The 55,309-nt window shown below is 60.1% G+C and carries 55 protein-coding genes and 1 pseudogene (2 of these 56 running past the window's edge); 24 read left to right on the top strand and 32 right to left on the bottom strand.

Annotated features, from left to right (window positions below; genetic code table 11):
- Window positions 1–1,029 carry the 5' portion of an MlaE family ABC transporter permease gene (locus DFR37_RS11955; RefSeq protein WP_113933446.1) on the bottom strand. It extends 132 nt beyond the left edge of the window, so the window shows 1,029 of its 1,161 coding nt (coding positions 1–1,029); its start codon is at window positions 1,027–1,029; its stop codon lies off the left edge, out of view.
- Window positions 1,030–1,327: 298 nt separating this feature from the next.
- Here DFR37_RS11955 and DFR37_RS11950 point away from each other — a divergent pair, with 298 nt between their 5' ends.
- The 3 genes from DFR37_RS11950 (at window position 1,328) to DFR37_RS11940 (ending at window position 5,443) form a co-directional block, all read left to right on the top strand.
- Window positions 1,328–2,047, top strand: coding sequence for a nucleoside deaminase (locus DFR37_RS11950; RefSeq protein ID WP_113933445.1), 720 nt, complete (start codon window positions 1,328–1,330; stop codon window positions 2,045–2,047).
- A gap of 99 nt (window positions 2,048–2,146) precedes the next feature.
- A complete protein-coding gene (gene serA, locus DFR37_RS11945) occupies window positions 2,147–3,346 on the top strand; it encodes a phosphoglycerate dehydrogenase (protein ID WP_113933496.1) in 1,200 nt (399 codons plus the stop codon).
- A gap of 177 nt (window positions 3,347–3,523) precedes the next feature.
- The gene (locus tag DFR37_RS11940; RefSeq protein ID WP_211317243.1) at window positions 3,524–5,443 is read left to right on the top strand and encodes a chloride channel protein; all 1,920 of its coding nucleotides are present in this window, start codon (window positions 3,524–3,526) and stop codon (window positions 5,441–5,443) included.
- Here the strand turns inward: DFR37_RS11940 and DFR37_RS11935 are convergent.
- Genes DFR37_RS11935 through DFR37_RS11925 form a run of 3 tightly spaced genes read right to left on the bottom strand, consistent with a single transcriptional unit; the run spans window position 5,440 to window position 7,532 of the window.
- Window positions 5,440–5,913, bottom strand: a complete 474-nt coding sequence (locus DFR37_RS11935) for an RrF2 family transcriptional regulator (protein ID WP_113933444.1) — start codon at window positions 5,911–5,913, stop codon at window positions 5,440–5,442. The genes DFR37_RS11940 and DFR37_RS11935 overlap by 4 nt on opposite strands.
- Before the next feature lie 7 nt (window positions 5,914–5,920).
- A complete protein-coding gene (locus DFR37_RS11930; protein ID WP_113933443.1) occupies window positions 5,921–7,132 on the bottom strand; it encodes an NnrS family protein in 1,212 nt (403 codons plus the stop codon).
- Window positions 7,125–7,532: a group III truncated hemoglobin gene (locus tag DFR37_RS11925; protein ID WP_242341809.1), complete on the bottom strand. Its 408-nt coding sequence runs from the start codon at window positions 7,530–7,532 to the stop codon at window positions 7,125–7,127. Before DFR37_RS11925 ends, DFR37_RS11930 begins: the two co-directional genes overlap by 8 nt.
- Window positions 7,533–7,974: 442 nt before the next feature.
- On the opposite strand from DFR37_RS11925, the gene DFR37_RS11920 reads away from it, so the two are divergent.
- Together DFR37_RS11920 and DFR37_RS11915 are read left to right on the top strand one after the other, a co-directional pair.
- The gene (locus DFR37_RS11920; protein ID WP_113933441.1) at window positions 7,975–8,946 is read left to right on the top strand and encodes a glycosyltransferase family 2 protein; all 972 of its coding nucleotides are present in this window, start codon (window positions 7,975–7,977) and stop codon (window positions 8,944–8,946) included.
- Window positions 8,947–8,971: 25 nt separating this feature from the next.
- Complete coding sequence (locus tag DFR37_RS11915; protein WP_113933440.1) at window positions 8,972–10,573, top strand: glycosyltransferase family 39 protein; 1,602 nt, start codon at window positions 8,972–8,974, stop codon at window positions 10,571–10,573.
- Here the strand turns inward: DFR37_RS11915 and DFR37_RS23150 are convergent.
- Window positions 10,533–10,922 (bottom strand): GtrA family protein, encoded by a 390-nt coding sequence (locus DFR37_RS23150; RefSeq protein ID WP_180148038.1) that lies wholly within the window; start codon window positions 10,920–10,922, stop codon window positions 10,533–10,535. The genes DFR37_RS11915 and DFR37_RS23150 overlap by 41 nt on opposite strands.
- An 81-nt stretch (window positions 10,923–11,003) precedes the next feature.
- On the opposite strand from DFR37_RS23150, the gene DFR37_RS11905 reads away from it, so the two are divergent.
- The 3 genes from DFR37_RS11905 (at window position 11,004) to DFR37_RS11895 (ending at window position 12,727) form a co-directional block, all read left to right on the top strand.
- The gene (locus DFR37_RS11905; RefSeq protein WP_242341810.1) at window positions 11,004–11,762 is read left to right on the top strand and encodes a ChbG/HpnK family deacetylase; all 759 of its coding nucleotides are present in this window, start codon (window positions 11,004–11,006) and stop codon (window positions 11,760–11,762) included.
- Between the two features lie 57 nt (window positions 11,763–11,819).
- On the top strand, window positions 11,820–12,176 hold the full coding sequence (locus DFR37_RS11900) for a protein tyrosine phosphatase family protein (protein ID WP_113933437.1): 357 nt from the start codon (window positions 11,820–11,822) through the stop codon (window positions 12,174–12,176).
- 86 nt (window positions 12,177–12,262) lie between these two features.
- Window positions 12,263–12,727, top strand: coding sequence for a universal stress protein (locus DFR37_RS11895; protein WP_113933436.1), 465 nt, complete (start codon window positions 12,263–12,265; stop codon window positions 12,725–12,727).
- Between the two features lie 122 nt (window positions 12,728–12,849).
- Here DFR37_RS11895 and DFR37_RS11890 read toward each other — a convergent pair whose 3' ends face one another.
- From DFR37_RS11890 to DFR37_RS11870, 5 genes are read right to left on the bottom strand one after another with little or no spacing between them, the layout of a single operon-like run.
- Window positions 12,850–13,107, bottom strand: coding sequence for a formate dehydrogenase subunit delta (locus tag DFR37_RS11890; protein ID WP_113933435.1), 258 nt, complete (start codon window positions 13,105–13,107; stop codon window positions 12,850–12,852).
- A complete protein-coding gene (gene fdhD / locus DFR37_RS11885) occupies window positions 13,104–13,973 on the bottom strand; it encodes a formate dehydrogenase accessory sulfurtransferase FdhD (RefSeq protein ID WP_242341811.1) in 870 nt (289 codons plus the stop codon). The genes DFR37_RS11890 and fdhD overlap by 4 nt, the downstream gene beginning before the upstream one ends.
- Window positions 13,974–13,984: 11 nt before the next feature.
- Complete coding sequence (fdhF, locus tag DFR37_RS11880; RefSeq protein ID WP_113933434.1) at window positions 13,985–16,864, bottom strand: formate dehydrogenase subunit alpha; 2,880 nt, start codon at window positions 16,862–16,864, stop codon at window positions 13,985–13,987.
- A 16-nt stretch (window positions 16,865–16,880) separates the two neighbouring features.
- Window positions 16,881–18,449: a formate dehydrogenase beta subunit gene (locus DFR37_RS11875; protein ID WP_113933493.1), complete on the bottom strand. Its 1,569-nt coding sequence runs from the start codon at window positions 18,447–18,449 to the stop codon at window positions 16,881–16,883.
- Between the two features lie 5 nt (window positions 18,450–18,454).
- Window positions 18,455–18,955 (bottom strand): formate dehydrogenase subunit gamma, encoded by a 501-nt coding sequence (locus DFR37_RS11870; RefSeq protein ID WP_113933433.1) that lies wholly within the window; start codon window positions 18,953–18,955, stop codon window positions 18,455–18,457.
- A 130-nt stretch (window positions 18,956–19,085) separates the two neighbouring features.
- Between DFR37_RS11870 and DFR37_RS11865 the strand changes: the two genes are divergently transcribed.
- From DFR37_RS11865 to mobA, 3 genes are all read left to right on the top strand, one after another.
- Window positions 19,086–20,195 (top strand): substrate-binding domain-containing protein, encoded by a 1,110-nt coding sequence (locus DFR37_RS11865; RefSeq protein ID WP_113933492.1) that lies wholly within the window; start codon window positions 19,086–19,088, stop codon window positions 20,193–20,195.
- A gap of 38 nt (window positions 20,196–20,233) precedes the next feature.
- On the top strand, window positions 20,234–21,337 hold the full coding sequence (gene moaA / locus DFR37_RS11860; RefSeq protein WP_113933432.1) for a GTP 3',8-cyclase MoaA: 1,104 nt from the start codon (window positions 20,234–20,236) through the stop codon (window positions 21,335–21,337).
- A 67-nt stretch (window positions 21,338–21,404) separates the two neighbouring features.
- Window positions 21,405–22,028 carry a molybdenum cofactor guanylyltransferase MobA gene (gene mobA, locus DFR37_RS11855; RefSeq protein WP_242341812.1) on the top strand — a complete coding sequence of 208 codons (624 nt, stop codon included), beginning with the start codon at window positions 21,405–21,407 and terminating at the stop codon, window positions 22,026–22,028.
- On the opposite strand, the gene DFR37_RS11850 is transcribed toward mobA, so the two are convergent.
- The 6 genes from DFR37_RS11850 to DFR37_RS11825 all read right to left on the bottom strand — a co-directional run bounded on the left by DFR37_RS11850 (window position 22,025) and on the right by DFR37_RS11825 (window position 25,646).
- Entirely contained in the window at window positions 22,025–23,230 is a 1,206-nt protein-coding gene (locus DFR37_RS11850; protein WP_113933490.1) for a molybdopterin molybdotransferase MoeA, read from the bottom strand. The genes mobA and DFR37_RS11850 overlap by 4 nt on opposite strands.
- Before the next feature lie 87 nt (window positions 23,231–23,317).
- On the bottom strand, window positions 23,318–23,842 hold the full coding sequence (gene moaB / locus DFR37_RS11845) for a molybdenum cofactor biosynthesis protein B (protein ID WP_113933431.1): 525 nt from the start codon (window positions 23,840–23,842) through the stop codon (window positions 23,318–23,320).
- Window positions 23,839–24,315, bottom strand: coding sequence for a molybdenum cofactor biosynthesis protein MoaE (locus DFR37_RS11840; protein WP_113933430.1), 477 nt, complete (start codon window positions 24,313–24,315; stop codon window positions 23,839–23,841). The genes moaB and DFR37_RS11840 overlap by 4 nt, the downstream gene beginning before the upstream one ends.
- 2 nt (window positions 24,316–24,317) lie before the next feature.
- Complete coding sequence (locus DFR37_RS11835; RefSeq protein ID WP_113933429.1) at window positions 24,318–24,569, bottom strand: MoaD/ThiS family protein; 252 nt, start codon at window positions 24,567–24,569, stop codon at window positions 24,318–24,320.
- Window positions 24,550–25,050, bottom strand: a complete 501-nt coding sequence (gene moaC / locus DFR37_RS11830; protein WP_113933428.1) for a cyclic pyranopterin monophosphate synthase MoaC — start codon at window positions 25,048–25,050, stop codon at window positions 24,550–24,552. Before moaC ends, DFR37_RS11835 begins: the two co-directional genes overlap by 20 nt.
- A 197-nt stretch (window positions 25,051–25,247) precedes the next feature.
- A complete protein-coding gene (locus DFR37_RS11825; RefSeq protein ID WP_113933427.1) occupies window positions 25,248–25,646 on the bottom strand; it encodes a hypothetical protein in 399 nt (132 codons plus the stop codon).
- Between the two features lie 387 nt (window positions 25,647–26,033).
- Between DFR37_RS11825 and DFR37_RS11815 the strand changes: the two genes are divergently transcribed.
- Together DFR37_RS11815 and DFR37_RS11810 are read left to right on the top strand one after the other, a co-directional pair.
- Window positions 26,034–26,537, top strand: a complete 504-nt coding sequence (locus tag DFR37_RS11815; RefSeq protein WP_113933425.1) for a peroxiredoxin — start codon at window positions 26,034–26,036, stop codon at window positions 26,535–26,537.
- A 95-nt stretch (window positions 26,538–26,632) separates the two neighbouring features.
- Window positions 26,633–27,904 carry an MFS transporter gene (locus DFR37_RS11810; protein ID WP_113933424.1) on the top strand — a complete coding sequence of 424 codons (1,272 nt, stop codon included), beginning with the start codon at window positions 26,633–26,635 and terminating at the stop codon, window positions 27,902–27,904.
- Between the two features lie 32 nt (window positions 27,905–27,936).
- On the opposite strand, the gene DFR37_RS11805 is transcribed toward DFR37_RS11810, so the two are convergent.
- Entirely contained in the window at window positions 27,937–28,797 is an 861-nt protein-coding gene (locus DFR37_RS11805) for an EamA/RhaT family transporter (protein ID WP_113933423.1), read from the bottom strand.
- Between the two features lie 134 nt (window positions 28,798–28,931).
- The gene (gene bioB, locus DFR37_RS11800) at window positions 28,932–29,933 is read right to left on the bottom strand and encodes a biotin synthase BioB (RefSeq protein WP_113933422.1); all 1,002 of its coding nucleotides are present in this window, start codon (window positions 29,931–29,933) and stop codon (window positions 28,932–28,934) included.
- Window positions 29,934–30,259: 326 nt separating this feature from the next.
- Between bioB and DFR37_RS11795 the strand changes: the two genes are divergently transcribed.
- The gene (locus DFR37_RS11795) at window positions 30,260–30,706 is read left to right on the top strand and encodes an SRPBCC family protein (protein WP_113933421.1); all 447 of its coding nucleotides are present in this window, start codon (window positions 30,260–30,262) and stop codon (window positions 30,704–30,706) included.
- Between the two features lie 44 nt (window positions 30,707–30,750).
- On the opposite strand, the gene DFR37_RS11790 is transcribed toward DFR37_RS11795, so the two are convergent.
- A complete protein-coding gene (locus DFR37_RS11790) occupies window positions 30,751–31,839 on the bottom strand; it encodes an NADH:flavin oxidoreductase/NADH oxidase (protein ID WP_113933420.1) in 1,089 nt (362 codons plus the stop codon).
- 92 nt (window positions 31,840–31,931) lie between these two features.
- Here DFR37_RS11790 and DFR37_RS11785 point away from each other — a divergent pair, with 92 nt between their 5' ends.
- Window positions 31,932–32,237: an ArsR/SmtB family transcription factor gene (locus DFR37_RS11785; protein WP_113933489.1), complete on the top strand. Its 306-nt coding sequence runs from the start codon at window positions 31,932–31,934 to the stop codon at window positions 32,235–32,237.
- 216 nt (window positions 32,238–32,453) lie between these two features.
- Complete coding sequence (locus DFR37_RS11780; RefSeq protein ID WP_113933419.1) at window positions 32,454–32,894, top strand: acyl-CoA thioesterase; 441 nt, start codon at window positions 32,454–32,456, stop codon at window positions 32,892–32,894.
- Between the two features lie 148 nt (window positions 32,895–33,042).
- Here the strand turns inward: DFR37_RS11780 and DFR37_RS11775 are convergent, their stop codons facing one another.
- From DFR37_RS11775 to DFR37_RS11750, 6 genes are all read right to left on the bottom strand, one after another.
- Window positions 33,043–34,794, bottom strand: a complete 1,752-nt coding sequence (locus tag DFR37_RS11775; protein ID WP_113933418.1) for an acyl-CoA dehydrogenase — start codon at window positions 34,792–34,794, stop codon at window positions 33,043–33,045.
- 56 nt (window positions 34,795–34,850) lie between these two features.
- The gene (locus tag DFR37_RS11770; protein WP_113933417.1) at window positions 34,851–35,609 is read right to left on the bottom strand and encodes an SDR family NAD(P)-dependent oxidoreductase; all 759 of its coding nucleotides are present in this window, start codon (window positions 35,607–35,609) and stop codon (window positions 34,851–34,853) included.
- Between the two features lie 144 nt (window positions 35,610–35,753).
- Window positions 35,754–36,683 carry an amidohydrolase family protein gene (locus DFR37_RS11765; RefSeq protein WP_113933416.1) on the bottom strand — a complete coding sequence of 310 codons (930 nt, stop codon included), beginning with the start codon at window positions 36,681–36,683 and terminating at the stop codon, window positions 35,754–35,756.
- A 90-nt stretch (window positions 36,684–36,773) separates the two neighbouring features.
- Entirely contained in the window at window positions 36,774–38,648 is a 1,875-nt protein-coding gene (locus DFR37_RS11760; protein ID WP_113933415.1) for a feruloyl-CoA synthase, read from the bottom strand.
- 47 nt (window positions 38,649–38,695) lie between these two features.
- Window positions 38,696–39,481, bottom strand: coding sequence for a crotonase/enoyl-CoA hydratase family protein (locus DFR37_RS11755; RefSeq protein WP_113933414.1), 786 nt, complete (start codon window positions 39,479–39,481; stop codon window positions 38,696–38,698).
- A 161-nt stretch (window positions 39,482–39,642) separates the two neighbouring features.
- Window positions 39,643–40,776 (bottom strand): ABC transporter substrate-binding protein, encoded by a 1,134-nt coding sequence (locus tag DFR37_RS11750; protein ID WP_113933413.1) that lies wholly within the window; start codon window positions 40,774–40,776, stop codon window positions 39,643–39,645.
- Window positions 40,777–40,923: 147 nt separating this feature from the next.
- Between DFR37_RS11750 and DFR37_RS11745 the strand changes: the two genes are divergently transcribed.
- On the top strand, window positions 40,924–41,439 hold the full coding sequence (locus tag DFR37_RS11745) for a MarR family winged helix-turn-helix transcriptional regulator (RefSeq protein WP_211317242.1): 516 nt from the start codon (window positions 40,924–40,926) through the stop codon (window positions 41,437–41,439).
- 150 nt (window positions 41,440–41,589) lie between these two features.
- On the opposite strand, the gene DFR37_RS11740 is transcribed toward DFR37_RS11745, so the two are convergent.
- From DFR37_RS11740 to DFR37_RS11735, 3 genes are all read right to left on the bottom strand, one after another.
- Window positions 41,590–42,960: an AMP-binding protein gene (locus DFR37_RS11740; RefSeq protein ID WP_242341813.1), complete on the bottom strand. Its 1,371-nt coding sequence runs from the start codon at window positions 42,958–42,960 to the stop codon at window positions 41,590–41,592.
- 7 nt (window positions 42,961–42,967) lie between these two features.
- Window positions 42,968–43,360, bottom strand: coding sequence for an AMP-binding protein (locus tag DFR37_RS23295; RefSeq protein WP_242341814.1), 393 nt, complete (start codon window positions 43,358–43,360; stop codon window positions 42,968–42,970).
- Window positions 43,361–43,488: 128 nt separating this feature from the next.
- The gene (locus DFR37_RS11735) at window positions 43,489–44,229 is read right to left on the bottom strand and encodes a GntR family transcriptional regulator (RefSeq protein WP_113933412.1); all 741 of its coding nucleotides are present in this window, start codon (window positions 44,227–44,229) and stop codon (window positions 43,489–43,491) included.
- Window positions 44,230–44,680: 451 nt separating this feature from the next.
- Here DFR37_RS11735 and DFR37_RS11730 point away from each other — a divergent pair, with 451 nt between their 5' ends.
- The 6 genes from DFR37_RS11730 (at window position 44,681) to DFR37_RS11705 (ending at window position 52,194) form a co-directional block, all read left to right on the top strand.
- Window positions 44,681–46,027 carry an aromatic ring-hydroxylating dioxygenase subunit alpha gene (locus DFR37_RS11730; RefSeq protein ID WP_113933411.1) on the top strand — a complete coding sequence of 449 codons (1,347 nt, stop codon included), beginning with the start codon at window positions 44,681–44,683 and terminating at the stop codon, window positions 46,025–46,027.
- Window positions 46,027–47,466 (top strand): glutamine synthetase family protein, encoded by a 1,440-nt coding sequence (locus DFR37_RS11725; protein WP_113933410.1) that lies wholly within the window; start codon window positions 46,027–46,029, stop codon window positions 47,464–47,466. Before DFR37_RS11730 ends, DFR37_RS11725 begins: the two co-directional genes overlap by 1 nt.
- Before the next feature lie 147 nt (window positions 47,467–47,613).
- The gene (locus DFR37_RS11720; protein WP_113933409.1) at window positions 47,614–48,804 is read left to right on the top strand and encodes an ABC transporter substrate-binding protein; all 1,191 of its coding nucleotides are present in this window, start codon (window positions 47,614–47,616) and stop codon (window positions 48,802–48,804) included.
- A 110-nt stretch (window positions 48,805–48,914) separates the two neighbouring features.
- On the top strand, window positions 48,915–50,081 hold the full coding sequence (locus tag DFR37_RS11715; RefSeq protein ID WP_113933408.1) for an ABC transporter substrate-binding protein: 1,167 nt from the start codon (window positions 48,915–48,917) through the stop codon (window positions 50,079–50,081).
- Window positions 50,081–51,475, top strand: coding sequence for an amidase (locus DFR37_RS11710; RefSeq protein ID WP_113933407.1), 1,395 nt, complete (start codon window positions 50,081–50,083; stop codon window positions 51,473–51,475). The genes DFR37_RS11715 and DFR37_RS11710 overlap by 1 nt, the downstream gene beginning before the upstream one ends.
- Window positions 51,472–52,194 (top strand): type 1 glutamine amidotransferase, encoded by a 723-nt coding sequence (locus tag DFR37_RS11705; RefSeq protein ID WP_113933406.1) that lies wholly within the window; start codon window positions 51,472–51,474, stop codon window positions 52,192–52,194. The genes DFR37_RS11710 and DFR37_RS11705 overlap by 4 nt, the downstream gene beginning before the upstream one ends.
- Before the next feature lie 88 nt (window positions 52,195–52,282).
- Here the strand turns inward: DFR37_RS11705 and DFR37_RS11700 are convergent.
- The 3 genes and pseudogenes from DFR37_RS11700 to DFR37_RS11690 form a co-directional block, all read right to left on the bottom strand.
- Window positions 52,283–52,378: pseudogene (locus DFR37_RS11700) on the bottom strand (oxidoreductase); the annotation flags it as partial.
- Between the two features lie 120 nt (window positions 52,379–52,498).
- The gene (locus DFR37_RS11695; RefSeq protein ID WP_242341815.1) at window positions 52,499–53,113 is read right to left on the bottom strand and encodes an NADPH-dependent F420 reductase; all 615 of its coding nucleotides are present in this window, start codon (window positions 53,111–53,113) and stop codon (window positions 52,499–52,501) included.
- A gap of 53 nt (window positions 53,114–53,166) precedes the next feature.
- Complete coding sequence (locus DFR37_RS11690; protein WP_113933405.1) at window positions 53,167–53,865, bottom strand: malonic semialdehyde reductase; 699 nt, start codon at window positions 53,863–53,865, stop codon at window positions 53,167–53,169.
- 89 nt (window positions 53,866–53,954) lie between these two features.
- Here DFR37_RS11690 and DFR37_RS11685 point away from each other — a divergent pair, with 89 nt between their 5' ends.
- The gene (locus DFR37_RS11685) at window positions 53,955–54,929 is read left to right on the top strand and encodes a LysR family transcriptional regulator (RefSeq protein ID WP_346724942.1); all 975 of its coding nucleotides are present in this window, start codon (window positions 53,955–53,957) and stop codon (window positions 54,927–54,929) included.
- Window positions 54,930–54,994: 65 nt separating this feature from the next.
- On the opposite strand, the gene DFR37_RS11675 is transcribed toward DFR37_RS11685, so the two are convergent.
- Window positions 54,995–55,309, bottom strand: the 3' portion of a protein-coding gene (locus tag DFR37_RS11675) for a zinc-dependent alcohol dehydrogenase family protein (protein ID WP_113933403.1). Its footprint extends 672 nt past the window's final position; the window shows 315 of its 987 coding nt (coding positions 673–987); its start codon lies beyond the right edge, outside the window; its stop codon occupies window positions 54,995–54,997.

Raw genomic sequence — 55,309 nt, 5'->3', positions numbered from 1 at the left:
CATACAGCCGATGATGGCGATGACATAGGCGAAGATCGGAGCCTTGACCATGCCCAGCAGAAAATGCCGCAGTTCGATGCTGTCCTGGAAAATGGTAAGAAACATGGTGGGCGAAATACCCAGCGCCAGCGCGCACACCAGGGCTCCGCCGAGAATCCCGGAGATCATGCCGATAAAGGTCAGCAGCGGCATCGACACCAGCAAGGCAAGTATGCGCGGCAATACCAGGACGTCGATAGGGTTCAGGCCCAGCATGCGGATCGCATCGATCTCTTCGTTGGCCTTCATGGAGCCTAACTGCGCGGTAAAGGCGCTGGCGGTGCGTCCGGCCATAAGGATAGCCGTGAGCAAAACGGCAAACTCCCGCAGAAATGAAAAGGCGACCAGGTTGACGGTGTAGATAGTGGCGCCGAAGTCGGCCAGCACGGTCGCCCCAAGAAATGCGATGACCGCGCCCACCATGAAGGTCAACAGCGCCACGATGGGAACGGCGTTCAGCCCGGTTTGTTCGATCTGCGCCACGATGGAGGTAATGCGCCAGCTTCCGGGGCGCACCATATTGCGCAACAGGGCCTCAAGCGTCAGGCCTATGAAACCGAGCAGGGCGATGTTTTGCCGCCAAAGCCCTTCCATGTTTGTTCCGATCCGTTCCAGCAATTCAAGCAACAGAGGCGATTTGGCTGGCACGTCTTGTGTGTTTGCGTGGCTTTGTGCGGCGGCTACAGTTTGCAATAGCGCTTTGCGCTCTGCCGGCAATGGCGACTGCGGACCGACTGCGGCCTTGGTCAGTTCGGGGCCGAGCAGTTCGACCAGGCGCGAGGCGCCGGCTGTGTCGAGCGCGGTCAGGCCCTGGCTGTCGATGCGGCCGGACGATAGCGCGTCGGCGCCTGCATTGTCGGCGCGAAAGCCTGCGATCTGCCGCCCAAGCACGGCATAGTTATCCAGCGTCCAGGCGCCGCGCAGGGTCAAGGTGTGCGGGCGGCTACCTGTGTCCCAGGAAAAGAAAGCGGTGTCGGCCGCCTGGGTCATGGCGCCGCCGAAGAGAGGGCGGCTGCCCTTGGGAATTGGATGCTCATTGGCGGCGATATGGCGGACTTGTCCCGCGTCTCCGTTGATTGTGGTAATGGGGTCGTATTGTAGTCCAGCGCGCTGTTATTGAGAACGATGGGCTAGGCTGGTTGGCGCTGTATCTTTGAACGACGGATTGTTCGAATTTAATTGCGAAGCATGGTCATCGTACAAGGGTAATTACTGTTTGTGGGCGGACAAAACTCAATTAGCATTTTTTTGTCGTATTTTGCGACAAATAATCCAAGTGAGATAGTCCATGCTTCCAGCAGACTGCAATTGTTCCCAACACATCGACCGGCGCAAATTCCTGACACGCACTTTAGCCGGAACGCTGGCTGCCGCATCGATCATGTCAATCGACCTGGCAAGTGCGGCGGAGTCCAAATCGTCAATCAAAGTCACAACAGACCCAGGCAAGCGCAAGTTTATGGAAGAAGCCACGCGCCTGGCGATCGAGTCCGTCGAAAAAGGCTGGGGCGGACCGTTTGGGGCTGTTATTGTCAAAGACGGGGAAATCATCGGGCGTGGCCAGAACCGTGTGCTCTTGACCGGCATCCCTGTATTTCACGCCGAAATCACGGCCATCATGGACGCATCGGCCCGGCTCAATCCCAAGGCGCTGCTAGGCAGCGATTACGGCGCGGGCACCATTCTTGAGATGATTCCCCGGGAAGCTGGCTCGCCCGACCCCGTATCCGAGCGCGCACGCATGCTTAAAGGCTGCGAGATATACATCAACGGCGCCCCCTGCCCGATGTGCATGAGCGCCATCTATTGGGCTCGCATCGACCATGTCTACTTCGCGGCCAGCTTGAAAGACACCAGCAAGATCGGCTTTGATGATGCCTTCCAATACGAAGATTTTGCCAAGCCCTGGGATGAAAGACGCATCGCCGTCACCCCAAACTTCGAACGGGATGTCGGGCTGAAAGCCTACGATGCCTGGATGGCCAAGAAAGACCGCCACCCTTATTAGGAACAGGAAGAGAAACCCCTTTCTCGTGAAGGGGCGCCAGGGCGCTTTTTACCTGAATGAGTCACAATAAGCCTTTTGATGTTTGCATTGGAAGGCGTTATGACTCGTATTGTCCTGTTTGAGAATATTCATCCAAGTGCCCACGAAGTATTTGCCGCGGCGGGCCTGAACGATATCGTGGCCCATGCTTCGGCGTTGCCGCCTGAATCGCTGCTTGAAGCCATGAAGGGCGCACAGTTGGTGGGGATCCGGTCGCGTACACACCTGGATGCGGCGCTTTTGTCCCAGTTGCCGGACTTGCGCGCGGTGGGCTGCTTTTGCATCGGAACCAACCAGGTCGATCTGGAAACGGCCATGCTGCGGGGGGTGCCGGTATTCAATGCGCCGTTTTCCAATACGCGTTCGGTGGCTGAAATGGTATTGGGCCAGTCCATACTGTTGTTGCGCCGCATCCCTGAAAAAAACGATCGTGTCCACCATGGGTTCTGGGACAAGACGGCCGATGGGGCGTTCGAAACCCGGGGCAAGACGCTGGGTATCATCGGGTACGGCAATATCGGCTCTCAGGTCGGCACCTTGGCCGAAGCCGCCGGCATGCGCGTGGTCTTTCACGACATCGAAGCCAAGCTGCCGCTGGGCAACGCCCGGGCCTGCACCACGCTTGCGCAATTGCTGGGGCAGTCCGATGTGGTTACGCTGCACGTTCCCGGCGGGCGCGGCACAAAAGACATCATGAACGCGGCGACGATCGCCGCCATGAAGCCCGGTGCCATCCTTATCAATGCGTCGCGCGGTACGGTGGTGGACATCGACGCGCTGCACGATGCCCTGAAGTCGGGCCATTTGTCGGGCGCAGCCATTGACGTTTTCCCGACCGAACCCAAAGGGCGCGACGAGCCTTTGAAAAGCCCGCTGATCGGCATGCGCAACGTGATTCTTACGCCGCATATCGGCGGCAGTACGCAAGAATCACAAGAGAATATCGGGCGCGAAGTGGCCGAGAAGCTGGTGCGTTTCGTGCTTAGCGGGACGACCAAAGGGGCGGTCAACTTCCCCGAAATACCTTACCAGGAAGCGGCCGGCGCAGCCCGTATTTTGCACGTGCACCGCAACTTGCCGGGCGCCTTGGGCACGCTAAGCAGCCTGGTGGCCGAGTTCGGCCTGAACATCGTCAGCCAGCAATTGCAAACCAAAGGCCAGGTGGGCTATGTGATTTCCGACGTGGAAGGCCCGGTCGATGCCAAGGTCCTGGCAGCGCTGCGGGCGCATCCCATTACCATACGCTGCGATATCGTTTGATCGCGTGACAGGCCTGGCCTGTCGTTCAAAAGCCGAGCTCCGCAAGCCTGCCGAGCCCGGCTTTTTTGCGTTTTACGGCGGTTGCCCGCCGCGCCCCTGCATCTGTTTTAAGTTTGTTGAAAGCATAACCCCATCATAATGTCTGGCTAAAGTAAATTTTCAGCGTTCAGAGGCGCCGTGCCGACAACCGAGTCAGACCCATTTTCCGAAGCGGCCCATAGTGGTGTGCGCACCGAAGGCAGTACAGATGGGCTGCCTGTGGCTCCCGAGCTTAGCCTGAGCCTGGATGCGGCCCGCATGCCAAGGCGTTCGACCTTGATTGACAGGCGGGTCTTGCGCATTATCGGAATATCCATGGTCCTGGGTGCCGCCGCCGGGCTTATCGCCAAGGTGTTGATGGTCTTGATAGGCCTGATTACCAACCTGGCTTTCTACGGCCGCTGGTCGACCGAATTTTCGGCGCCTGCCGAAGCGGTGCCGCACCTGGGCGCCTGGGTGATCCTGATTCCAGTCATAGGCGGCTTGATCGCCGGCCTGATGGCGCGCTGGGGCTCGCGAGCCATTCGCGGCCATGGCATTCCCGAGGCAATGGAGCAGGTGCTGCAGAACGAGTCGCGCATTCCCACCCGCATTACCTTCCTCAAGCCCATCTCTTCGGCCATTGTCATCGGTACTGGCGGGCCCTTCGGTGCCGAAGGGCCGATCATTGCCACGGGCGGCGCGCTCGGTTCGATGGTGGGCCAGTTCTTGCGCGTTACCGCCAGCGAACGCAAAGTCTTGCTGGCCGCAGGTGCGGCGGCCGGCATGGCGGCCATTTTTTCCGCGCCGATAGCGGCGGTTGCCCTGGCGGTGGAGCTTTTGTTGTTCGAGCTGCGGCCGCGCTCTTTGATTCCCGTTGCGCTGGCTTGCGTGGTGGCCACGGGCATGCGCTATTTGTTGATGGGAACGACACCGGTTTTCTTGATGGACACACTGGTTGCGCCGGGTGGCGTGGCGCTGGCTTTGTATGTGGCGATCGGAGCGTTGCTGGGCTTGATCAGCGTAGGCGTTACGCACGCCGTCTACGGTATCGAAGACGCCTTCGAGAAGCTTCCCGTGCACTGGATGTGGTGGCCCGCCATTGGCGCGGTGGTGGTGGGCATAGTGGGGTATTTTGCGCCGCTTACGCTGGGCGTTGGCTACACCAATATCGAAGACATTCTTAATGGCCGCCTGACTTTCGGCGCGCTGGCTTTCTTGTGCGTCATGAAGTTCATTTCATGGTCGGTCTCGCTGAGCAGCGGCACTTCAGGCGGGACGCTTGCACCTCTGTTCACCATAGGCGGGGCTCTTGGAGCCATGGCTGGAATTGGCCTGAGCCTTTATTTTCCTGGTCTGGGAATTGATCCTCGCATCGCTGCGCTGGTTGGCATGGCGGCAATTTTTGCCGGCGCCTCGCGCGCGCTCTTCACGACCGTGATTTTTGCGTTCGAGACCACCGGCCAGCCGGCCGGCTTATTGCCGTTGCTGGGCGCCTGCACCGCGGCATACCTGGTCTCGGCGGTGCTTATGCGCAATACCATCATGACCGAGAAAATCGTCCGGCGCGGAGTGCGTGTGCCGTCGGAATACAAGGCCGACTATCTGGAAAGAGTGCTGGTGGGCGACGTATGCGAGACCCATGTGGTTACTTTGAGCGCCTCGCAAACCCTGGCGCAGGTCCAGGCCTGGATCGCGCAGGGCCGGCCCGAGAGCCAGCATCAAGGTTATCCGGTCATGGACGCGGCGGGGCGCGCTCTGGGAGTGCTTACCCGGCGTACCTTCTTCGATCCGGCGCACTTGCCGTCGGCCACGCTGGGCGAGTTGATCAAGCGCCCACCCATTGCGGTAACGGTGCAGCATACATTGCGCGAGGCGGCCGACCACATGGTGGTCGAGAACGTCGGGCGCTTGCTGGTCGTGGATCCGTCCCAGCCGGGGCGTGTGCTGGGCATGTTGACCCGCGGCGATTTGCTTTCGGCCCATGGACGCAGGCTAAGGGAAGGGCGCCGCTTGCGCCGCCACCTTAGCTTCACGACATACCGGCGCATGCGCCGGCGGCGCGCGGCATTGCGTTAGCGTTCGATATGGCGCGCCGCGCTGCGCATCAAGGCTATGGGATGTTCTTTGAGGCCGGGGCCGGAGTTGCGGCCGCCGGGCAGGACATCGGCCAAGGTGTAGTTGTCCAGGTGCCGCAGGAAGTCTTGCAAAGCACCATTGAAAATGGCGGTCAGCCCGCATTGGCCGCTTAATGTGCACGAATTGCCTTCGGCAAAACACTCGACCAGTTCGAAGTCATGTTCGGTGTCGCGTACGACGGCGCCCAGGTTGATTTGCTCGGGTGCCATGGCCAGGCGTATTCCGCCGTTCTTTCCCCGGGTGGTTTCCAGCCATCCGCGCTGGCCCAGCAAGTGGGTGATTTTCATCAGGTGCGGTTGCGAGATATCGTAGGTCTGCGCCACCTCGGCGATGGTGCACAGGCGTTCGGGGTGTTGCGCGACGTGCATCAGCAAGCGTAGCGCGTAGTCGGTCAGAGTGGTCAGGCGCATGCGGGTCCTAGTGTCCGGCGTCGGGGCGCGGGCGAATCAGCATGGGCACGAAGCGCCATAAATACAAGGCGAATGCCAGCACCCACGCCGCGGCGGCCAGATGCAGCAAATGCGGCGCGGCGGCGGTCGGCCATAAGGCGGCCAGGCGCAGGATTACGGCAATGAGAACCAGCACGTAGGCCCCGCGCATGCTGCGGTCGAGCACCAGCGGGCGCCCCAGGTGGCCCAGTGCGGTACGCGTGACCATGCCGATGATCAAGACCGAGAAGCCGCCCATGGCAATAATGTGCACATGCACGGCCGAGCGTCCGAATATCTCGGGAGTCAGGCCGGCCAGATGGACTCCTGCGAAGACCAGGCCCAGGCCCAGGAAGGCATAGCCTATGTACAGTATCCACAGAATAGGCTTGTGCTGGACCGCGGCCGGCTTCCAGGTAACGAGCTGGATAAGGGCGATAAGGCCAGTGACGGCCAGGGCCGCGCCCATATAAACCGGCAGGCCAGCCAGCCCCAGGATAATTGCGGCAACGCCGAAGGCCAATTGCACATGGCCGCTGCGTGTTTGCATGGGCAGCTTCAGGTCGGGCAATGCCCGCATGGCAAAAAATGGAATGACGCGCCGGGCGATAAGCAGGGCGATGACGGCCATGCAGACAAGCCCAAGGTCGAAGTGCTGCATAAGTTCTATATAGTTGCCTTTTAGCGCCGACTGAAGAAACAGCGCGTTGGCAGCGCCAAGCCCCAGAACCAGCCAAGGCAAGCCGTAGTTGCGCCGGCTTTTGCCTTTGATCACGACGCGAAGCAAGGCTAGCCCGCTTAAAAGGAAAAAGGCGGACTCGGCCAGGCACGCTACAGTGAAGGCCGTAAGCCCGCCTGCCAGATAGCCTGCGCGCGCAACGATCCAAAGCAGGCACAATATGGCAAGAGGCCAGCCTTTAAGAGGATTGAAGCCCGTCCAGGTGGCCGCGGCGGTAAGCAGGAAAGCCACGGCAATGGTGGCTATGAAGCCCCACAGCATTTCGTGCGCATGCCAGGCAATGCCGGACAAGGGCGCCGGGATGGCTTGCGGGGCAAAAATCCAGATGGCAACGGAGACCAGCGCCCAGAGGCAGCCCGCGATGTACAGAGGGCGAAACCCCAGGCTTAAAAAGGCGCGCAGATTTGGCGCTGGCGCCGCGGGACGGCGGCCGGGCTCGTTGATTTGTTGGATGTCAGGCATTGAACACCTCGGTGGGGGAGGTTTCTGGTTTGTTGTATAACTGGTAGCCGTACCACAGGCTGCGTGCTATGCGATGGGCGAATTCTTCGGCTTTTTCGGCAAAAGCGCGGTTGGGTATGGCTTGCACGGTTTGATGAAACAGGCCCAGCCATTGCTGGAATAGTTCAGCGCTAAGGTTGGGCAGTGCAATGTGCACGGGCATGGGCGTGCCATTGTAGGTGCCGGTGCCGCGCAGCATGGACGACCAGAACTGCACCATGCGCCCAAGGTGTTTGTCCCAGTCTTGAATATGCTCGTTGAAAATAGGGCCTAGTGTGTTGTCGGCGCGGACAAGGTCGTAAAAGTCGTAGACCAGCTTGGCCACTTCTTCTTCAGTGCACAGATCGTCTCGGGTTGCCACAAAAAACTCCATAAATCCAGGGTTGTGCAGAATGCTTCCCGAGGAAGGCGCGCCTAGTGCAACGCATAAGACTCCAGGGGCGGGTATAAGATCTATTTTATATGCATCTTATGAAAATTGCATGGCGGCGTCAATCTCCAAATGCCGTGGACGGCAGAGGGCGTCAGAACCGTAGGTCGCTTGTGGCGAATCAGGCACATAGACGGCCGGCGCGCCAATTGCTTCTACGTTTCCGTCCCGCGATGGGTTGAATCAATATCCGGTCGCGTCTTGTGTCGGTTTGTTGCATTCCTTTAACACCTGCTATACATTGCTGAAACTGATCTGGTATTGCCGCGTGCGACGGGCGACAATCGTTCTGTTAGCCGCGTTCAAGCAATGGCGTGCCGATTTTAGGCCGGCCTTGCTTCCCGAGCCTATACCTCAACCTCGAAGTAACTACATGCCTCGTCTGTCATCTATTAGCTGCGTTATTCCGTGCCTCAACGAGGACGCCAATCTTAATGTGCTGTTGCCTGAATTGATTGCGGTCTTGCGGTCGTTGGTCCCGGTATTCGAGGTGATTGTGGTCGATGACGGCAGCATCGACGGCACGGCCTTGTCCATGAGCCGCTGGGCCGACGAAAATCCGGAAGTCGTTTATTTGCAGCTGTCGCGCAACTTCGGCAAAGAAGCGGCACTCAGCGCCGGGCTTGATGCGGCGGGCGGCCAGGTGGTGGTTACCATGGACGCCGACCTGCAACATCCGCCGGCCTTGATTCCTGAAATGCTCAAGCGTTGGGAAGGGGGGGCCGACATGGTGTATGCGGTGAGGGCCACGCGTGAGGACGAGTCGGCATTCAAGCGGGTGGGCACCAAGCTGTTCTATCAGCTTATGCGCGAGTCCGGCGGCATGCGTGTGCCTGAAAACGCCGGCGACTTTCGCTTAATGGACCGCAAGGTGGTCGACGCCCTGATGCTGCTGCCCGAGCGCAACCGCTTCATGAAGGGTTTATTCGCCTGGGTGGGATTTCGGGCCGAGCCGTTTTACTATTCGCCGCCCGAACGCTTGCATGGCGCCTCTACCTTCAAGCCCTTCAAGCTGTTTCGCTTTGCCCTTGACGGCCTGACCGCCTTCACGACCTGGCCGCTGCGCTTGTTGAGCATTGCGGGCATAGGGTTGTCGGCGCTGTCTTTTATATATGGGCTTTTCATCATAATCAATCACTGGCTATACGGCGACGCAGTGCAGGGCTGGGCGACGCTGATTATCGTCGTGCTGTTTTTTGCAGGCATCAACCTGATCTCGGTGGGCGTGCTGGGCGAGTACATCGCCCGGATATTCGGCGAAGTAAAGAACCGGCCCATCTATATTGTGCGCACGCAAAAAGGCACAGGCCTTGCCGATCGCGCCTCGCCGCCCGAACAACATTAACAACCCACAATAGGGCGCCGCCGCCATGAATTTCCTTGCCCGCCAGGCTGCCAAGCTGCTTGCCATCCGCTCGACCTGGGTGGTTGCCGCCCTGACGTTTGTGTGGCTGTCCGCCACAACCTGGACCCGCCCTCTGTTCTTGCCGGACGAAGGGCGCTACGTGGGCGTGGCGTGGAACATGCTAAGCACCCACGAACTGCTGGTGCCCTTGCTTAATGGCTTGCCCTTTTTCCATAAGCCTCCGCTGTTTTACTGGATTACGGCTTTGGCGCTGCAGGTCTTCGGCGTGAACGAATGGGCAGCGCGCTTCAGTTCGGTGGCGTGCGCCACTTTGATGGTTGCCATGTTGTTCTGGTTCCTCAAGACTCATGTGAATCGCCAGGTGGCAGCCATTGCCGCCATTATCCTGGCTTCATCGCCGTTTTTATTTGGCGCGGGGCAGTATGCCAACCTGGATATGACGGTTGCCGGCATGATAGCGGCCACTGTGTTGCTGCTGGCCAGCGCCGTATTGCGGCTGGAGCGGGGCCAGGCGTATCGCACGGTATTGGTGCTGGCCTATGCGGCGGCGGGACTGGGCTTTTTAAGCAAGGGCCTCATTGGTGTGGTGCTGCCCGGCGGCATTGTCTTCTTCTGGCTGGTGGGACGCAAGCGCTTCGATACTTTGCGCCGTTTATTCTGGCCGCCGGCGATTGTGGCGTTCCTGGTCGTGTCGCTGCCCTGGATGGCGTACATGCAATGGCGTTATTCGGGCTTTTTCGATTACTACATCGTGTACCAGCATTTCCAGCGTTTCCTGGAGTCGGGATTCAACAATCCTCATCCGTTCTGGTTTTATGTGCCGGTATTGATCGTCCTGACCCTGCCCTGGTCGGTGCAACTGTGGCGCCTGGCCAGCCGCCGGTTTTGGCAAGACGAGCAGCATGCCGACATCAAGGGGTTGATGCTGTCGTGGCTGCTGGTGGTTTTGATTTTCTTTTCCATTCCGTCTTCCAAGCTGGTGGGCTATGTCTTGCCGGCGCTGGTTCCGCTGGCGTATTTCCTGGCCTTGCCTTTTGCGCGCCGGCTCAATGCGAAGGACGCCAAGGCCGGCACCGAGCCGCAGCGGGCTTTGCGCGGCTTTGCTGTGTCGTTGACGGTTGCACTGGCCATTTGCGTCGCGGCCATCGTGGTCCTTGCCGTGTCGCCCCGGCCGTCGACCAAGGGCCTGGCCATGAAGATGAGCCTGGCCTATACGCCCAAGGACAGCATCGTAATGCTGGAGCGCATCCGCTACGACCTGGCGTTTTATCTACGCAGCAGCAAACCCGCGGCCATCGTCGCGGACTGGAATGCCCCGGACATCAGAACCGTCGACACCTGGCGCAAAGAAGTGTTCGATGCGGCGCAGTTCGACCCCGCGACGGCCGCGCCCTTGCTCATCAATAGCGGCGAACTGCTTGCACGTCTGTGCGCTGCGCACGATGCCAGCGTTTGGCTGGTGGGCGACCGCGGCTCGTCGGAAGGCTACCCTTTCCTGGCGGGACTGGCGCCGTTTGCGCAGGATGGAAAATTAAGCGTATGGCGAATTCCGGCTGGAACCCAGCCTACGTTTTGTGCCGAAAAGCCCAGAATCGACCTAAAATAAAAGTAATGAAGGCCATGCCGATCAGGATAATGGCCAGTAGAACGTCGTAACGCAAAGGAGTAGCCTGCAACAGCCAGGCGTAAGCCACTTCGTTTACCCCGAAGCCCAACGCCGAAACGGCAAAAAAACGGCGCGCCGCCTTGAACAAGGGCGCGTGCTGCTGGCGGAAGGTCAACTGGTAGTGGCCCGCAAACGAAACTACAAAAGCAATCAGCCATCCAATTACATTGGCCAGAAGCGGGGCAAGCCCCAGCCAATTGACGGTTGCAACAACGACAAGCCAATGGGTGGCGGCAGCGGCGCAGCCGACTGCAACAAACCAACCCAGTTGCCGGATAATATTCTGCATGACGATTTTTCCGAAAAGGCCCCAGTGAACACGACACCAGACAAGCCAAAACGAATTGTGGTGTGCGCCGACGATTTTGGCATGAATTCCGAGATTGATGCTGGCATCTTGAGTTTGGCCCAGCTTGGGCGCCTTAGCGCCACCAGTTGCATGGCGGGCGCGCCGATGTTCAAGCAGGACGCTCCGGCGCTGAAGGCCTCGGGCTTGCAGACCGGCCTGCATCTGAATTTTACTGAAGCGCTGGGCGCTTCGGGCATGTTCGTGCCCTTGTCGCGGCTGATCATGCGCGCCTATGCGCGGGGACTGGACTCGGAGGCAGTGCGCGGGCAAATCGTCCGGCAATTGGATGCGTTTGAAGACGTTATGGGGCGGGAGCCGGACTTTGTGGATGGGCACCAGCATGTGCACCAGTTGCCGCAAATTCGCACTGCCTTGCTGACCGAGCTGGCACAGCGCTATGCCGCAAAACTGCCGTGGCTGCGCTACACGGGCGTGCGCGCCCAGCCTACGGTGCCGCCGCGTTTGCGCTACAAGGCGCAAATAATCCAAACCCTGGGTGCGAACCGGTTTGCGAATTTGGCGCGCGGCTGGGGCTTTGCCTTGAATGCCGGCTTTCTTGGGGTTTACGACTTTCAGGGCGGCGCGGCCAATTATGAAGCCTTGCTGCAAGCCTGGCTGCGCCATGCGCAAGCGGGCGACGTGCTGATGTGCCATCCCGCTTCCAGCGTAAACGCGTCGGACGGGCTGGGGGCGCAACGGTTTGCCGAATTCCAGGTGCTGGCGGGCGAGTCCGCCGGCGACTGGCTGGGCGAATACGGAATAAGCCTGGGCCCTCTTTGACCGGGCCGCGCGTAAAATTCAATTCATCATCCATTTATCGATTATCAGGAGAGTGCCATGTCGCAACCCATCAACCCGCTTTCGGCCGAATTTGCCGTTGCGCCGCAGTTAAGCCCCGAAGACATGGCCGCCGTGGCCGAGCTGGGCTATAAAAGCGTCATTATTAATCGTCCCGATTACGAAGGCGGTCCCCAGCAGCCGGCGTCGGCCGACGTCATGGCCGCCGCGCGCGCTGCGGGCCTGCAAGCCGAATACCAGCCTGTCGTCAGCGGGGCCATGACAGCCGATGACGTGCGGCGCTTTGCCCAACTGCTTAAACAATTGCCGGCCCCGGTATTGGCGTATTGCCGCACGGGTACCCGCTGCACGCACTTGTATCAGGCAGCCGCTACGTTGCCGCCAGACGCCGCCTAGTGTATTTACCGGCTTTATTTTTGTGCGGGTTGTAGGTAGGATAAAGACAGTAGACAGTATTCGTTAAACATAAAAGGTAAAACGCCATGTTCAAAAAGATACTCATTCCCACCGATGGTTCCGCATTGGCGGCGCAGGCGGCAAACAAGGGCATATGCTTTGCGCGCAGCGTCGGCGCCGAAGTCGTTGCGCTTTACGTCACCCAGCCTTTTGCCGCCACCGTGGGCTTCGATGGCATGGCCGCAGCATATGCAATCACAGACGAAGACTACGACAAGTCCGCCGCCGAACAGGCGCAAAAATACCTGAAGGCCGTCATGGACCGCGCCAATACCGCCGGGGTCAAGGCAACGACGCGTGCCGTGTCCAATTTCAACGTTGCCGACGGCATTGTCCAAACCGTTGAAGAAGAAGGCTGCGACCTTATCTTTATCGGCAGCCATGGCCGCAGCGGCCTGTCGCGCTTGCTGCTGGGCAGCGTAACGATCAAGGTCTTGAGCATGGCCAAAACGGCCGTGCTGGTTTACCGCGTTAAAGAAAGCACCGAATAACCGCGGTCTGCATGGCTGCGCCGGCAGCATGCAGCCTTAACTCGGCCATCAAAAAAAGCACGCCTCGGCGTGCATTTTTTTACGCAGCCGCCGGCATGCCGGCCGTCGGTGCGGCGGTATTTTCAGGCGGGGCTTTTGGGGGTCAGGCGCTGCTTGTTTTCGGTAATGGCGGCTAGCGTTATGGCATTCAATGCGGCCGTGGGAGTTTTGCCGTCGGGCGACTCTTGCAGGAAGTCCAGCATGGCGGTGCGCATGCGCGGCTCCCAGAATTTCTGGATATGGTCGGCGACGCCTTCGATTCCTTCGGCCCGGTCAGGCATGGCTTCAAAAAAATCGCCGATGCGGTTGGCCAGACGAATCAATTGGTCGATGTTTTTCACGAGCGTACTTCCTTGTCGCTGAGGAGATATTCGGGGTGGGCGTACACGGTGAACACTTCTTTGCGTGCAAACCCGGCTAGCATAAGGTTAAGGTCCTGGGCCATCTGCACCGCATAGCCGGTGGGAGCCGATACGGCCACCAGGGCCGATATGCCCGCCGACGCGGCCTTTTGAACCATTTCAAAGCTTGCACGGCTGGAAATGACGGCAAAGCCTTGCGCCGTATCGATTTGTGCGCGCAGCAAATGGCCAATGAGCTTGTCCAGCGCGTTGTGGCGTCCTACATCTTCGCGTACCGGGCCAACCTGGCCTTGAAGGCCGGACCAGCCGGCGGCGTGCGTTGCGCCGGTAAGCAGGTGCAGGGGCTGCAGCTTGCGCAGTTGTTCGGTGGCCGAGGTAATGGCGTCCGCGGTAATCATTGCGGGCCGCGGCGGCAAAGAGTCCAGGGTGCGCTGCACTTCGTCCAGGCTTTCCAGGCCGCACAGCCCGCAACCCGTGCGCCCGGCCAGGCTGCGCCGGCGCAGCTTGAGCTGGTTGAGACAGGCGCTGGCAATTGTGGCCTGGATGACTATGCCGTTGGCCCGCGCACTGACTTCAAGGTCGTAGATGTCGGCGGCCTTGCGGATAATGCCTTCGGTGTATGAAAAGCCATAAGCGAAGTCTTCAAGGTCGCAAGGCGTAGCCAGGACCGTGGCGTGGCTGATACCGTTGTATTCAAGCGCTATGGGTACTTCTTGCGCGAGTTCGTCGGACTCGCGCAGCCCATCGCGCCCAGGCCCCTGGCGCACGACCATGCTGGGCGCATGTCCGGGCGGGAGCCCGGGCATGCCGCCGTCGGCCGGGGGCGCGGGAAAAGGAGCGGACATGGCTTGGCCTGCTAGCCCTGGGTAATGGCGGCGTCGCGTTCCGGCTCGCGCTCGGCCAGCAGTTTTTGCTGGATGTCGCTGAAGCGGGACCACTTGCCTTGCCATTCGGAGGGTTGGGTCACAAGGCGGGCCTGGACTGCCGTGACCTTGTATTCGGGGCATTCCGTGGCCCAATCGGAGCTGTCGGTGGTGACCACATTGGCGCCCGATTCGGGGAAGTGGAAGGTGGTGTAGACCACGCCGGGCTGCACGCGTTCAGTGATGTCGGCACGCAGCACGGTTTCACCCGAGCGGCTTTGGATGCCCACCCAGTCGCCCGCCTTGATGCCGCGATCTTCGGCGTCTTGCGGGTGCATTTCGAGCAGGTCTTCGTTGTGCCACAGCACGTTGGGCGTACGCCGAGTTTGTGCGCCGACGTTGTACTGGGAAAGTATGCGTCCGGTGGTAAGCAGCAATGGAAACTTGCGGGTGCTGCGCTCGTCGCTGGGCACGTACTTGGTGATCATGAACCTGCCCTTGCCGCGCACGAATTCGTCGACGTGCATGGTGGGCGTGCCGTCGGGAGCTTCAGTGTTGCAAGGCCATTGCAGGCCGCCACCCATCTCGTCGATTTTCTTGAACGAGACGCCCGAGAATGTGGGAGTCAGGCGTGCGATCTCGTCCATGATTTCGGACGGATGGTTGTAGTGCATGGGGTAGCCCATGGCATTGGACAGGGCGCAGGTGGCTTCCCAGTCGCCCAGCCCGGCCTTGGGTTCCATGACCTTGCGCACGCGCGAGACGCGCCGTTCGGCGTTGGTGAACGTGCCGTCTTTTTCCAGGAAGGAGGTGCCCGGCAGGAATACATGGGCGTATTTGGCCGTTTCGTTCAGGAACATGTCTTGCACGATGACGCATTCCATCGAGGCCAGCGCTTGAGCCACGTGCTGGGTGTCGGGGTCGGACTGCATGATGTCCTCGCCCTGGCAATACAGGCCCTTGAACGTGCCGCTGATGGCTGCATCGAACATATTGGGAATGCGCAGGCCCGGTTCGGACTGAATCGAAACGCCCCAGTCCTGTTCGAACTGGCTGCGCACCGCGTCGTTGCTGACATGGCGGTAGCCCGGCAGTTCGTGCGGGAACGAGCCCATGTCGCAGGAGCCTTGCACGTTGTTCTGGCCGCGCAGCGGGTTTACGCCCACGCCTTCGCGGCCCAGGTTGCCAGTGGCCATGGCCAGGTTGGCAATGGCCATGACGGTGGTGGACCCCTGGCTGTGCTCGGTTACGCCCAGGCCGTAATAAATAGAGCCATTGCCCTGGGTGGCGAACAGGTAAGAGGCTTCGCGCACATCTTTGGCCGAGACGCCGGTGATGTGCTCGGTGGCCTCGGGCGAGTTTTCGGGCAAGGAGACGAAATCGCGCCATTGCTCGAATGCGGGCTTTTCGCAGCGTTCGGCCACGAAGGCTTCGTCGATCAGGCCTTCGGTGGCGATGACGTGGGCCATGGCGGTAAGCAGCGCGGTGTTGGTGCCGGGCCGCACAGGCAGGTGGTAGTCGGCCTTGATGTGCGGAGCATCGACCAGTTCGATGGAGCGCGGGTCGATGACTATGAGCTTGGCGCCCTCGCGCAACCGGCGTTTGAGGCGTGATGCGAACACCGGATGGGCGGCGCTGGGGTTGGCGCCCATCATGATGACGACATCGGTGAACATGACTGAGTCGAAGGTTTGCGTGCCGGCCGATTCGCCCATGGTGGTTTTAAGGCCGTAGCCGGTGGGCGAGTGGCAGACGCGCGCGCAGGTGTCGACGTTGTTGGTGCCGAAAGCGGCGCGCACCAGCTTCTGCACCAGATAGGTTTCTTCGTTGGTGCAGCGCGACGACGTCAGCCCGCCGATGGAGTTGTTGCCGTACTTGGCCTGGATGCGCTTGAGTTCGGAGGCGGCGTAGTCGATGGCTTCGTCCCAGCTGACTTCGCGCCATGGTTCGGTGATGCTGGCGCGGATCATGGGTTTGAGTATGCGGTCCTGGTGGGTGGCATAGCCCCACGCGAAACGGCCTTTGACGCAAGAGTGGCCGCGATTGGCCTTGCCGTCTTTCCAGGGCACCATGCGCACGACTTCCTGGCCTTTCATTTCGGCCTTGAAGGCGCAGCCCACACCGCAGTAGGCGCAGGTGGTGATGGCGGCGTGTTCGGCCTGGCCCATCATGATGACGGTTTTTTCCATGAGCGACGAGGTGGGACAGGCTTGCACGCAAGCGCCGCAGGAAACGCAGTCGCTGCCAAGAAAGCTGTCGTTCTGGCCTGCGGCAATGCGCGAATTGAAACCCATGCCGTCCACGGTAAGGGCGAATGTGCCCTGGATGTCGTCGCAGGCACGTACGCAGCGGCTGCACACAATGCATTTGGATGGGTCGTAGGTGAAGTAGGGATTGGACTCGTCGGGCGCGTCGTTGAGGTGGTTGGCGCCGTCGAAGCCATAGCGCACATTGCGCAAGCCGACCACACCGGCCATGTCCTGCAGTTCGCAGTTGCCGTTGGCCGGGCAGGTCAGGCAGTCCAGGGGGTGATCGGAAATGTACAGCTCCATGACATTGCGGCGCAAGTCGTGCAGCTTGGGCGTTTCAGTCAGGATGACCATGCCTTCTTCGACAGGCGTGGTGCACGAGGCCGGATAGCCGCGCCGGCCTTCGATTTGCACCAGGCACAGGCGGCAAGAACCGAAGGCTTCAAGGCTGTCGGTGGCGCACAGCTTGGGAATATTGATGCCGGCTTGGGCAGCGGCATGCATGACCGAGGTGCCGGCCGGCACCTGGCATGGCTGGCCGTCGATGGTGAGGTTGACGACCTCAGTGCTGGTGCGCGCGGGTGTGCCGTAGTCGCGTTCGCGGATGGCGATGGTTTCTAGCATGATGGTGGCTCCAGGGTCAGACGCGGGTCGAGGGTTGGCCGGACTTGGGCATGCCGAAGTCTTCGGGGAAGTGGTCCAGCGCCGACAGGACCGGGTAGGGCGTCATGCCCCCCAGGGCGCATAAAGACCCGCCAAGCATGGTGTCGCATAGGTCGCGCAGTAAGTGAACCTGCTGTTCGCGGTGATCGTTGTTGCGGATTTTGTCGATGACTTCGGTGCCGCGCGTGGAACCGATGCGGCAGGGCGTGCATTTGCCGCAGGACTCGATGGCACAGAATTCCATGGCGTATTGCGCCATCCTGGCCATGTCGACGGTGTCGTCGAAGGCGACGATGCCGCCGTGGCCGACCATGGCCGAAATGCCGACATAGGCTTCGTAGTCCAGCGGGACATCCCATTGCGATTCGGGCAGGTAGGCGCCCAGCGGTCCCCCTACCTGGATCGCACGCAGCGGCCGGCCGCTTGCGCTGCCGCCGCCGAAGTCGTAAAGCAGTTCGCGCAGGGTTACGCCGAAAGCCAGCTCGACCAGGCCGCCGTGCTTGATATTGCCGGCCAACTGGAAGGGCAGCGTGCCCTTGGAACGGCCCATGCCGTAGTCGCGATAGAACGCCGCGCCCTTGGCCAGGACGATGGGCACACTGGCCAGCGAGATGACGTTATTGATGACGGTGGGCTTGCCGAACAAGCCCGTAATGGCCGGCAATGGCGGCTTGGCACGGACCTGGCCGCGTTTGCCTTCAAGGCTTTCGAGCAAGGAGGTTTCTTCGCCGCAGATATAGGCGCCCGCGCCGACGCGCACTTCAAGGTTGAACTCGCGCCCGCTGCCGTTGATGTTGCGTCCCAGCCAGCCGGCCGCATGGGCGTTGCTGATGGCGTTGTTCAGGGCGGCGACGGCGTGGGGGTATTCGGAACGCACATAGATATAGCCGTAGTCGGCACCCGTGGCCAGGCCGGCGATGGTCATGCCTTCGATGAGGCAGTAGGGGTCGCCTTCCATGACCATGCGGTCGGAGAACGTGCCGGAGTCGCCCTCGTCGGCATTGCAGACAATATATTTTTGGTCGGCCGGCGTATTGAGCACGGTTTTCCATTTGACACCGGTGGGGAAGGCGGCGCCGCCGCGGCCGCGCAGGCCCGATTGCGTGACCTCTTCGACAATGGCTTCAGGCGGCATGGCCAGCGCTTTCTTAAGGCCTTCGAAGCCGCCCAGCGCTTGGTATTCGACCAGGTCGAGCGGGTCGGTGATGCCGATACGGGCGAAGGTAAGGCGCTGCTGCTTTTTAAGATAGGGGATTTCGTCGGTGAGGCCATGGCACAGCGCGTGCGCCGCGCCCTGGAGCCAGCCGGCCTCGAACAGGCCGGCGACGTCTTCGACCTGAACGGGGCCGTAGGCGATGCGGCCTTGCGGCGCAAGGACTTCGACCAGGGTTTCAAGCCACAGCAGACCGCGCGATCCGTTGCGTACGATTTGTACGGCAACGCCGCGTTGGGCGGCCTCTTGCTCGATGGCCAGGGCGACTTCATTGGCACCTACGGCGATTGCGGCGGCGTCGATGGGAACGAAAATCTTGATTGCGTCAGCCATGTTGTTCATGCCCCTTGCGCTGCAAGCAGGCGGTCGAGTTTGGAAGGGGTCATGCGGGCATGCGGCTGGCCGTTGACCATGATGGCGGGAGATTGCGCGCACAGTCCCAGGCAGTAGACTGGCTCGAGCGTGACCCGGCCGTCGGCGGTGGTGGCATGGAAGCCGCAACCCAGGGTCTGTTCCGCATGCTGGGCCAGCTGTTCGCCGCCCATGGCCTGACAGGATTCGGCCCGGCATATTTCCAGTACGACCTTGCCCGCGGGCTGGTCGCGGAAATGAGCATAAAAACTGATGACGCCGTGAATTTCGGCACGCGACAATTGCAGCGCCTTGGCCAATTCGGGAACGGCGCTGGCCGGAATGTAACCCAGGGCATGCTGCACCGCGTGCAGGATGGGCAGCAAATTGCCGCGCTGGCCTTTGTAGTGGCGTACGGCCTGCTGTGTGACTTGCAGCACCGTGGCATCGGAGACCTGGGTTCCCGACTGATTGGGCATGGTGGACATGGTTGTTCCTGTGTTGATTCGCGGCGGCAGCAGACTGATGGCTGACTTATTATGTATATCGGTGCATAATAACGTGGATATTGTCGGCCCTAATTTACTAGGCATGGCGGGTTTTTTCAATAGGCAAGCAATGACATATAAGTTTCGCGCGCGGCTTGACACGGAATGGGTGCTCGAAAAGCCCGATGGCAGCTCCTTCGTTTTAAGCGATGTGCTGCGTTTGCTGGCCTCTATCGAGTCCCTGGGACACATTGCGGGCGCATGCCGCGCCTGCAATGTGTCATATCGCCACGCCTGGGGGTTGCTGCGCCATGCCGAAAAAGAACTCGAGCGCCCGCTGCTTGAAACCAGCCGCCGGCAAGGCACCAAGCTCACCCGCTTTGCGCAGCAACTGCTGTGGGCCAACCGGCGCATCGATGTCCGGCTGGCGCCGGTGCTCGACGGCATGACTGGCGCGCTTCAAGAAGAGTTGCAGGCGCTGTACACCGAAAGCCGCCCAAGGCTGCGCATGCATGCCAGCCACGGTTTTGCCGTAGAAGGCCTGATGCAGGCGGTGGACAGCCAAGAAGCGCCTTCCATTGAATTGCGCTACCGCACCGCTATCGAGGCCCTGGCCTCATTGAACCGGGGCGAATGCGACCTGGCCGGCTTCCAGGTGCCGGTGGGCGAATTCCAGGACCCGATTTTGCAGCATTACAAGCCGTGGCTCGACCCAGAGAAACACAGCCTCATTTATCTGGCACAGCGCGAAACAGGGTTCTTCGTGCAGCCCGGCAATCCGCGCAGCATCCGCACGGTGGCCGACCTGGGCCAGCCTGGCGTGCGCTTCGTGAACCGGCAGGTGGGTTCCAGTACGCGCTTGCTTGTCAGTTTGATGCTGCGCCAGAAAGGCATCGACCCGACGCGGATCCAGGGGTTCGATACCAGCGAATTCACGCATTTGGCCGTTGCCGCCCATATAGTCGGGGGCATGGCCGACGTAGGCGTTGGGGTCGAGACCGCCGCCTGGCGCTGCGGCCTGGACTTCATTCCGCTGGCAAAAGAGCGCTATTTCTTCGCCGTGCAGCGCGACAGCCTGTCTTCGCCCCTGATGCGGCAGTTTATTGATTTATTGCTGGGCGACTCGTACCAGTCTTTTGTGGGGCAGCTGGCGGGGTATGATGCTACAGGCCTGGGCAAGGTTCTTTCGCCGCGCGAAGCGTTTGAAACAGCCTTCGATCCGCTCTCGAAGGCTGCCTGATTTTTAAAAAACATCATGAAAACGATTACGATAGGCTCATGAGCAAAGTTATTTATTTATCCGACGACCGTCATCCTTCGAGTTCGCAGGACCGTGCGCCCGTGGCCCCGCCGCAGCCGGGCGAGCCGCTGCTGGATACCCGGCGCAGGCCTTTGCATGATTTGCGCATTTCGGTAACCGATCGCTGCAACTTCCGCTGTACTTACTGTATGCCGCGCGAAGTATTCGGAACCGATTACGAGTTCATGCCGCATGCCGACTTGCTGACCTTCGAAGAAATTACTCGCGTTGCGCGCGTGGCCGTTTCGCTGGGCGTGGAAAAAATCCGCCTGACGGGAGGCGAACCCTTGCTGCGCAAGAACATAGAGCGGCTGGTCGAGATGTTGTCGGGCCTTTCTACGCCGGCGGGCCGGCCCGTCGACCTTACCTTGACGACCAACGGCACCTTGCTGGCCAAGAAGGCCGCGGCCCTGAAAGCGGCCGGGCTCAGGCGGGTTACTGTCAGCCTTGACGCGCTGGACGACACCCTGTTCGAGCGCATGAGCGACAGCCAGGTCACGGTTCAAACCGTGCTTGACGGCATTGACGAAGCGGCCCGCGTGGGCCTGGCGCCGGTCAAGGTCAATATGGTGGTGCGCAAGGGCTTGAACGACGGGCAAATCGTGCCCATGGCCGAGCGCTTCCGCAATTCCGGCCATATTCTGCGTTTCATCGAATACATGGATGTGGGCTCGACCAACGGCTGGAATCTTGCCGAGGTTCTTACCGGCGCGCAAATCCTGCAGCGCATCGGCGAGCGCTTTCCGGTCGAGCCGGTCCATGCCGATTATCGCGGCGAAGTCGCGGCACGCTGGCGCTACCTGGACGGGGCCGGCGAGATCGGCGTCATTACCAGCGTATCCCAGCCGTTTTGCGGCGACTGTACACGGGCCCGCCTGTCGCCGGAAGGAAAGTTGTTTCTGTGCCTGTTCGCCAATCAAGGGCACGATTTGCGCGCCCTGGTGCGCGGCCGGTCCAGCGACGAACAACTGGCGGCCCGCATGGCGTCCATCTGGACGGGCCGGGACGACCATTATTCGGAAATGCGCGGCAAAAATACGGCATCTTTGCACAAGATCGAAATGAGTTACATCGGTGGCTGATCCGCACATATCTTCAGCAACGGGCGCTTCGGCGCCCGAATCGTTACCGCCGCCTGCCGGCCAGGGATTGAGCCGGCACACAGCGATAGGCAAGCAAACAGTCAGCGGGCTGGTGCTGGCCGGGGGTCAAGCGCGCCGCATGCAGGCAGACGGTCGCAAGCCGGTTGAAAAAGGCTTGCTGCCTTTGCACGGCAAGCCGCTGGTAGCCTGGGTGCACAGTTATCTGGCGCCCCGTACCGCAGTTGTATATGTCAGCGCGAACCGTTGCGTCGATGCCTATGCCCGCTATGGGCAGGTTGTTGGCGACGATCCGGCCTTGGGCGAAGATGCCGGGCCTCTGGCCGGCCTGGCCAGTGTGCTGCCGCAGTTGCGAACGCCCTGGCTTTTCTCGTTGCCGGTCGATGTGCCGGCGCCGCCGTCCGATCTGTTGGAACGGCTGGCCGCGCAGGCCCATGAAAGCGGGGCGGGAATCGTATATGCCTTCAGCGAAAGGGCGCATCCCTTGTGCATGCTGGTGCATCGCGACATGCTGCCCGGACTGCTTGAATTCCTGCGCGGGGGCGAGCGCAAGGTAGGGATCTGGCAAGAGCGCAGCGGCGCCGTTCAGGCGGTGTTTTCAGCGGACGATGCGGGCTTCTTCAATATCAATACGCCGGCCGACTTGTTGCTGGCCGAACAGCTTAAATTTTAGACCTGCCAATGAGCGAAGTCGTAGTAGGCCACGATATCGTCGTGGCCCACCAGGGTGTTGGCCGGTATGCGGGCTACGCCCGTGGCCCAAGGCAACGAACTGATGACTCCCGAGCCTTGCTGCGCATAGGGCGACAAGGTGGTTGAGCCGTCCGGCGCATGGCTGGCCCGGACGCGCAGGAACTCTTCGCGGGTTTCGTTGAAGGTTATGGCGCTGGCGAGCTTGCCATAGCTGATTTCGGGCAGGACGCGCTCGCGCCCTTGCATGGTTCGTATCAAAGGAGACACCAGCAAGGTAAACACCACATAGGCTGAAACAGGATTGCCGGGCAGGCAGACGATAGGCTTACTGTGCGCATGCGCCATGGCCACGGGCTTGCCCGGCTTCATGCGTACGCGCCACAGGTCCACCGAGCCGCCCATTTGTTCTATGGTGGCCTTGACCAGGTCTTTTTCGCCCACCGAGACCCCGCCGACCGTCAGCACCAGGTCGCAGTCGCCGATAAGCCTGGTAAAGGCGTCGCGCAGCGATTCGTGGGTGTCGGCGGCATGCAGGACATGCACGACTTGCGCGCCCAACTTGTCGACCAGGGCGGCCAATGCAGGGCCGTTGGAGTTGTATATCTGGGCGGTTTGCAAGGGTTTGCCCGGTTCGACCAGTTCGTCGCCGGTACTGAGGATGCCGACTTTAAGCTTGGGGTAGACGCTGATGTATTCATAGCCTTGGGAAGCCAGCAAGGCGATTTCGGCGGTGCCGAGCAGGGCGCCGGCAGGCAGCAGGCGCTTGTCTTTTTGCACATCCTCGCCCCGCTTGCGCACATGCGCGCCAGCTTTGGGCGCATGGTTGACGGTGAGGACGTTGTCGGTTTCGGTGCAGTCTTCCTGCATGACCACGGTGTCCGCGCCTTCGGGGATGAGACTGCCGGTGAACAGGCGTATGGCGTTGCCGCGCTGCAAAGGCTCGGGCGCCTGGCCCGCGAAGCAGCGCTGCTGCACGGGGAAGGAGGCGCCCGGCTTGTAGTCGGCAAAGCTGATGGCATAGCCGTCCATGGCGCTGTTGTCGGCGGGCGGCAGGTCGTGCGTGGCAATGATGGGTTCGGCCAGGATGCGTCCGCGCGCCTGGCGCAACAGGCAGGTTTCGGCGGTTTGCGGCAATTTGCCAGCCTGGGCAAGGCGGGATTGGGCCAGGTCGAAGTCAAGCATGTCCATAACAGGTCTACCGTAAGATATTGGCGTCGGGGTGCGGCCCGGCCTGCCGCCGTGGCAAGCCGGGCCCGCAGGCTGCAGCGTTCAGGGCGTTGCGGTGTAGTGCGTTGCGAAGTTGCAAGGCCGGTGGGTGCTGTCCAGTTGTTCGCGAATGATTTTTTCCCAGGCGGTCTTGCAGGCGCCAGTGGAACCGGGCATGCAAAATACCAGCGTATTGTTGGCGGCGCCTGCAAAGGCATCCGACTGCAGGGTGGACGAGCCGATTTCCAGCCAGGACAGATGGCGGAACAACTCGCCAAAGCCCGAGATTACGCTGTCCAGCAGCGGGGTAATGGCGGCTGCTGTTGATTTTTTATGCGAAAAACCCGTGCCGCCGTTGGTCAGGATGACCTGGATGGAGTCGTCGGCGATCCAGTCGCTGAGAATTTTGCGGATGTGGTACAGATTGCCCGCGCTGATGCTGCGCTGTACGCAGCGGTGGCCGGCGGCAAGCACGCTTTCGCTGAGGTAGTCGCCCGAGGTGTCATTGGCGGCCGTGCGCGAGTCGGAAATGGTCAGTACCGCGAAGTTCAGTGCGGCCTGGGGTTTGTTGGGATCGGCTTTGCTCACGATGGGGTTCCTGAAGGTGGGTTGTCCCAGAGGTCGGTTTTTTGGGTATCGGCGTCGCGTTGCTGAACCCAGAATTGCTTGCCGCCGGACAGGATTTCGCGTTTCCAGAATGGGGCCCGGGTTTTCAGCGCGTCGATGATGTATTCGCAGGCTTTGAAGGAGTCGCCGCGATGCGCGCTGGCAACGGCCACAAAGACGATTTGCTCTTTGTGGTGCAGGGCGCCGTAGCGGTGCACGACAATGGGTTCAAGCGTGTTCCAGCGGCTTTGGGCCGTGTCGCAGATGGTCTGGATTTCGCGTTCGCACATGCCGGGGTAGTGTTCGAGGAACAAAGTGTGCGTGGCCTGGTCCTGGGCGTAATCGCGCACATAGCCTGTAAACGAGACCAGGGCGCCGGCCTTGCCGGCGGAGCGTTCGCGCAGCTGCGCGGTAAGAGCGGCCGCATCGAAATCGGTCTCTTGGACGATGACCATGATCAGCCTCCGGTGACAGGTTCGAAAACGGCTACTTCGTCGCCCGGCTGGATAAGCGTTTCAGGACTGACGTGGTATTGGTTTACGGCCAGTTTCAGGCGTTGCACGGGTGCCAGTTGCGGGTAGCGGGCGGCAAGCTGCGCCAGCCAGTCCGCGCCGGTAAGAGGCCCGTCGATGGGCCAGAGTTCTTGCCGGGCGCCAGTCAGTTCGGCCACCTGGGCAAAGTACAGGACTTTAATTGGCGTGCCACTCACCGCTTTTGCCTCCGGATTTAAAGCTAAGCTTTATTTGTTCAAGAATAATCCCTTTGTCGGCCGCTTTGCACATATCGTATATGGTCAGTGCCGCCACGCTGCATGCCGTCATGGCTTCCATTTCGACCCCGGTCTTGTGGTCGGTGCGGCAGGTGGCCTTGATCGTGATTGTATGGTTGGCGTCGTCAAGGGAAAACTCGACGCCTGCAAAACTCAAGGGCAGGCTATGGCACAGGGGGATGAGCTCGGCGCAACGTTTGGCGGCCAATATGCCCGCCACGCGCGCGGTGTTCAGGACTTCGCCCTTGCCGTTTTCGTGCGCCGACAGCAGCACGTAAGCCTGCTTGCTCATGCGCACGACGCCTTGTGCAATGGCGCAACGCATGGTGGAGGTCTTGTTGCTGACATCGACCATGCGCACTTGTCCGGATTCGTCGAGATGGCTGAGCGTGGGCTCGGCCGTTGAAGAGGTTTGCGTCATTTCGGTACGTATGGAAAGTGGCACTTACGCCGTGTGCGCGGTGTGCCGGAATCATTCCTATACTATACGCGATCCTGATTTCGTGGGGGCGCTTCGGCGCTGTATGGGCGGGCCTGCGTCTCGGCGGCCCGCGCTTGCGCGGCGGGGTGTTGCGCGTGGTACCGCTGGCTTGGGTGTGTGCTGCTCTGCAGGATTGTTCAGGCGTCCAGCGCCTTTTTGACGTTTTGGTACTCGATGGCCTTGTCGTGCATGAAGCCATCGATCAAGTTGGTGCCGGAAGGAGCGATCAGGCCGCGATGCGTTTCAGCCAGCTTGCGGCCTTCGACCTGGCCGCGCTCGAAAAGGGAATCGAACTCGGCCAGTTGGAAGCCTTGTTCCTGCGCGTAGCGCATCAAATGGCTGAAGGCGGTGTTGCGGTGCTGGTCGACATCTTCTGCGCTGGCGCCGAATGCCGAGGCGGCACCGTTGGCGGCCCCGGATATGACGACCCATTGGTCCAGGCTGGTTTCGCGGTCGAAGTCGATGTCCGGGACGGCGTAGGCGCTGCCGAAAAGGCTCATCGACAGAAGCGCTGCGGATAACTTTGGCAGTATCAATGCGGACTCCTTGTTTGTATCATTACGGAGGCAAGCCCCTGGGGACTTTGCGGCAGGATGCTGTGGGGAGCGAATGCTTCGAAAGCACTGCCGTTTAAGACCGGTGCGCCGACGAAAAGTTCACAGTGCCGGCATGGGGTCCGGGGTGCTTGGGCAGCAAGGGCTCTACATACTGGAAGCAATTCTGCCGGATAAACATTACAGAGGCATGAAAACGGTGTTCGCAAGTGTATCGATATGCGATTTTTGTTTCGGGCATGTTGCAGACGATTTCAACTGGATTCCATGCCGCATGCATGGCCTTGCGCCGGCAGGGTGACGGCGTCATGTTAAAAATGATAGGCTGGCATTTGTACACCCAACAATTCCTGTAACGGAGAAAAAAACATGTCTATTAAAATTGGCGATCGCGTCCCGGACGGCACCTTGGCCGAATACGTTGAAGTCGCATCCGAAGGCTGCGCGATCGGCCCCAACAACTTTCAGGTCAGCGACCTCGTCAAGGGCAAGACCATTGCCGTTTTCGCCGTACCTGGCGCGTTTACGCCGACATGCTCCGAAAAGCATTTGCCGGGTTTTCTGGAACTGGCCGACAAGCTCAAGGCCAAAGGCGTCGATGAAATCTGGTGCGTATCGGTGAACGATCCGTTTGTCATGGGCGCATGGGGCCGCGAACGCGGCGTCCAGGGCCGCATTCGCATGCTGGCCGACGGCAGCGCCGAATGGACCAAGAAGCTGGGCATGGAGCTGGACTTGACGGCACGCGGGTTGGGCATTCGCTCGCGCCGCTATTCGGCTTTGCTGCAAGACGGCGTGGTCAAGCAGTTCAACACCGAACAGGGCGGTGACTTGACGGTCAGCGACGCCGGTACGCTGCTCGGCCAGCTATAAAGTTTTTTAGTAATTTCCTTGCCGCAAGCCGGTGCCGGCTGCACGATGGTTTTGTATAAGACTATTCCCGCGGCCAGTTTCCGGCTTGCTTATCAATGCTGAATACAGTCGCTTCCTTCTCCTCCCTTTATTTCGCCACGCTTTTACTGCTGCTTAGCACCGGCCTGTTCAACACGTATATGGGGTTGCGGCTCTCGGCGGCCAATGTGTCGGAACTGTGGATCGGCGCCTTGATTGCCGTTTACTACCTGGGCTTGGTGCTGGGTGCGCGCAATGCGCACAAGCTGATCCTGCAGGTGGGGCATATTCGCGCCTATGTGGCCAGCGCGGCCATTGTGACGACGATGGTTCTGGCGCAGGCGTTGACGGCCAACTTGTGGCTGTGGCTGCTGTTCCGGTTTGTCGTCGGCGTCTCCATGGTGGCGCAGTTCATGGTAATAGAAAGTTGGCTCAACGAGCAGACCGAAAACGCTGCACGCGGGCGCGTATTCGCTTTCTATATGGTGTTTTCAGGCCTGGGCACGGTGCTGGGCCAATTGTCGCTGACGCTGTTTCCGCGCCTGAATCACGAACCGCTTATTTTCGCCGCGATCTGTTCGGTGCTGTGCCTGGTGCCGGTGGCACTGACGCGGCGCCTGCACCCGGCAGTGCCCGTACCGGCGCCTATCATGGTTCGCTACTACCTGGCCCGGGTGCCCATGTCTTTGCTGGTGGTGTTCATTACGGGCAATCTGACCGGCGCGTTTTACGGCCTGGCGCCGGTCTTCGCCGTCAAGCAAGGTCTGTCCAGCGACCAAGTGGCCTGGTTTTTGGCCGCGGCGGTGGCGGCGGGGCTGTTGGCGCAGTGGCCCTTGGGCATGTTGTCCGATCGCGTCAATCGTTCGGGCCTGATCCGTTTCAATGCTGTGTTGTTGGCGCTGGTCGGCATACCGCTTTGGGGTTGGTGGGTATTGCCGTTCTGGGCGCTGATTGTGGTGTCTTGCGCTTTTGGCGCTTTGCAGTTTCCGCTGTACCCCATCGGCACGGCATTCGCCAACGACAACGTCGAGCCCGACCGGCGTGTGGGCCTTAGCGCCATTGTGATCATGGCGTACGGCCTGGGCGCGGGCCTGGGGCCGTTCATCGCGGGGGCGCTGATGCGCTTCATCGATACCGATATGTTTTTTATTTTCGTGTCGGGCAGCGCGGTCATCCTGGTTCTGTTTATCCGGCCGCAGCAGGTTACCGGCGAATATCTAAGCGAAGATGCGCCGACACACTTCGTACCCATGTCCGAATTGCAGGCTTCGCCCGTGGTGGCGGTACTGGATCCCCGCACCGACCCGCAAACCGACGTGTCCGGAGAACCCGTGCCGCAAGAAGGTTGACCCAGCAAGCAGCGCAGCGTGGGGGCAAATATTCACGTTGTCCAGACTGGCAATACCAGGGCGGTGATGGCGGTAATCGCCAGGGCAACGCCGGCCAAGTTCAGCCGTGAGGGCCGTTCCCGAAAGAACGCCATGCCTGCCAAGGTGCCCAAAACAATGACGCCGATATTCATCGCGGTGAAAACCAGGGTGGGGTTGTCTGGGAATAGTTGATGGGCGCGGATGTAAAAATAAATATTGCCGAAGTTGAGCAGGCCAAGCAAAAGTCCTGCGGCAAGATTGCGTGTCTGCCATCGCGTGCGCGCCGCCAGCAATCCGGCCAGCATAAGAGCCCCGGCCAGAACGAAAGCGGCGAACAGGCTGGCGCCGAAGCCCGCGCCGCTTTTGGCCAATAGCTTGAACAGGATGTCGATGCAGCCGTAGCCCAGCCAGACGGCCAGCAGCAGGGCGGCTGCGCTGGGTCCGGCGACCGTGCCGGCGGATGTTTGCGGACGCGCCAAAAGACAGCCCAAGGCGGAAAAAGCCAGGACGATGCCGATCAGCGAAGCTGGGGTCGGGGCCTGCCCGAATATCAGGAATGACGCCAGCAAAGGCAGGAACAGGGAAAGCCTTTGAGCCGCATCGCTAAGCACAATGCCGGCGTGGCGTACGGCGGCCGCCATGGCCAGAAAGACCGTGGGCAGCAGTATCCCGAGAGCGACCAATACAAACCACGAAGAGTTCTGATCTAATAACTGCGCAGGATGAGGCTGCAATAACAGCAGGCACAAGCCGGCCGCCACAGCATAGTTGACAGCGATAGCCTGGCCGATATGCAGCCGGTGACGCCGCGCCAGTTTGAGCAGTATGGATACGGCTACGCTGCACGCGATACTGATGATGAGTGTCAGCATGAAGGTGCTGCTTCAGGCGGGCAGCCCGGCTTTACGCCGTTTGATGTACCGCGCATCGCGCGGCAAGCGCGGCTGGGGACAAGGCTTGCAGCAAGCCGCGCCGCATTCCTTAGCGTGAAGCTTCATGCTTTGTGTCAGGCGTGGCCCGCTTCGCTGCTTGGGTGCAGGCCCAGGCGTTCGAACAGGGCACGGTCGGCCATGTATTGCGGATTGCCGGTGGTCAGAAGTTTGTCGCCGTAGAAGATGGAATTGGCGCCCGCCATGAAGCACATGGCTTGCATGGTGTCGCTCATGGCGTCGCGCCCGGCCGATAGCCGCACAACGGCCTTGGGCATGGTAATGCGCGCAACGGCAATGGTGCGCACAAATTCCAGCGGGTCGATGTCGGGCGTGTCTTGAAGCGGGGTGCCTTCGACTTTGACCAGATTATTGACCGGTACCGAGTCGGGGTAGGGGTTCAGGTTGGCTAGTTGGGCGATCAGGCCGGCGCGTTCGCGGCGCGATTCGCCCAGGCCGACAATGCCGCCGCAACATACGTTGATGCCGGCATGGCGTACGCGTTCCAGGGTGTCGAGCCTGTCCTGGTAAGTGCGGGTGGTGATGATCTGGCCGTAGAACTCGGGCGAGGTATCCAGGTTGTGGTTGTAGTAGTCCAAGCCGGCGTCTTTCAGCTGTTCGGCCTGGCCTTCTTTGAGCATGCCCAAGGTGACGCAGGTTTCCAGCCCCATGGCCTTTACCGCGCGCACCATTTCGGCAACCGCGTCGATATGGTGCGCCTTGGGCGAGCGCCAGGCGGCACCCATGCAAAAGCGCTGGGCGCCGCCTGCCTGCGCTTCGCGCGCGGCGGCAAGGACCTCTTCGAGTTCCAGCAGGCGTTCTTTTTCGACTTCGGTGTCGTAGCGCGAAGATTGCGGACAGTAAGAGCAGTCTTCCGGGCAGCCGCCGGTTTTTATGGACAGCAGGCTGGAGAGCTGGACGGCGTTGGCTTCGTGATGCTGGCGGTGTACGGTCTGCGCTTTGTACAGCAAGTCCAGTAAAGGAGTTTCGTACAGTTCGATAATGTCCTGAACCGGCCAGCGGGCAGCGGCGGCGACGGGTTTCTTGCGGCTGATTTCAAGCGCGACAGTTTCGGACATGATGCGGCTCCAGTGGACTATGTGCGCAGATAGTAGGAGGTATCGCGTGCCGCTGCAAACTGGCTGGCACCCCTAAGTTTGCATAAGATGGCCGATTTTGTCGGTATCGCCTTGCAACTTTCTAGTTTTCGCTTGGTTCAGGGCCTTTCTGACGGCGACGATCCTTGCGCGGCAAAATGTATCTAAATTTATATCGGCCTGGGGTCTGCATAGTATTGCCTGGCCAGGGTCGCTGCAAAGGCCGTCCGAAAGCTTCAGAGGGCATTTTCGCGGCGAAGAGGGCATGGTAAAAAAGGCGGTGGCTTTTTTTCTGAAAGGTAAACACGATGACTACCGGAACAGTTAATCTTCACCGCGTCTTGCGCGCACCCCCCGAGCGTGTCTATCGCGCTTTCCTCGAACCCGATGCAATGGCGAAGTGGCTTCCGCCCTATGGGTTTACTTGCCAGGTCCACCATATGGAAGCCAAAGTTGGTGGTACGTACAAGATGTCCTTCCGTAACTTCAGCAGCGGCAACAGCCACTCGTTCGGCGGCGAATACCTGGAGCTGGTGCCGTTCAAGAAGATCCGCTATTCGGACCGGTTCGACGATCCTAACCTGCCCGGACAGATGCACACCACCGTTTTATTGAAGCAGGTGTCGTGCGGGGTTGAGGTCAGCATCGAACAAGACGGCATTCCCGAGGTCATTCCCGCAGAGATGTGCTATTTGGGCTGGCAAGAGTCGCTGATGCAACTGGCAAAGCTGGTCGAGCCCGAGATTCCCGATTAAGCGGTTGTTCGCGGCACCACCCTGGAGGCCAACGGCCGGCGGAGTCAGTACCGCTCAAGCCAATGGGCGTATGGCGCAGGCAGCGTCCATGATGCGCGCTCTACGTCCAGCTCCTTGGCGGCGAAATAGGCCCAATGGGGGTTCGCCAGATGGCTTCTTCCCACCATCACAACATCAAGCTGTTCCTCTTTGACGACGCGCTCGGCAATTTCCGGCGTGCCAAAACCCCATGCAGAAGATACCGGTACATCCGCTTCGCGGCGAACGCGCTCAGCGATCGGTCCCAAGAAAGCAGGCCCCCAGGGGATAGAGGTTTCGGGAATCGTAAAGCCGATGCTGACACTGATCATGTCCATGCCGGCCGCCTTGAAATCGCGTACGAGGCCTATTGACTCGAGCAGCGTCTGCTCATCGCGTCCGTCATATTCGAGGACGCCGAAACGCACGGTTAAAGGCAAGTGTTCCGGCCAGACTTCACGTACCTCGCGCAAGGTTTCCAGAAGAAAGCGGGAACGATTCTCGATGCTTCCGCCGTAGATGTCGTCACGCTGATTCGAGTGCGCAGAAAAGAAGCTTTGTGCCAGATAGCCGTGGGCAAAATGCAGTTCCAGCCATTCAAAGCCGACGTCCCGCGCGCGTTTGGCGGCATCGACGAAGTCCTGGCGTACGCGGACGATGTCGTCCAGTGTCATTGCCCGAGGCTGTTTCGGCAGGTTTTTGCCGAATGCGATGGCTGATGGAGCTATTGTTTGCCAGCCGCGCGCATCGTCGTCAGCAATATGGTCGTCTCCCTCCCAAGGGCGATTGGCACTGGCCTTTCTGCCCGCATGGGCGATTTGAATTCCGGGTACCACTCCGGCCGACTTGATGGCTTGAACGACAGGAACAAACGCTTGCGCCAGCTCGTCGCTCCAGATGCCAGTGCAGCCGGGGGTAATGCGGCCTTCGGGGGATACCGCGGTCGCTTCGACGATAACCAGCCCTGCGCCGCCGCGCGCCATGCTGGCGTAATGGGACAAATGCCAGTCGTTGGCGAATCCATCGACAGCCATGTATTGGCACATCGGAGGGACAGCAATACGATTGCGCAGAGTAACGTCCTTGAGATTGAAAGGTTTGAGCAGAGCAGACATGATGGCCTTTGTGACTAAGGAAAAGCTAATTTGTTAGTTCGAAGATATACGAACAATAGAATAAGTATACGCCAAAGTGTATGATGTTTCTCATGCGCCCATTCAAACATCCTGCCGCCAGCGAACTTTCTCTGGAACGTGTGCTTTACGCGTTGAGCGATTCGATACGCCTGGATATTGTCCGGCATCTTGCCCGCGTTGACGCCGCAACTTGCGGCGAATTGGACGGCGGGCGCCCCAAGTCCACCGTATCCCACCATTTCAAGGTACTGCGAGAAGCCGGATTGGTGTTCACAAAGAACAACGGCACAATTCACATGAATACCTTGCGGCGTGCCGACATCGAAAGCCGGTTTCCGGGATTGTTGGCCGCAATACTGACGCAGCAAACTGATTGATGATGTCAGGTATTCAGCCTGTCCATTCGACGAAGTTGGCTGCGCTTGGAGATCCGGCGCGTCTTCGGATTGTCGCCAGATTGAGTGAGGCAGGGCCTTTATCGGTCGTCCATGATGGTTTCCACCTCGTCTCGGTCGCGAAATCGGCCTCCGGTTTTGGCTTGGCGCGCTAAACGATTATGATCGAGCTTTATTCAGTCACGGAGAAGGGCGGCAATGAGCCAGTTCAAGAGGGAATTAACTATAGAGTGGGGCGACTGCGACGACGCAGGCATCGTTTTTTATCCCAATTTCTTTTACTGGTTCGACAGTACGTTCCAGGGCTTGCTGCGCAGCAAGGGTTTGAGCCAGCGCGAGATCCGGTCCCGGTTCAAGGCTGTAACGCCGCTGGTCGACGTCGGCGCGAACTTCCGTTCGCCCGTGACCTACGACGATGTCGTCACGATTGAAGCTGTCGTCAGCGAATGGGCGGAGCGGCGCATGCGCATTTCCTACACCGTGCGTTGCGGCGAGCGTCTGGTTGCCACTGGTTTCGAGCTGCGCGCCTGGGCCGAGGTGGTGGGCGAAGGGCGGCTGAAGGGCGCGTCGATTCCCGATGAGTTCAAGGCGTTTTTCAGCGAAGAGGGCGTGGCGCCGCAGGCGGTGTCCCAAGCTTAGGCGAAGCCTCTTCCGTATTGCCGTTTTGCCTTGAAGAGCTCCGGTCAAATGGCAGGAGCTGCTTCGGCGCCCATCCAGGGCGCATTTGGCTTTTGAAAATCCTGGTTGACCTCGCCGCCAAGGGCGAGGTTTGCGCTTTCGCTAATGGTCAGGCGGCTTCGAATGCCGCTTCCATGTTCAAGGGTTCGGCGGCGATGGACGCCATCAAATGGCTGGACTCCGGCAGCAACTGCAAAAAATAAAAGCGCGCGGTAGTGAGCTTGGCATTGTGCCAGGCGCTGCCTTGCTGTGCGGGCTTCCAGGCGGCGGCAGCGGCTTGGGCCCACAGGAAGGCGAAGACCACGTGGCCGGCCAGTCTAAGGTAGTGAGTGCTGACCGCCAGCGACGACCCCGCTTGCGCGGTTTCGCGCTGGGCCAGCAGGGCGGTGGCTTCGGTCAGTGTTTGCATGGCGGCGCGCAGAGGCCGGACGAATTCGTGCATGTGCGCATCCTGGGCCTGCAAGGCAAGCCAGGCCTGGATCCGTTCTTGCAGCAAGGCCAGGCGCCGGCCGCCGTCGCCCAGGACTTTGCGCAGCAGAAGGTCTTGCGCCTGGATGCCGGTCGTGCCTTCGTAAATAGTGGTGACGCGGGCATCGCGCGCCAGTTGTTCAATGCCGGTTTCGGCAATGTAGCCGTGCCCGCCGTGGATCTGTATGGCGGCGCTGATGGATTGTTGGGCATTCTCGGTCAGGAAGCCCTTGACCAGCGGTGTAAGAAGTTCTACGAGAGCGGCCGTGTCGTTGCGTACGACTTCATCGTCGTGCCATTGTGCGATATCCAGCAGCAGGGCCACCCAATGCACGAAGGCGCGGGCGCCTTCCGTCCAGGCTTTTTGGCTTAGCAGCATGCGCTGCACGTCCGGGTGTTCGATGATGGGGCAGGGGCCTTGGCCCGATGCCGGGCGCCCCTGGCGTCGTTCGCGTGCATAGTTTAGCGAGTTCTGCAGGGCCTGTTCGCTCAGGCCCAATGCTTGCAGTCCCGAGAGCAGGCGGGCTTCGTTCATCATGGGGAACATGGCGCGCAGTCCCTGATTGGGCTCGCCCACCAGCCAGCCCTGGGCTTGTTCAAAGCGCATCGAACAGGTGGCGCTGCCGTGCAGGCCCATTTTGTGTTCGATGCCGTCGCAGTGCACCGTGTTGCGCGAGCCGTCTTCCAGCAGCTTGGGGACCAGGAACAGGCTTAACCCGCGGGATCCGGCCGGTGCGCTCGCCAGGCGGGCCAGCACCAGATGCATGATGTTGGGCGTGAGGTCGTGTTCGGCGCCGCTGGCGAATATCTTGTTGCCGGTAATCAGGAAGCGCCCGTCGTCCGTGGCGGTGGCCCGGGTGCTTAGCAAACCGATGTCGGAGCCGGCCTGGGCTTCGGTCATGCACATGGAAGAGGTGACATGTCCGCTGGCCAAAAGCGGCAGCCAATGCCTGCGCAGCGCTTCATTGGCCGAATGCCGAAGGCATTCAGCCGCGCAGTGATTGACCGCGGCGTACATGACGAAAGCATGGCTGCACGAAGAGAGCATTTCGCCGACCAGGCTGAACACCAGGCGCGGCAGGGCCTGGCCGCCGTCGGCGATGTCGGCGCACATGGAAGGCCAGCCCAGTTCGCAGAACTCGTCGTAGGCTTGTACAAAGCCCGGCGGCGTTGCTACCTTGCCGTCGTGCCATAGGCAGCCGACTTTGTCGGCGCCGGGGTTCAGCGGCAGGATTTTTTCCGCGGCAAAGCGGCCCGCTTCCAGGGCCATCTGGTCAATCAGTTCGGCGCTGACTTCCGCGTGCTGCGCAAGCGTAGCCAGCACGGCCGGGGCGTCGAGCAGGTCGTGCAGGACAAAGGCCAGGTCGCGCAGGGGCGGGTCGAAGCTTGGCATGGATTAAGGGCCTGTTAACGCTTGTTAAGGATGTTGCGCCGAGGCTGGAACGGGCCCTAGCGCGGCGCCAGACGCACGGCGCCGTCCAGACGGATGACTTCGCCGTTCAGGTAAGGATTGGTGGCGATATGGCCGACCAGGTCGGCGAACTCTTCGGGCTTGCCTAGGCGCTGCGGGAACGGGATGGAGCTTGCCAGCGACTCTTGAACTTCGGGCGGGGCCGTGTATAGCAAAGGGGTCAGGAATATACCTGGGGCGATGGCCATGACGCGCACGCCGAATTGCGAAAACTCGCGTGCAAGCTGGATGGTGAGCGAAGCCAGGGCGCCTTTGGCGGCCGAGTACGAGGCCTGCCCGATCTGGCCTTCGTAGGCGGCAACCGAGGTGGTGAACAGGATTAGCCCGCGCTCTTCGCCCAGCGGGTCGGCAGCAATCATTTCAGCGGCGGCCAGGCGCGTCATGTTGAAACTGCCGAACAAGTTCAGGTTGATGACCTTGGTGAAGTCCTCGAGAGCCATGGGGCCGTTTTTGCCGACCACGCGTTTGCCGACGGCGCCGCCGGCGCAGTTGACCAGGATGCGCGCCACGCCATGGGCTTCGCGGGCCTGGGCGATGGCGGTTTCCGCGCTGGTCGGATCGGTTACATCGCAGTGCAGGGCGATGCCGCCGATGCGCTGCGCGACTGCTGCAGCTTTGTCGTCCTGGATGTCCAGTACAGCCACTTTCGCGCCTTGCGCGGCCAGATGCACAGCCGTGGCTTCACCCAGTCCGGATGCGCCGCCGGTTACCAGTACTGCGGTATTTTTCAGTTCCATTCAATTCACCTAATTCGTCGGTTATCTAGTTTGTTGTCGATCGGCCATCTTGCCGGGATTCCGCGGCCGAGCCCTGAAGTAGGGCTCTTGGCCTGAGGGGGGCGGGGCAAGAGCTGCGTATCGGTTTTGTCCTGCTTGGCTGTCTTAGCAGCATTCGCCCAGAGCAGGCGGCGCCAGCCGTACATAACGGCCATATACCGGGTCTTTGTCCAGGCCCAGCAAGCGTACGGCGTTATCGCGCAGGATCAGGGGCTTGACCTCGGGCCGGATGCCGATCTTGTCGAAGTCTTCCAGCCAGCGGTCGGGCGTAATGACGGGGAAGTCGGAGCCGAACAGCATCTTGTCTTTAAGGATGGAGTTGGCGTATTGAATAAGCAGGGGCGAGAAATACTTGGGCGACCATCCGGACAGGTCGATGTAAACCTGCGGCTTGTGAGTGGCGACAGCCAGCGCGTTTTCCTGCCAAGGGAAGGAGGGGTGGGCGATGATGATGGGCATGTCGGGAAAGTCGACCGCGACATCGTCCAGGAACATGGGGTCGGAGTACTTGAGGCGTACACCGCCGCCGCCGCGCATCTTGGCACCCACGCCGGTTTGGCCGCTGTGGAAAACGGCGGGCAGGCCGGCTTCGGCAATGACTTCGTATAGTTCGTAGGCATCGCGATCGTTGGGGTAGAACTCTTGCGCCGAGGGGTGGAACTTGAAGCCGCGTACACCGTAGTCTTTGATCAGACGGCGGGCTTCGCGCGCGCCCATCTTGCCGCGCATGGGGTCGATGCTGGCGAACGGGATCAGCACGTCCTGGTGCAGGGCGGATTCTTCGGCGACTTCTTCATTGGTGATGCGCACCTGGCCGTTGGCCCGTTCGGTGTCGACGGTGAAGATGACTGCCATCATATTGCGTTCGCGATAATAGGCGGCGGTTTCGGCAATAGTGGGCCGAGGCATTTTTTCTTTGAAATAGGCGGCCATGGCGGCATCGAATGCAATGGCCACTTCGTCAGGCGCGTTGCGCGTGGAAACCGTGGCATGCGTGTGCATGTCGATGGCGACGACCTTGTTTAAACCCGTCATGATGTTCCTTCTAGCCAGCAGACGTGCGTGCGCGGTGTAGGCGCCGGGCTGCTGTGGTTAAGTTGAAAATACAGAATTGCTATGTCGATTTTACGTGGCTTGCGCTTTCGTGTGTGCAATCAGCACTTCAGGGCCAGGCTGATCAGCGTAAAGCTGTTCGACCAGGGCGGCGCGGGTCTTGAGCATGGTGCGCTGGTTGATGGAGCCCTTGTCCGTCATTTCGCCGGTTTCCATCAGGGCCGGTTGGGCGATGATGAGGGCGCGCGTAATGCGGTTGGAGCTGCCGGTGGCCGTACTGGCCAGTTTGTCCAGCAAAGCCTGGGCCCAGGCCCGCACCTTGGCGTTGCCTGCGATGTCGGCCAGACTGACATCGGCAGCCAGTTCGGGCGCCAGGGCTGCGGCGGTGGGCAGAAGCAGTATCAGCATGCCCAGTTCGCCGCGGTCATGGCCGGTGATGACGACGTCATGAATATAGGGCGTGCCGGCGGCGATGGCATTCAGGCGCAGGGCGCCGACATTAGCCCAAGTGCCGCTGATAAGTTTGAAGTCTTCAGCGATGCGTCCGTCGAAAAGCAGGCCGCGCTCGGGAGCGTTGTCGTCGATAAAGCGCGCGGCGTCGCCGCTGCAGAAAAAACCTTCCTCGTCGAACGAAGCCTGTGTGAGTTCGGGCTGGCGCCAGTAGCCGGGGGTAATGTTGGGGCCGCGGTAGCGCACTTCGATCTTGTCGCCGTTGGGTACCAGCTTGACCTCGACGCCTGGTGCCGGAATGCCGATGACGCCGGCCTGCCAGTCGGGCAGGTGAGCGGAAATGGCGAAGGGCGCGGTTTCGGTCATGCCTAGGCCCATGGTCATGGGGATGCGTGCGCCGCAAGAGGCGATAGCCAGCTCGTCTATGCTTTGCTTCAGGGGGCCGGGCAGCGCCGCGCCGCAAGGGAAGATAAGGCGCATGCGGCTGAAGAAGCGGTCGCGCAATGCGGTGTCGCGCTTCATTTCGTGCGCCAGCGTTTCCAGGCCTTTAGGTACCGAGTAATAAATAGTGGAGGACACCTCGCGCAGGTTGCGTATGGTTTCGGCCATGCCGTCTTGCGTGGGCTTGCCTTCGTCGATATACAGGGTGCCGCCGTGATACAGAATGACGCCGAAGTTGTTGTTGCCAGCCGCGGTGTGATGCCATGGCATCCAGTCGACCAGCACGGGTGGTTCTTCGGCCAGGAATGGGTAGCACTGCAAATACATTTGCTGATTGCTCATCATCATGCCGTGCGTATTGACGACGGCTTTGGGCTGCTTGGTCGAGCCCGAGGTGAAGAGGAATTTGGCTACTGTGCCGACGCCGACTGCAGCGTGTGCCTGCGCCACTTGTTCTGTGGGGGCGGTTTTCAAAAGGTCTTCGAAGCGTGTGTTCCGGCGGCCTTCAATGGAACCTTGCACGAAGATAAGTTCGGTGTCTGCCGGCACAGCCAGTTCGATAGCATTGGAAAATCGTGCGGCATCGAAAGCGAACACCGCACCGGGTGTCAGCAGTTCGACGGCGTGGCGCACGCGCTCGGCGCTTGGCGACAGCAACGAATAGGCGGGCGAAATGGGTGCGTAGGGGATGCCGACGTGCATGGCGGCCAGCGCCATCAGGGCATGTTCGATACTGTTTTCCGAAAGCACCATAAGTGGGCGCTCCGGACCCAGGCCGCGGTCCAGCAAGGCTTGCCCAAGATGCTGGATTTGCTCCAACGCAGCGCCGTAGCTTAGATATTTCCAGATACCGTTTTCGTCGCGTTGCGCAACCATGGGCGCTTGCGGCTTTTCGGCGGCCCAGCGAATAAGCGGGTCGGTGTAGCGCGCGGGGCTGGGGCCCAGCTTGTCGGCCGAGCGCAGAATCATGGTGCCATCGGCGCGCCGTTCCAGCATGCCTTCATAGGGACCCAGCGCAATCGGGCGAAAATTTGCGGTGGATGTGATGGTAGCCATGGTGTTTCCTTGCTGTCTGTGACGGCGCTTGATGAGACTGGCGGTAATTAAAGACTGACCTTGCCGGCCCGTTTTTCAAGGAAGGCGTTGACGCGCTCCTTGGCCTCGGGGGCGCTTTGCGAAATGGAGGCCATCAAGGCTTCCGTCAGCAGGCCGTGCGACATGGGCTGTTCGGCGATCAGCGGCAGGGCGTTCATGATGGCGAAATTGGAAAGTGGAGCATTGGTGGCAATGCGGGCCGCGAGTTCACGCGCTTTCTGCATGCCTTGCCCAGAGGGAGTGACGTAATGGGCCAGGTTGATGGCTTTGCCTTCATTGGCATCGAGCACATGCCCGGTCAGCATCATTTCGGTTACGCGGGAAAAGCCGATGAGTTTGGTAATACGTACCGAACCGCCGCCACCCAGAAAGATGCCGCGCTGGCCTTCGGGCAGGCCGAAATAGGCGTTTTCTTCGGCAACGCGTACATGCGCCGCCGAGGCCAATTCCAGGCCACCGCCGACGACAGCGCCTTGCATGACGCACACTACGGGTACACGGCCGAACTGGATTTTCGAAAATGCTTCATACCATTTGAAGGAGTGCTGGACACCGGCGCCGACGTCCATTTCCGTCAACTCCGAGAGGTCCAGGCCGGCGCAAAAATGCGGGCCTTCGCCTGCCAGAATGGCTACGCGCACGGTGTCGGGCAGCGACTCGAAGGCAGCGCGCAGTTGCTCGACCACGCGCAGGCTAAGCGCGTTGCGCTTGGCAGGACGGGTCAATGTAATGGTGGCGATGCTGTCTTCTATGTCGAGGGTTACGAGTGTTTCGGTTTGCGTTGAAGTGGTCATGGATGTCTTTCAGTCAGGAAGCGGTTCGTTTGTGTTCGTGGATGCTGAGTAATGCGCCTTCGTTTTGTGGCGTTGGCCTTGCGAGGCTTGTTTTATGGGCCTGTTATATGTTGTTGTATCGTGCGGTAGCCGGCGGCCATAGGCCGTCGGCTACGCAGGGGTTAGTCAACCAGTTTCCAGTCGTTGCCATCGGGTGTAAGCATGACGCGGGCGTCCGGGCCAAAGCCCCAGTGGTCTTCAGGGGTGTAGTGCAGTACACCCTTGGTTACCGTAATGCCACCGACGGTCTCCAGTGTGTCGCGCAGCGCCGTGCGGAACTCGGGCGTACCGGGCTTGGCTTTTTGCAAAGCGATAGGAATGATTTTTTCCAGCACAAAGGCGAAGTCGTAGATGTGGGCGGCGAATTGTGTGCGCGATCCGGGGCCGTATTTGGCCTCGTAGGACTGTACGAATTTAAGCGCATTTTGTTTGCCGGGATGACTGGCTGGCAACTGTTCGGGTACCTGCTCCGGGCCCGAGACGACCAGCGCACCTTTGGCGTCCTTGCCGGCAAGCCGCAGGAAGTCGGGTGAAACCGATGCCGGCGTATGGTAGATTTTTCCCTTGTAGCCGCGCTCGATCATCGCCTTTTGAGGCATGGCCGCGCCAGCGCCGACGGCAACAATGACGACGGCATCGGGTTTGCTGGCCAATACGCCCAACGACTGGCCGGCTATGCTGGTATCGGCCCGTGCAAAGCGCTCGATTGTGGATATCTTGATGCCCGCCGCCGGGGCCTTTTCCTTTAGCGCCTGCAGGTAGGACTCGCCGTAGGCGTCGGAAAGCCCCAGGAAGGCCACAGATTTGACGCCATGCTTTTTCATGTGTTCGATCAGCCCATCTGTGTAGTAGCGGGCGTTCATCACGACACGGAATGTCCAGTAATCCTTGCCTGCCGGTAATTCGGCGGGCGAGGGCGACAGCTGCATGATTTTGGCTTCGGCGGCGACCTGGGCCAGGGCGATGGTGGCCGGCGTATTGGCCGAGCCGACGATGAGGTCGGCGCCTTCTTCGGCAAAGCGTCGCCCGTTCTTGGTAGCCTGGGTTGGGTCGCCGGCATCGTCCAGCACCTGTACGATAAGTTTCTGGCCTGCAATTTCAGTAGGCCACAAAGTTATGGCGTTGCGTACCGGAATGCCAATAGAGGCGCCCGGCCCGGTCAACGAGGTCGTAACGCCGACGTGGATGTCGGCCAAGGCAATTTGCGTTGCCGTGGCGGCAAGAAGGCCGGCGGCCAGTGCGTATTTGAGCTTCATGGGTTTGTCTCCAGTGATTGGCTGTATCGTGTTTTGTGTATGGCGTAGCTGATTTTTTCTTTACGTTGTAACGAGTGTATTGTTAACCAGTTAACAATCGTTGTATATTATATTTTTTGCCAAACTCCTTTCTATAAGGGCAAACCCTTGAGCACTTCATCTTCATCTTTGCGTCAGAAGGACGTGGCGGCAAATACTGAGCCCGATGCGTCTAAGGCGGGAGACGCCCAGGGTCATCCATTGAGTTTTCTGGATCTGCAAAATGATTCGCTGGGTTATGCCGTCAAGCGGGCGCAAGTGCGTACTTACGAAATGCTATTCAGCATTTTGGGGCCGGATGCGCTGTCGCCTGGGCGCATGACGGCGCTAAGCATTGTGGCAACCAAGCCGGGCATCAATCAGTCCGAGCTGGCGGAGATGCTGGGCATTACCCGCGCCGGCGTGGTGAAGGTGGTCGATACGCTGGAGTCCTTGCGCTTTGTCGAGCGCCGGAAAATTCCGGACAACCGCCGCAGTTACGCCCTGGTCGTCACAAAGGCGGGCCTGGACGAGCTGCGCCGCCTGAGCGTGCTGACCCAGCGCTACGAAGAGAAGATTGCGTCCCGCATAAGCAAGGCCGAACGCCGCCAGCTTATGAGCTTGCTGGATAAAATCGCGACTTGAGTTCAGGCGTGCCAACAAAACGGGGAGATTGCGCGTTGTAGCACGTTCCGATATTGAAGGAAGCGCGGCCTATGAACGCGCCGCCGCTGCACAGCGGGCTTTTCCGTTCATCATGCAAGTCATTGCCTTGCGGCTTGCGTCGTTCTTGGATCAAACGGCGGGAATCCGGGAACGCCGGACAAGCAGCGTCCCGCTGCCTGGTTCGGCGGCGTAGAGTTGTTCGACAAGGGCCGCCCGGGTCTTCAGGACGCTGCGCTGGTTGATCGACCCCTTGTCGGTCATTTCTCCCAAGTCCATCAAAGGAGGATCGCGCAGCACCATGGCGCGTCCGATGAATTGCGAGCTGCCCGCGGAATTTTCAGCCAGGCTGTCCAGCAGGGATTGCGCCCAGGCCTGGACGCCCGGATCGCCGGCAATGGCTGCTGCGCCGGCATTCGGCGCCGTGTGCGTTGCCAGCGAGCTTGCCGTGGGCAGCAGGAATATCAACATGCCCAGTTCGTCGCGGTCGTGGCCGGTAAGCACGATGTCGTGGATGTGCGGCGCGCCGGCTGCAATGACGCGTTGGCGCAGTGCGCCCACATTGACCCAGGTGCCGCTGGCCAGCTTGAAGTCTTCGGCGATGCGGCCGTCGTAGCGCAATCCTTGTTCGCGGGCGTTGTCGTCGACGAAACGCGCAGCGTCGCCGCTGCACAGAAAGCCTTCATCGTCGAATGCCTCGGCGGTGAGTTCGGGCTGGCGCCAGTAGCCTGGCATGATGCTGGGCCCGCGGTAACGCACTTCAAGCTTGTCGCCCTGCGGCACGAGCTTTACATCCAGACCCGGCGGCGGTGTGCCGATGATGCCGGCCTGCCAGTCGGGCAGGTGGGCCGACAGCGCAAATGGCGCGGTTTCGGTCATGCCCAGGCTGGCGGTCATGGGGATGCGCATGCCGCAAGAGGCCACGGCCAACTCGTCCAGCGTGTGCTTTAGCGGCGCGGACATCGCGGCGCCCTGGGGAAACAGGTTGCACAGGCGGCTGAAGAAACGGTCGCGCAGCGCGAGGTCGGTTTTCATGGCCTGCGCCAGCATTTCCAGTCCTTTGGGCACGGAGTAGTAAATGGTGGGTGCGACTTCTTTAAGGTTGCTGATGGTCTGGGCCATGCCGTCGACAGTAGGCTTGCCCTCGTCGATATACAAGCTGCCGCCGTGATATAGAACGAGGCCGAAATTGTGGTTTCCCGCGCCGGTGTGGTGCCAGGGCATCCAGTCCACCAGCACCGGCGGCTGGCCGGTCAGGAAGGGATAGCATTGCAGGAACATTTGCTGGTTGCAGGTCAGCATACCGTGCGTGTTGATGACGGCCTTGGGCAGTTTGGTCGAGCCGGAAGTGAACAGAAATTTGGCAACGGTGTCCGGCTTCACAGCTTCGTGGGCCTGCGCGACCTGTTGCGTGACCGGGGTGTTTGCAAGTTCGTCGTAGCGGGTGCTGGGGCGGCCCGCCATTGCGCCTTCCAGGAACACCAGTTCAGTGTCGGGCGGCACGGCCGCTTCAATGGCAGCGGCATAGCGTGCCGCATCGGCGCATGGCAGCCAGCGAGATCAATGCATGTTCAAGACTGTTTTCCGACAGCACCATGACGGGGCGTTCGGCGCTTAAGTTGCGGTCCAGCAGCGCCTGTGCAATATGTTCGACTTGGCGCAGTGCGTCGGCGTAGGTCAGGTGCTGCCAAATGCCTTGGCCGTTGCGCTTGGCAAGAAAGGTAGTGTCGGGCCGTTCGGCAGCCCAGCGAACCAGCAAGTCGGTGTAGCGCAACGGGCTGGGCGCAAGCTTTTCGGGCGAACGCAGCAGCCAGGCGCCGTCGGCGCGCTGTTCAACTTGGCATTCGTAAGGCCCAAGCCAAAGCGGCCGGAATGGGGCGGGTGATGCAATAGTCATGCTCATGATGTTTGTCTCGGTTTGTGTTTTTATCTTGTATAGGCTGCATTAAGGCACGCGTTGCGCGCCAGGCCGCCAGCATAACGGTTTGTTTGCCGGAATGTCTTGCATGATGCGCCAGCCCTGTTTACGGCCTAGTTCTTGCGTGCCGGCGCGTCTGCAATCAGGTGAATGCCGGGCAGGATCTTGGCGGCGAGCTCGGGCTTTTCAAGCGCGTAGTCCAGATTCTGCCGGGCAATTTCCACATGTTCTTCGCCCAGCGCCTGGGCGCGCGAACCCTGGCTGTGTTCAATGGCGTGCACGATGGCGTGGTGGGTGCGATGGGCATGCTTCATCCATTCCTGGCCCTCGTCCATGGACGACTGCATGGGCAAGGTGGCGCTGGGGGCGCCGAAGGCCTGGCCGTTCAGCATTTCCATGGTGCGTTCCAGCGCCCGGTTGCCGCAGCTTGTGATCAATACATGGTGGAAGCGGTCGTTCATGTCGACATAGGCCGCGTAGTCGTCCAGGTCCATGCTGGCCTTGTTGACGATTTTGTCGCCGTCGTCCAGGCATTCATGCAGGATGCGCAGCGTACGCCGTGAAGCGCCGTTTTCGGCCAGGAGCCTTGCGGCAAAGCCTTCGATGACGCCTCGCAGCCGTATGGCATCGGAGACGTCCTGCATGGTGAAGCTGCGCATTTGGTAGCCGCCGCCGGGCGAGAGTTCGATAAGGCCTTCGTGTTCCAGGCTGACAAGCGCCTGGCGCACCGGCGTGCGCGATGCTTTCAGGCGCTCGGCCAGCGGGATTTCGGTAAGGCGCTCGCCCGGGGCGAAAGCGCCTTGAAGAATAAGGCCGCGCAATTGAACAAGGACACGGGATTGCAGTGAAGTCATGACGGAAGTCTGTTCAATAAAGTTGGCGCCGGTTGAATGGAAAAAGCCGTTGGCGTGAGTTTATCTTAAGGCGGCAGTTTAGCGAATCCGGGCCTTATTGTATACATAGGTATTTCTCTTAATTCCGTTGTAAAACAGAGGTGTATTTAATTATTTTGCGGGTTTATGCGCGTATTTTTTAAGATTTTCCGATAAAAATCATAGAATTCCATCAGAACAGCGCTTCATTGCTGCTGGAATGTTTTTATCTTGTGTCCATAGCATTTGAGAGCTTTCGATTTTTTATTATTTAATTTGTTGATATTAATGAGTAAAAAATTAAATCCCACATTTATTTGCTGTTGTTGTGGTTGCTTTATAAGGGTATTTACTAATAAATTTCGCCTTGTGGAAATAAAAACAATTTGAATACAATCAATGGTAATTCGCAGTTTTCTCAAGGGTAGTCATTATGCTTAGTAAAGAACGAAACGATTTGATCACGCGGGTAGGCCCCGAGGCGCCCGCCGGCAAGTTGCTGCGCCGCTATTGGCAGCCCGTTGCGCTGGTCGACGAGCTTGAGGGCAAAAGGCCTGTGCGCGCCGTCAAGCTCATGGGGCAAGACTTTGTCTTGTTCCGCGACGAAAACGGTAATCTGGGCATGCTCGACCGCGACTGCCCGCACCGGGGCGCCGACCTTTCCAAGGGCCGCATCGAAGGCGGCGGCTTGCGCTGCCTGTTCCACGGCTGGGCCTTCAACATCAAAGGCGACTGCCTTGAAACCCCGGCCGAGCCCGAAAGCAGCAAGCTGTCTACCCATATCCGTCAAGGCGCCTACCCGGTGGTCGAACGCAGCGGCATTATCTTCGCCTATCTGGGCGAAGGCGAGCCACCCGCTTTTCCCGAGTTCGACTGTTTTGTGGCGCCGGACTCGCATGTGTTCGCCTTCAAAGGTCTGTTCGAATGCAATTGGCTGCAGGCCCTGGAAGTGGGCATGGATCCGGCGCACGCTTCGTTCCTGCACCGGTTTTTCGAAGACGAAGATACTTCGGGCAGCTACGGCAAGCAATTTCGTGGCGCTTCGGCCGATTCCGAACTGCCTATCACCAAGGTTCTGCGCGAATACGACCGTCCGGAAATCTCGGTCGACACAACGGATTACGGCTTGCGCCTGACGGCCTTGCGCAAGCTCCCCGAAGAGCAAACCCATGTGCGCGTCACCAACGTGGTTTTTCCGCAGGCCTTCGTGATTCCCATGAGCGCTGAAATGACCATCACGCAATGGCATGTGCCGGTCGATGACTACAATAATTACTGGTATGCCATCTTTACCAGCTTTACCGGGCCGGTCAACAAGCAGCAAATGCGCGACCAGCGGCTGGAACTGTACGAATTGCCCGACTATATTTCGCGCCGGAACAAGAGCAACAACTACGGCTACAACGTCGACGAGCAGCTTGCCGAAACCTATACCGGCATGGGCAGCGACATCAACGTTCATGATCAGTGGGCGTGCGAATCCCTGGGAGTCATCCAGGACCGTACCCGCGAAAACCTGGGCAGCACCGACAAAGGCATTGCCATGTTCCGGCGTATGCTGGTCCAGGCTATTGAAAGCACCTTGGCGGGCAAGTCCGACGTGCCCATGCTGATCAGTTCCGAGCAGGCCAGCGCCTTGAACGGCCCGCCCGCCATCGACGGCATCAACAAAGACCGCCTGGAGCCAACAGCCTACTGGAAGGAAGCCGACCTTCTGCGTCGCAGCCAGTCCGACTGGGCCAGCGCACGCCTTGCCAAGGAAGCGGAAGCAAAAGCATGATGAATTCTTTTGTCGACCGGCACGGGCTGTGGTCCGACGAGCAACAGCGGCAAGCCCGCGACCTGGTGGGCCGCATCGACGCTGGGGAAATCGAAACCCTGCGTTTTATGTTTCCCGACCAGCACGGCATTTTGCGCGGTAAAACGCTGGTGGCTTCAGCGGCGCGCGACGCCTTATGGAGCGGCGTCAATTTAACCTCTACGCTGCTGCTCAAAGACACATCGCATAAAACCGTATTTCCGGTTTTCAACAGCGGCGGCTATCAACTTGATGGGCTGCGCGGCGGCTCGGACTTCACAGTAGTGGCCGACCCAGCCACGTTCAAGATACTGCCCTGGGCCTATAAAACCGGCTGGGTTCTGTGCGACGCGTATCTGTGCGACGGCCAGCCCTGGCCGTTTTCATCGCGGCATATCATGCAGCGCGCCATCCAGCGCCTGGACGAGCACGGCCTGGACTTCATTGCCGGCCTGGAGGTGGAGTTCCACGTATTCAAGCTAGACGAGGCACGCATGGCGCTGGCCGATTCCGGCCAGCCCGGCACCCCGCCAGAAGTCTCTTTGCTGACGCACGGCTATCAGTACCTGACTGAACTGCGCTACGACCGCGTCGATGCGCTGATGGAGCTCTTGCGCAGCCAGCTTCAGGCCCTGGGCCTGCCTTTGCATTCGCTCGAGATCGAATACGGACCCAGCCAGTTCGAGCTTACCTTCAGCCCAAGCTGCGGCGTGGCCGCGGCCGACCTGATGATCCTGCTGCGCAGCGCCATCAAGCAAATCTGCCAGCGCAACGGTTATCACGCCACATTCATGTGCCGGCCGCGCATTCCTAATGTCATGTCCAGCGGCTGGCATTTGCACCAGTCGCTGCGCCGCAAAAGCGACGGTGTCAATGTGTTCATGCCCCATGACGCCGAAGGCGTGGGCCTGTCGCAAGTAGGCCTGGGCTATTTGGCCGGGCTTAAAGAGCACGCCTGCGGCGCCGCTTTTTTTGCCAGTCCCACCATTAACGGTTATCGCCGCTATCGTCCGTTTTCGCTGGCTCCTGACCGCGCCGCCTGGGCGCGCGACAACCGCGCCGCCATGCTGCGAGTATTGGGCGGCCCCGGCCAAACCGCCACGCGTATCGAGAATCGCATCGGCGAACCGACGGCCAACCCATACCTGTATATGGCTTCGCAATTGTTTTCGGGCCTGCACGGCATTGAAAGCCGGCTCGACCCCGGGCCTTCGGCCGATGCGCCCTACGAAACGCCGGCCGCGTTGCTGCCGCGCTCGTTGGACGAAGCGCTGCATTGCCTGCGCGAAGACACTCACTTGTGCGATCAGATGGGCGCATCTTTCGTCGACTATCTGTGCTTCATCAAAGAGGCGGAAATCGCTCGCTTCAATCTCGAAGTAACGGATTGGGAACATCGCGAGTACTTCGACATGTTCTAAGGCGGGCTGCGTTCGTCATTTGCCTGTCCCGTCGGGGCGGGCAATGTGTGCTGGCCGAAATGCACATATTGCGCCGTCCCGGATTCACCTGCAGCAAGGTAAGTTAAGCAGCAACCATCACTATTGATAACCCATTTGGAAGAGACTATGACAAAGAAACAGTATGTGTTGACAACTATTGCCCTGGCTTGTCTGGGCGCGCTGGGCGTAGCTCATGCCGATAACGGCGACGACAAGCTGCGCATCGGCCTTATTGCCACCTACACCGGCCCTTACGCGGACTACGGACGCCAATTCGACGCCGGCATTGCCCTGTACCTTAAAGAACATGGCGGCAAGATCGCGGGCAAAGAAGTGGAAGTCATCCGCAAGGACACCGGCGGCCCGGCTCCCGACGTTGCCAAGCGCGTCGCGCAAGAGCTCATTGTGCGCGACAAAGTCAGCTTTATCACCGGCCTGGACTTCAGCCCCAACGCCTATGCGGTTGCTGCCGTTTCCACGCAAGCCAAGATTCCTACCATTGTGATGAACGCGGCATCGTCCGGTATTACGAACAGCTCTCCTTATATCGCGCGCTTGTCGTTCACCGTGCAGCAGGTAACGGCGCCGATGGCCCAGTGGCTTCTTAAGCAGGGCGTCAAGAACGTATACACCGTGGTGGCCGACTACGCCTCGGGTGTCGATGCCGAAAAAGCCTTTGCAAAAGAATTCGCCAAGGGCGGGGGCAACGTGGTGCACAGCGTTCGCACGCCCATGAGCAACATGGATTTCTCGGCCTATGTCCAGCATATCAAGGACATGAAACCTGAAGCGGCGTTTTTCTTTTTCCCGTCGGGCGTGATGCCTCCTACCTTTCTCAAGGCCTGGAAAGAACGCGGCATGGAGCAGGCCGGCATCAAGTTGTTCGCCACGGGCGAGGCAACCGACGACAGCTTCCTCGAGGCCACCGGCGATGTTGCGCTTGGCCTGGTCACCAGCCACCACTACTCGTACGCCCACCCTTCGCCCAAGAACAAGAAGTTCGTGCAGGATTTCGCCGAGCAGTTCGGTACCAAGCTGCGGCCCAACTACTTCTCCGTAACCGCCTATGACGGCATGACGGCAATTGCCGAGGCCTTGAAGAAGACGAACGGCGACGTCAATGGCGACAAGGTCATGGAAGCCTTGAAGGGCATGCAATTCGAAAGCCCACGCGGCCCGATCCAGATTGACCCGGTCACACGCGACATTATCCAGACCGTATATATCCGCAAGGTCGAGAAAGTCGACGGCAAGCTGGTCAATGTCGAGTTCGACAAGTTCGACAAGGTCAAGGACCCCGCCAAAGAAGACAAGTAAGCCGATTCGTGTTGAGGCAGGGCCCGCGGGCCCCGCCCGGCATTTCAACGAGGTGAAGTTTATCCAATAACAACCGTCGAATTGAATTTCGATGTATTGCCAGGAAAATCATGAAGAGTTTGTATTTTCGTTGTTTGGGGCTTTCTGTGTTGGCGGGCCTTATTGCCGGTGCGCCAGTCGCGGCGGCTCAGGATGTCGTCAAGGTAGGCATGATCGTCGAAATGAGCGGGCCATTTTCGGAGTTCGGACGCCAGATGCAGGCGGGCGTCAAGATATACCAGGACCAATTCGGCGATAGCGTGGCTGGCAAGCGTGTCGAAGTCGTTTACAGGGATACGGGCGGCGCCAATCCCGACGCCGCCAAGCGCCTGGCGCAAGAGCTTGTCGTGCGCGATAAAGTCCAGGTGCTGGCCGGATTCGGCTTTACGCCCAACGCCATGGCGGTTGCTCCCATTGCAACCCAAGCCAAGCTGCCCATGGTCGTCATGAACGCGGCTGGGGCCGGCATAACAGCCAAGTCGCCGTATATGGTGCGCACGTCGTTCACCTATTCCGATGTGGTTCCCCCGATTGCCAAATGGGCGGTCGAGCAGGGCGCCAAGACGGCCTATGTGATTGTCGCGGACTACGCGCCCGGCCATGATGCCGAGCAGGCTTTTGTGAAGACTTTCGAAGCGGCGGGCGGCAAGGTGGTGGGCGCGGTGCGCACGCCCTTGGTGACGACAGAGTTCGCGCCCTACATGCTGCGGGTGAAGGATGCAAAGCCCGATGTATTGTTCGCCTTTGTGAACGGCGGCAGCGTTGCGCCGGCTTTCATCAAGGAGTTTCGCGCCAAAGGCCTTGGCGCCGACGGCATAAAATTGCTCGGCACCGGCGACGTGGTCGATGAACCCATCATGAACGTCATCGGCGAGCAGGGCATGGGCATGACGACGGTGTATCCTTATTCCATGCATCATGAATCGGCCTTGAACAAAGAGTATGTGCAGCGCTTCAAGGCACTGTTGGGCAACAACGAACGTCCCGCCATCATGAGCGTCGCCGCTTATGACGGAATGGCCGCCATTTATGCGGCACTGAAAAAAACCGGTGGCAACGCGGACGGCACCGCCTTGATTGCCGCGCTGAAGGGCCTGGAAATAGAAAGCCCGCGCGGCCGGATCCGCATTGACGCGAAAACAGGAGATATCGTGCAAGACGAATACATACGCCGTTTTGAGAAAGTAAATGGTGAATTCGCCAATGTCGAGTTCAAGACCTACAAGGCCGGTAACTGATGTCCGGCAGCGTAGATTCGGCAGATATTCTTGCCATGGACATCGCCCAGTTGTCGCAACAGTACGGCAGCGGCGCATGTTCGCCGGTCGACACGCTGGATGCAATGCGCTCCGCTATCGAAAGCGATACGCAGGGCATCAATGCGTTCTGTCATCTGGTCTGGCCCGCCGCACTGCAGGCCGCGCAAGCATCCGAAAAGCGTCATCGCGCCGGCCAGGCCTTGGGGCCTTTGGACGGCGTGCCGGTGTCCATCAAGGATTTGACTCAAGTTGCAGGCTGGCCGACACGCTGCGGTTCGCTTGCGACGCAGGACGATCCGCCCGCGCCGGTCGATGCGCCCAGCGTAGTTCAATTGCGTGCGGCCGGCGCGGTGGTTTTCGGCAAGACCACCACAACTGAATTCGGTTGGACCGTGCTTTCAGAAAACCCATACTCAGGCCTGACGCGCAATCCGCTCAATAACGCGCATTCCGCGGGCGGCTCAAGCAGCGGCGCGGCAGCTCAGGTTGCCGCAGGCTGGGGGCCGCTGGCGCTGGGCAGCGACGCGGGCGGCTCGGTCAGGATTCCGGCCTCGTATTGCGGCCTGGTTGGCTTCAAACCTACCTTTGGCCTGATACCGGCGGCGCCCGCCAGCGCTTTTGCCGAGTTCGCGCACCAGGGTGTGCTGACGCGCAGCATGCAGGACTGCATTACCGCGATGTCGGTGTTTTCCAAAGGCGACCCGCGCGACCCTTCATCGCTGTTTTCGCGCAGCGGCAGCGCAGATGGCCAGGAGCGGCCTTTGCGTATAGGTTGGAGCCGCACGCTGGGTGCCGCGCAGTTGCCCGACGCGGACGTCGCCGCGGCCTTCGAACACACGCTGGCACGTTTGTCGGCCGCCGGCTATCAGCTTGAAGAAGTCGCGCCAGGCATTGAAGATGCTTGCGCTGCGATGTGGACCATCTGGTGCAGCCGCGTCTTTGAATCTTTCCAGGCATGGCCGCCGTCCCGGCGGGAGTTGCTGGGCGACAAGCTTCGCGGCCTTTATCGCGCAGGAGAACAGCTGGGCATGGCCGAACTGGCTGCCAGCCAGACACGCTTGCGTGCCTTGGGAACAGCCTTGGCCCGCACGTTTTGCGATATTGATGTGCTGCTGACGCCAAGCACGCCGTCGGTCGCCCCGCCGGCCGGGCGCTATTTGGCCAACGGCAATGAAAGCGGCGAGAACTGGTTTGCCATGAACGGCTATGCATATCCCTTCAATGTCAGCCAGCAGCCTGCGCTAAGCATTCCGATGGGGTTGGGAGGACAGGGCCTTCCCGTCGGCTTGCAAATTGTCGGCCGCAAGTATCATGATAAGCAGGTGCTGCAATTGGGCAGCGCCTTGGAAAGTCTGTTGGAAGTTTCGCCATGAAGCCAATCGTTGTTTTTCAGCATACCGAAGTCGGACAGCCCGGTTTCGTCATTCCCATTCTTGAAAGTCTTGGGTATCGCTGCGAAATCATCCGCATCGTCGACGGCCAGACCGTGCCCGAAACCGCCAGCGACTTTGCCGGTTTGGTGTTCATGGGCGGCTACATGAGCGTTCACGACCCTTTGCCCTGGATAGCGCAGGAATGCGCCCTGATACGCGAAGCCGACGCTTTGGACATACCGGTGGCGGGGCATTGCCTGGGCAGCCAGCTGATGGCTATCGCCCTGGGTGCCAACGTCCATAAAAACATCCGCAGCGAGATCGGCTGGCAAGACATTGTGGTCGAGGGCGGCGAGCTGGCGCAAGCCTGGTGGGGCGAGCAAGAGGGCAGCATCATCCCCACCTTCCAATGGCATGGCGATACTTTCGAATTGCCGCTTGGCGCGGTGCGCATCGCGACGGGAGCAAACTGCGCCAACCAGGCCTTTGTGCTGTGCGATCTGCACCTGGGCATGCAGTCCCACTTCGAAATGACGCCCGAACTGGTCGAGCTGTCGCTCGAGCGCAACGGCGCTTGGCTGGAACGCGAATATGCAACCGGCAACCCCGCCGTGACCTCATTGCAAGAAACCCAGCGCGACGTCCCCGCCCGAACCAGGGCTATGGAAAAGGTGCTTACCCGGTTGTATAGCCGCTGGGTACGAAACTGCAAGCCTTGAGGCCTTTCAGGGCCGAAGCGAGCCTGCTCTCGTCCTTCACCGTATCGCTCTCGAAATTACTGAGCCCCCGAAGGGTCCCATCGTCGTCTTAAGCAATCTGTCGCAGCACGCCGCCATCGACACGCAGGGCCGCGCCCGTCGTGCCGGAAGCCTGCTCCGAGCAAACATAGACGACCAGGTTCGCGCCGCATGATGTATCCGACAGCATGGTGACCGTAACCGCCAGGCCTGCCGGCCCACGGCGATTCCCAGCTCGGGCTCGCCGTATCCCTGGAGCTTGCTCGTGCTCGTTCATGGCCTTTCCCTAATCGAGCTTTACCAGGTTCTGAAAGAGAAGCCCGCCCTGGCTGCCGCTCAGAACGTGCAGGGCTGCGCCGCCCTGATTCAGCCTTCCGAGCTCAATCGGAGCGAAGCCGAGTCGCGCGGCAAGCGCTGCGATCGTTGTGCTGGCATCCGCGTCATTGCTGGATACGAAGACTGCCTGGCGCTGGCCGCTGATCGGGGGATTCGTCCCAAGCCGCTGCACAGGCAGGTGGTTGAAGGCCTTGACCAGCTTTGCTCCTGATAAGAAATCTGCATTGATCTCGGAAGACAGGAGGCCGCGCAGTTTCGTTTCCTGTGCCTCGGCCGGCTGCAGGGCGTTGGTCACGTCGACCACGATCTTGCCGGCCCAGTCGGGGAGTTTTATCGCCACGGACTGGACCCGCATGAATCCGACCGCAAGGAAAATGACATCCGCTTCGAGTGCTTGCTCCAGCGTGGCCGGAATCACGTGTTGTCCCAGCTCGGCAGTAATTGCCGCCAGAGATTCTGGCCCACGCGAGTTGGCAACCTGCACATCGATTCCGGTCCTCGCGAAAAGGCCTGCCAACGTCCTGCCCACAGGGCCGGATCCTACGATACTGTATTGCATGTTCATGATTGTTCTCCAAGTGATGTGTGGAAGCGGGGACGACCCGCGACTGCGCCGGTTCATGCCCAGCGGCCAGCTTCTTCGAATGACAGCCGCGGGTTGCGCGGAAATGGCGTGCCGGGTTCTCCGTATCCAAGGCTGCATATGAAATTGGATTGGATGCGAGTGCCGGCAAAGAACTCGCGATCGACGCCCGCGTTATCGAAGCCGGACATGGGGCCGCCGTCTAGGCCCAGAGCGCGCGCCGCAAGGATCAGGTAGGCGCCCTGCAGGCTGCTGTTGCGCAGTGCCGTTTCTGCAGCCACTGCCGGTTCCCGGTAGAACTCGCGCAGCATCTCGCCCCGCGCCGGAAATAATTTCGGCATCGTCTCCGCAAACGCCAGGTCGTGGCCAACGATTACCGTAACGGGCGCAGCCATGATCTTGGCCCGGTTGGCTTCCATTGCAAGCGCCGCCAGCTTTTCCTTGCCTTCGCGGCTTCTTATCCACACGAAGCGCGCGGGATTGCTGTTGGCAGCGGTGGGGCCCCACTTCAGCAGTTCGTACACTTCGTGGATGGTCTGATCGTCGACATCTCGGGCGCTCCACTCGTTATAGGTTCTGGCCAGCCGGAACAGCTGATCGAGGGCGGCGGCGGGCAATACGCCTTTCGTGGCGGTGAGTGAAGGCCGAGGCTCAAGACTAGGGAGTTCGGCGCTCGGGCGGCGGCTCGCCGCGACGGCGTCAAGGACGCTGGAATCAATATCAGGAAGGTTCATATCGGTGCCTTTGTGGTTAGGACGTAACCAATATAGGATTTCCCGTTGAATCTGAAAAGACGATAAAATCAGATCAGAACTATCTGAATATGGGATGGACCTCGATGCTGGACGGTATTTCGCTGGACCAAATCAAGGCCTTCATCGCCGCAGTCGATGAAGGCAGCTTTTCGGCTGCGGGACGCAAGCTCTATCGCGTGCAGTCGGCGATAAGCGGGTGGATCGGCAGCCTGGAAGCCCAACTCGGCGTCGCGCTGTTTGATCGCACAGCACGGTTTCCGAAGCTCACGCCCGAGGGAGTACTGCTGCTCGCCGACGCACGCGACATCGTGTCCGGCGTCAATGCGCTGAAGGCGCGCGCCAAGCTAATGGCCGGAGGACTTGAGGCCGAATTGTCCGTGGTTGTCGACGTGTTCTTTCCGACCGCTACCATTGCGGTGGCGGCAAAGGCATTCGCAGAACAGTTTCCGCTGACTCCGTTACGGCTGTTTGTGGAGGGGTTGGGTGCGGCGTACCAACCCGTGCTGGATGAACGTTGCAGCCTTGGCATCCTGGCGTCGTTGCCTGTTGAGTTTCCCGCGTTGGTCAGCGAACGCCTGGAGGAGATTCCCTTGGTCATGGTGGCGTCGCCGCAGCATCCGCTGGCGAAGTTTCGTGGCCGAATACCCAAGCGCGAACTGGCCAAGCATGTGCAACTTGTGCTGACTGACCGTTCGAGTCTGATGTCCGGCAAAGACTACGGCGTCCTGTCCCCGTCGACGTGGCGGTTGGCAGACCTTTCAACCAAGCACGCCTTTCTCAGGGACGGCGTAGGATGGGGCAGCATGCCTCATCACATGGTGGAGTCCGACATCGCGTTGGGCAGCCTGATACTCCTTGATGTGCGCGAGGACTTCGCATTGACCATGTCTGCCTGCTACCGGGCCTCGGCGCCACCTGGGCCGGCGGGAAGATGGCTCATCGACTACTTGAAGAGTTTATCGGGCAGCGTTCGTGAAAGCCATGAGTCGCGCAAAGGAACATCACGCCCCCAGAGTGCCGCGAAACCGGCGTCTTCTGCCTGACGGGCAAGTTGCACCTGATTCTGCATTCGGGGGATATCCCCTTCGAAGGCTTCAATAGGAAAAAATTAAGTCGTCAATACGACCTTACCAAACTGCTGGTTAGACTCCAGGTATCGATGCGCATCGATGACCTTGTCCAGTGGAAACGTTTTGTCGATATGTGGGCGTAACGTGCCTGCCGAGATGCCTTGCGCGATGAAACTCTGTGCGCGTGCAAGGCAGTCGGGATCCTTCGTCACTTCCGTATAGACGTAGCCGCGCAATGTCAGACTCTTTTTTAAGGCCTGCTTCAGCGGATACGGTGTTTCTTCGGAGCTTAGGGCGCCATGAACGACGATTGTTCCTTTTGGTGCCATGGCTTCCGCCAAGTCGACCACCTG

It is taken from the genome of Eoetvoesiella caeni (assembly GCF_003315175.1).
Taxonomy (GTDB): domain Bacteria; phylum Pseudomonadota; class Gammaproteobacteria; order Burkholderiales; family Burkholderiaceae_B; genus Eoetvoesia; species Eoetvoesia caeni.
The sequence above is the reverse complement of the archived record's forward strand: the minus strand, read 5'-3'. Positions and strand labels throughout refer to the sequence as shown.

Excerpts from the sequence above, each read along its gene's own strand:
- DFR37_RS11935 (WP_113933444.1), bottom strand. The coding sequence starts at position 5,913 with ATGCGCCTGACCACTCTGACCGACTACGCGCTACGCTTGCTGATGCAC.
- DFR37_RS11695 (WP_242341815.1), bottom strand. The coding sequence starts at position 53,113 with ATGAACATGCAATACAGTATCGTAGGATCCGGCCCTGTGGGCAGGACG.
- DFR37_RS11905 (WP_242341810.1), top strand. The coding sequence starts at position 11,004 with ATGAATTCCGAGATTGATGCTGGCATCTTGAGTTTGGCCCAGCTTGGG.
- serA (WP_113933496.1), top strand. The coding sequence starts at position 2,147 with ATGACTCGTATTGTCCTGTTTGAGAATATTCATCCAAGTGCCCACGAA.
- DFR37_RS11920 (WP_113933441.1), top strand. The coding sequence starts at position 7,975 with ATGCCTCGTCTGTCATCTATTAGCTGCGTTATTCCGTGCCTCAACGAG.
- DFR37_RS11900 (WP_113933437.1), top strand. The coding sequence starts at position 11,820 with ATGTCGCAACCCATCAACCCGCTTTCGGCCGAATTTGCCGTTGCGCCG.
- DFR37_RS23150 (WP_180148038.1), bottom strand. The coding sequence starts at position 10,922 with ATGCAGAATATTATCCGGCAACTGGGTTGGTTTGTTGCAGTCGGCTGC.
- DFR37_RS11805 (WP_113933423.1), bottom strand. The coding sequence starts at position 28,797 with ATGCTGACACTCATCATCAGTATCGCGTGCAGCGTAGCCGTATCCATA.
- DFR37_RS11705 (WP_113933406.1), top strand. The coding sequence starts at position 51,472 with ATGAAGCCAATCGTTGTTTTTCAGCATACCGAAGTCGGACAGCCCGGT.
- DFR37_RS23295 (WP_242341814.1), bottom strand. The coding sequence starts at position 43,360 with ATGAGCATGACTATTGCATCACCCGCCCCATTCCGGCCGCTTTGGCTT.
- DFR37_RS11730 (WP_113933411.1), top strand. The coding sequence starts at position 44,681 with ATGCTTAGTAAAGAACGAAACGATTTGATCACGCGGGTAGGCCCCGAG.
- DFR37_RS11850 (WP_113933490.1), bottom strand. The coding sequence starts at position 23,230 with ATGCTTGACTTCGACCTGGCCCAATCCCGCCTTGCCCAGGCTGGCAAA.
- DFR37_RS11875 (WP_113933493.1), bottom strand. The coding sequence starts at position 18,449 with ATGGCTGACGCAATCAAGATTTTCGTTCCCATCGACGCCGCCGCAATC.
- DFR37_RS11775 (WP_113933418.1), bottom strand. The coding sequence starts at position 34,794 with ATGCCAAGCTTCGACCCGCCCCTGCGCGACCTGGCCTTTGTCCTGCAC.
- DFR37_RS11790 (WP_113933420.1), bottom strand. The coding sequence starts at position 31,839 with ATGTCTGCTCTGCTCAAACCTTTCAATCTCAAGGACGTTACTCTGCGC.
- DFR37_RS11710 (WP_113933407.1), top strand. The coding sequence starts at position 50,081 with ATGTCCGGCAGCGTAGATTCGGCAGATATTCTTGCCATGGACATCGCC.
- moaA (WP_113933432.1), top strand. The coding sequence starts at position 20,234 with ATGAGCAAAGTTATTTATTTATCCGACGACCGTCATCCTTCGAGTTCG.
- DFR37_RS11735 (WP_113933412.1), bottom strand. The coding sequence starts at position 44,229 with ATGACTTCACTGCAATCCCGTGTCCTTGTTCAATTGCGCGGCCTTATT.
- DFR37_RS11810 (WP_113933424.1), top strand. The coding sequence starts at position 26,633 with ATGCTGAATACAGTCGCTTCCTTCTCCTCCCTTTATTTCGCCACGCTT.
- fdhD (WP_242341811.1), bottom strand. The coding sequence starts at position 13,973 with ATGTCCGCTCCTTTTCCCGCGCCCCCGGCCGACGGCGGCATGCCCGGG.
- DFR37_RS11750 (WP_113933413.1), bottom strand. The coding sequence starts at position 40,776 with ATGAAGCTCAAATACGCACTGGCCGCCGGCCTTCTTGCCGCCACGGCA.
- DFR37_RS11720 (WP_113933409.1), top strand. The coding sequence starts at position 47,614 with ATGACAAAGAAACAGTATGTGTTGACAACTATTGCCCTGGCTTGTCTG.
- DFR37_RS11930 (WP_113933443.1), bottom strand. The coding sequence starts at position 7,132 with ATGCCTGACATCCAACAAATCAACGAGCCCGGCCGCCGTCCCGCGGCG.
- bioB (WP_113933422.1), bottom strand. The coding sequence starts at position 29,933 with ATGTCCGAAACTGTCGCGCTTGAAATCAGCCGCAAGAAACCCGTCGCC.
- DFR37_RS11760 (WP_113933415.1), bottom strand. The coding sequence starts at position 38,648 with ATGGCTACCATCACATCCACCGCAAATTTTCGCCCGATTGCGCTGGGT.
- DFR37_RS11795 (WP_113933421.1), top strand. The coding sequence starts at position 30,260 with ATGACTACCGGAACAGTTAATCTTCACCGCGTCTTGCGCGCACCCCCC.
- moaC (WP_113933428.1), bottom strand. The coding sequence starts at position 25,050 with ATGACGCAAACCTCTTCAACGGCCGAGCCCACGCTCAGCCATCTCGAC.
- DFR37_RS11840 (WP_113933430.1), bottom strand. The coding sequence starts at position 24,315 with ATGGTCATCGTCCAAGAGACCGATTTCGATGCGGCCGCTCTTACCGCG.
- DFR37_RS11690 (WP_113933405.1), bottom strand. The coding sequence starts at position 53,865 with ATGAACCTTCCTGATATTGATTCCAGCGTCCTTGACGCCGTCGCGGCG.
- DFR37_RS11770 (WP_113933417.1), bottom strand. The coding sequence starts at position 35,609 with ATGGAACTGAAAAATACCGCAGTACTGGTAACCGGCGGCGCATCCGGA.
- DFR37_RS11915 (WP_113933440.1), top strand. The coding sequence starts at position 8,972 with ATGAATTTCCTTGCCCGCCAGGCTGCCAAGCTGCTTGCCATCCGCTCG.
- DFR37_RS11815 (WP_113933425.1), top strand. The coding sequence starts at position 26,034 with ATGTCTATTAAAATTGGCGATCGCGTCCCGGACGGCACCTTGGCCGAA.
- DFR37_RS11725 (WP_113933410.1), top strand. The coding sequence starts at position 46,027 with ATGAATTCTTTTGTCGACCGGCACGGGCTGTGGTCCGACGAGCAACAG.
- DFR37_RS11755 (WP_113933414.1), bottom strand. The coding sequence starts at position 39,481 with ATGACCACTTCAACGCAAACCGAAACACTCGTAACCCTCGACATAGAA.
- DFR37_RS11950 (WP_113933445.1), top strand. The coding sequence starts at position 1,328 with ATGCTTCCAGCAGACTGCAATTGTTCCCAACACATCGACCGGCGCAAA.
- DFR37_RS11765 (WP_113933416.1), bottom strand. The coding sequence starts at position 36,683 with ATGACGGGTTTAAACAAGGTCGTCGCCATCGACATGCACACGCATGCC.
- DFR37_RS11865 (WP_113933492.1), top strand. The coding sequence starts at position 19,086 with ATGACATATAAGTTTCGCGCGCGGCTTGACACGGAATGGGTGCTCGAA.
- DFR37_RS11715 (WP_113933408.1), top strand. The coding sequence starts at position 48,915 with ATGAAGAGTTTGTATTTTCGTTGTTTGGGGCTTTCTGTGTTGGCGGGC.
- fdhF (WP_113933434.1), bottom strand. The coding sequence starts at position 16,864 with ATGCTAGAAACCATCGCCATCCGCGAACGCGACTACGGCACACCCGCG.
- DFR37_RS11895 (WP_113933436.1), top strand. The coding sequence starts at position 12,263 with ATGTTCAAAAAGATACTCATTCCCACCGATGGTTCCGCATTGGCGGCG.
- DFR37_RS11685 (WP_346724942.1), top strand. The coding sequence starts at position 53,955 with ATGGGATGGACCTCGATGCTGGACGGTATTTCGCTGGACCAAATCAAG.
- DFR37_RS11785 (WP_113933489.1), top strand. The coding sequence starts at position 31,932 with ATGCGCCCATTCAAACATCCTGCCGCCAGCGAACTTTCTCTGGAACGT.
- DFR37_RS11870 (WP_113933433.1), bottom strand. The coding sequence starts at position 18,955 with ATGTCCACCATGCCCAATCAGTCGGGAACCCAGGTCTCCGATGCCACG.
- DFR37_RS11780 (WP_113933419.1), top strand. The coding sequence starts at position 32,454 with ATGAGCCAGTTCAAGAGGGAATTAACTATAGAGTGGGGCGACTGCGAC.